Origin of the sequence: Leifsonia williamsii (assembly GCF_030433685.1) — a bacterium.
In the GTDB taxonomy this organism is placed as follows: domain Bacteria; phylum Actinomycetota; class Actinomycetes; order Actinomycetales; family Microbacteriaceae; genus Leifsonia; species Leifsonia williamsii.
Map to the genome: position 1 here is coordinate 3,387,287 of NZ_JAROCF010000001.1, position 53,754 is coordinate 3,441,040.

The following is a 53,754-nucleotide window of genomic DNA, read 5'->3' on the forward strand; positions in this document are numbered from 1 at the left end:
CGGGCCAGCTCGACATCGGCCGCATCCACGTGCAGCTCGGCATCGAGGGGCTGCAGGCGACGATCATCCCGATCCTGCTCGTGGTGCTCGGCGTGCTCGCGATCGCGATGCCGGCGCATCGCATCTTCTACGGCGTGATCGCGCTGGCGGTCGCGGTCTACTCGCTCGTCGGTGTGAACCTCGGCGGCTTCTTCATCGGGATGCTGCTGAGCACGGTCGGAGGGATCCTGACGGTGGCGTGGATGCCGAAGGGCGGTGCTGCGGAGGGCGCGGAGGCGCCTGTGGCGGAGGCATCCGTCGTGGAGACACCTGTCGCAGAGGCACCTGGCACCGATGGGTCGCCCGCTGATCGGGAGGCCGAGCACCGGAGCGGCGAGGCGTGAGACGGCGTCGACCCGGGCGGCTGTTCGGTGCCCTCGTCGCGTGCGTAGCGGTGGCGGTGGCCGGTCTCGGCGCGGCCCGCGTGCCGGCGGCGGCGCCGAGCGCGCTGTGCATCCCGATCCTGCTGCCGTGCAGCTCCCCGACCCCGACGCCGACACCGACCCAGAGCGATGGAGGCGGTGCCGCCGACCCGTCCCTGCCGACACTCCCCCCGCCGCCCGGCACCGGCTCGGGCGGCTCCGGAGGCGGGAGCAGCACCTCCACACCGACACCAGGACCGCCCACCGCTCCCGGAGCCCCGGCGACCCCGACCCCCACGCCGACCGCGACACCGTCGGGGCCGGCTGCCGGAGCCCCCGTCTTCACGCAGCCGCCCGCGCAGCTCGGCAGCCGCTCGCTGTCGTTCACGGGCATCCCGCTCGTCGCCGTCGTCACGGTGCCGCTCGCGGACGGCAGCCGCATCCCCGTGCTCGAGCTCAGCGCCGACGGCATCACCGTCGACGGCTTCAGCCTCACCGTGCGCAAGGAGACCGGGCCGGTGCTCGCCACGACCGCCGACCGGATGGCGTTGCGCGGCAAGGTGCACGTCTACGTGAACTCGCTCACCGCCACGGACGCGGACGGTCGCTCGTGGACACTCGGGGCGACGACTCCCCCGCCGGCCGACGGGCTCCCGCCACAGCTGGTGAAGGTGACGCTCGGCCTCGTCGGCGTGACCGCCGACTCCATCGCGTTCGACAACCCGCACCAGCATCTGACCGAGTAGGCGCCGGCGCTCGGCGCGGGGTCCCTCAGCGACCGCGCCGCAACCGTCGACGTTCGCGTCTGCTCAGGGCCGCGAGCGCCTCCTGCTCCGCCCGGCGGCGAGCCTCGGCGTCGCGGAGGCGCTGGGTCCGGCGCTCCTGCCAGGCCGCGATCTCCGCGTCGACGTCGCGGGTCGGCGTGACGACCGGCGGGCCGCCCTGCAGCTGGCGCCGCGCCTCCACGACCCGCCGGTTGAAGTCGTGGAGGTGGTCGCGCACGGCCCGCTCGGAGGGGAGGCCGTCGAGCTTCGCGTGCAGCTCCTTGTCCTCGGCGCGCAGGGTGAGCGCGGGAGGGCCGAGGCCGGTCAGCTGCTCGCGCTCGATCTTGCGGCGGATCCACCAGTCCGGGTCGTGCGTGCCGGTGAGCCCGGGCAGCGGCTTGCCCGCGCCGGGAAGGTCGTCGAAGTCGCCGCGACGGATCGCCTGCTGGATCGCGTTCTCGATCACGTGCGCGCGCTGGTCCATCGAGGGCTGGCCGGCGTTGACCTCCTCGACCTCCTCGCCGCGCGCCTCCGCGTCGCGTCTCAGCCGGTAACGGACGGCCTCCACCCGCGGATCGCTGTCGCGCGCAGGATCGCGCGGGGTGCGGTCGGGCATGCCCCCACAGTACGCCGCGGAGTCGGGGCGTTCGTCGCTCGCTGGTGTCGGCGCCTCCCGATCCCCACTGTCGGTGGACCGCGCTACCGTCGCGGGATGCAGGAGTTCCGTATCGCCGTCCCCGACGCCGCCCTCGACGATCTCGACCGGCGGCTGGACGCCACCATCCTGCCCGAGCCGACGCCCGGGGTGGACTGGTCGCGCGGCATCCCGCCCGCCGTGCTCGGCGAGCTGGTCGCCCGCTGGCGCGACCGATTCGACTGGCGCGCCCACGAGCGCCGGCTCAACGGATACGGGCAGCGGCTCGTGGAGGTCGACGGCTGCACGGTGCACGCGCTGGTGGTCCGCGGAGGCAGGCCGGGACGGCTGCCCGTCGTGGTGACGCACGGGTGGCCGTACTCGTTCGTGTCGATGCTCGCGCTCGCGGAGCGGCTGCGCGGTGAGCTCGACGTGGTCATCCCCTCGCTGCCCGGCTACGGCTACTCGGACGTCCTGCCGGTGCCGTTCACCGGCTCCGCGGTCGCCGCCCGGTGGCACGGCCTGATGGAGGCGCTGGGCTACCCGCGGTACCTCACCTACGGCGAGGACGTCGGGGCGGAGGTGAGCGACTGGCTCGCGGCGACCCGGCCGGGCGCGGTCGCCGGCATTGTCGCCTCCCACGCCTCCTTCTCTGCCCGCGACCGGCCCGGGGTTGAGCTGAGCGACGAGGAGCGGGCGTTCCTGCGGAGCGTCGCCCCTCCGGCGGAGTCCGGGTACGCGCACCAGCAGGGCACGCGGCCCGACACCCTCGCCGCCGCCCTGATCGATTCGCCGAGCGGCCTCCTGGCCTGGATCGCCGAGAAGGTGGCGGTGTGGAGCGACGGCGAAGGTCTCGAGCGGATCGATACCGACGACCTCCTGCTGAACGTCGCCGTCTACTGGTTCACGCGGTCGATCGGCACGAGCTTCCGCCCCTACGCCGAAGGTGACGCCCAGGAGGGACCGCACCCGCTGATCGAGGTGCCCGCGTCGATCCTGATCCAGCGCCATGAAGCGGGCTACCCGCGCAGCCTCGCCGAGAAGACCTACACCGATATCCGTGCCTTCGAGCGGCTGGAGGCGGGCGGGCACTTCACCGCGTGGGAGGCTCCGGAGCGCGTGGCCGCCGCGATCATGTCCCTGGAGGCGGAGGTCCGCTGAGGGCCTGACGCTCGTCATGCCGCGGCGTTCTGCCTCGTTAAAGACAGCGGCGGCGGCGGACTTACCCGAAAAGTCCACCGCCGCCTACCGGGAACGCAGTACTGCCGTCCGCCCCCTAGCGGTTCGGCCTGCCATCCGGTTGCTTAGTGCACACAGTAAACGCCTGTCATGAGATGTCAACCCGTCGCAGACGATTTTCTTCGCGGAGGACGCAGAACGCCCCGCTCCGGTCGGAGCGGGGCGTTCGAGCGTGCGGGCGGCAGCCGTCAGGCGCGCGCCGCCCGGCGGCGGCGCGCCACGAGCAGGCCGGCGCCGACGAGCAGCAGCAGAGCCGCTCCCGCGACCGGCAGAGCGATGTCCGAGCCGGTGTCGGCCAGCATGGCGCCATCCGTCGCGGCGGTGGCCGCCACGGCGGCGACCGTGAACGAGACACCCGCGACGAGGCCGGTCGTCTGTCCGACGACGACGAGGGTGTGCGGACCGGCGCCGAGCTGGGCGAGCTGCGCGGAGGTGAGGGTGATCTGCGCGACACCGTTCACGACCGGGAACGTGCCGACGAGCACGGGAGTCGAGTAGGCGTACACGTCGACGTAGGTGTCGTGCGCCGCCCAGGCGAGCTTCGCCTCGTACGACTGCGCCGGGTCGAGGCTCTCCGGAAGCTGCGCCGCCGAGGGCGACTGCACCGTGACGCCGTTCGCGGCGAAGTACGCGGGAAGGTCCGCCGACGAGGCGGCCGGAGCCGGGATGGCCGGCTTCTGCGGCGCCGGGATCCAGTCGGTGAGGTTGCTGTTCACCGCGGTGTCGGCGAAGCCGTCCTTGTGTCCGGTGACGCGGACGCCGACCTGCAGGCCCGCCTGGGCGTCGGTGATCGTGTAGGTGGGAGCGTCGGCCGCGCCCTCGATCTCGCCGCCGAACTGGCCGCCGCTGTAGAACCACTGGTAGCTGAAGGTGGTGCCTGCCGGCCATCCCGCGGTCGTCGCGGTCAGGGTGGCGCCGATCTTCGACTCCCCGGCGATGGTCACGGTGCCGGCGGCGAGCTGGTCCTGCGCGAAGGTGTAGGTCGCGTAGTTCCAGCGGATGCTCGTGACCGTGCTGGACGTGCCGTCCTGCGTGAGCACGCCGAAGCCCAGCACCTGCACCGTGTTGATGTCGAGTGCGGCGAGGATGTCGCCGAGGGCGGCGGGCGTGTTCGCGGGCAGCTCGGTGGCGTTCGCGTCACTCGCCGGGATGGCCTTGCTGCTGACCCACTGCTGGTCGCGCGAAGCGGTGTTGTCGCCGGCGACGGGCTGCGCGGGGCGGAGGGTGGTGAAGCCGCCGCTGCCGTAGTTCACCGGGATCTGGAAGAACGCGGGGTCGCTGGCAGCCGTGCTCGACCACGCCACCTCACCGTCATCGATCAGCGAGAGCAGCTGGTTGCCGGGGAGGCGCTCGGTGTCGGTGTAGCCGTAGATGATCTGGGACGCGTCCGTGAGCGCCAGACCCTCGGCGGTGATGGAGGCCTTGTCGGCGGCGTTCGCGTAGCCCTGGTGCCAGCCGGGGTAGGTGGTCTCGTCGGGACGGATGTCGCCCGGGTGGACCACGGTGGTGTCGTCGGCCGAGGCCGGAGCAGCCGCGACGAGGGCGACGCCGCCGGTGAGGGCGAGGGTGATGCCGAGGGAGGTCGCGCGGACCGCCCAGGAGCGTCGGGAGTTTCGGGTCTTCACGTGATGTGCACCTGTCAGGTCGTCGTCGAACACTGCCGGGAAAGCCTGACGCGACGACCGGAACCCGCCGAGAATTCCCCTCACAAATCATATGGGAACGTTTGTGATGGGAAACACCCCCGAGCGAGGGGGCTCGGGGGTGTCTCCGGGCGGTGTCACGGCATCATGGGCCCGATGATCGTGCGCGCGTCGCAGCTCTGGAGTGATGTCTCCTCGGCGACGGCGGCAGGTCCGCCCAGGAAGATCGCATCGGTCAGCTTCAGCGCCTGGGCCGTCTTCGTCACCTCCGGCGGCATGCAGATGTCCGGGACGATGAAGAGCGGCTGTCCTTGGCTGCCGGCGACGGAGGATCCGACGAGGGCGTCGGGGAAGTTCTGCCCCGAGGCGATGTACGCCCGCGTCGCACTCGTCCAAGTGGCCCCGACCGCTGCCGCGGTCGCGTAGCGATCCGTGCCGCCGAGCCTGGTCACCGTCGCTACCGGGCGCACGGACGCGAGCAGCTTGTCCGGGATCACTGCGGCACCACCGACGGCGTAGATCGTCGTCGGCTTCATCCGCTTGATGAGCGCTACGACGGTGGAGTGCAGCGTCGGCGCTTGTCCATCGACGAGCAGGACCGGCGCCCCGTCCCGCGCTGCCGCCGCGCCCGCGGAGAGGGCGTCCGGGTAGTCCGCGGCCGTCGCCAGGTACACCGCGGGCACGGTCCCGGGGAACGCCCGGTCGGCCAGCCCCCAGGAGGTGGTGTACCGGTTGGCACCGCCCTCGCGCACGACGGAGGACGCCAGCGGTACGACGGTCCGCTCGACCGCCGCGGAGATGCTGGACGTCCCGCCCACGAGCACGATCCGCTTGGGCTTGAGCCGCTCCAGCTCCGCGCGGACGGGCAGCGGCAGCCCCCACGGCGTCGTCAGCAGCAGCGGAGCCTTCGCCCGGGCGGCGATCGGACCGGCCGACAGCGCGTCCGGGAAGTTCAGCCCGCTGGCCAGGTAGACCGTGTCGGCCGTGCCCGGGTAGGTCGCCCGGGAGGCCGCGACCGCCGTCGCGTAGCGATCGTCGCCCTGCAGCCGGCTCTTCTCGTGGAGGACGAGCGGTGTCCCGCCCTCGTTGTAGTCGAACTCGTAGGCGGCGGCCGGCCCGGCGGCCGCCAACGCCGTCACGACGACGGCGGCTGCCGCACAGGCGCTGAGAATGCGTCGGATCATGAGACTCTTCTCCTTCGTGGAGTGGTGGAGGGAAACGCGGAGGTCGGTCAGGCGCACAGCTGCATCTCTGCGACCGCGGCGGTCAGCGACGTCGTGCCGCCGACCAGGGTGAAGGTGCGGGTGCCGAGCCGTCCGAGCTCGGCGAGAACACCCTTGGGAACGCAGGTCCCCGGCGACAGGAACACCGGCGATCCGGTGCGCGCCGCGAGCGGCGGCGTCACGATCCCGTCGGGGAAGTTCATCCCGTTGACGATGAACGCCCCGCTGGATGTGCTGAAGCCGTCCTTGCTCAGCGCGATGGCCGTCTCGAACCGGTCCGCACCGTAGACCCGCTTCGTGTCGGCGACGGCCGCCTTGACCGTGTTCACCGTCCCGTCGGCGACCGCGGCCGTTCCGCCGGCCACCCGCACGCGGGTCGTCTTGAGCTTCGTCAGCAACGAGGCCGTCGGCGCGTCGATGCCGGCATTCGCGGCGGTGTTGACCAGCAGCAGCGGGCCGTTGGCGCGCGCAGCCGCAGCACCCGCCCCGAGCGCGTCGGGGAACGCGTCACCCGAAGCGACGTACGCGCTGCCCGCGGAGGCGAAGGCATACGTCGCGAGGCGGCGGGAGGTGTCGTAGCGGTCGACACCACCCACTCGCGCCATCGTCGTGGTGAGCTTGGCGAGTGCGGCGCACACGGCGTCGGAGACGGAGGCTGTGCCTCCCGCAACGACGATCCTCGCCGGCTTGAGCCGTGCGATCTCGGTGGCGGTCGCCGCCGGGAGACCCGCGGCCTGCGTGAGCAGGAGGGGCCCGCCGAGCTTGCTCGCGACCGGCCCCGCGGCGAGCGCGTCGGGGAAGGCGTCGCCGTTCGCGACGACCACGACCGGCGCCGTCGACGGGAAGGCGGCGCGCGAGACCGCGGCGGCCGAGGCGTAGCGGTCGGCACCCTGGATGCGATCGACCGCGACGGCGCCCGCGGCGGTGACGGGGCGGCACTGACCGACGCCCTGCCACGTGGTGAGAGGAAAGTTCTTCACTGCGACGCAGACGATGTGCGCGCCCGCAGCCATGGTGACGGTGATGTCGAAGCCGCGCGGGGTTCCGACGATCAGACCCAATGCGCTGTCGACGTCGGGCCGACGTACGGTGGTGGCACGCTCGGCAACCGTCGCACCGTCGATCGTCACGCGGACGGACGCGGCGGCGAACTGATCGGGATCGACCCCCCAGCCGACAACGCGCGCGGTTCCCGGCGAGAGGACCGTGACCGAGTCGAGACTGCCACGCGGCGCAGCGCCGGTGAGGTATGTCAGCCCGGCGATGTCGCCCTTCTGGTAGGTCTTGGCGGTGTAGTCGGACGGATGCATGACCTGATAGCTACCCGCGAAGCTGGCGCTGTAGTGGTCGAGACCCAGGACATGCCCGATCTCGTGCGCGAGCACATGGCGACGATCGACCTCGGCGTAGCGGTCGACCATGGGCACCACCCACACGTAGCCGGCGCTGGCCAGGTACTCACCCGGGCTCGCCCGCGGGACGACGAGTGGTTGAGCGCACGCTGCGGATCCCGTTCGGCACGGCACCTGCGGCTCCGTGAGGACGTAGATCTCGTGCTCGCGCGGCTGCTTCTCGGGGAACTGCCCGGCCACGATGTTGAGGTTGGCCACGCCGAGACCTCGGAGTTCGTCGGCGACTGCCTGCATCGGCGCACGATAGAGCTCGGCGCGGCTCGACGTCACGAATCGGACGGTGTAATCACGCACGTTGGCGCGAATGCCGGCGTAGGTCAGGAAACCCGCTGTCCCTCCCAGCGACAAAGGGCCCTCCGGAATCCGGTGGCCCGTCTCGAGGTCGACCGCCGGGAGAGCATCGTCGTCGAGCCCCTCGACCGCACCCGCCGGCAGCGCCCCGCCACCTGCGAGCACGAGTCCCGCCAGCACCGCGACCACGGCGACAGCACCGCCTCCTCGTCGCTTCGTTCGTATCCCCATACGTGTTCCTTTCTTCTGCCGGACGACCCTCGTCACACCGCTCCCCCGCCGATCCCGCGCCCGCTCAGCAGCGCGGCCGGGTCCACCTCGAGCCAGTTCGCGACGAGCTCCAGCTCGCTCAGGCTGAACTCGAGGTGGCCCTGGCGACGGCGTTGCGCCGCGCGCTCGCTGAGGCCGAGCACCTCGGCCAGCTCGCGGTTGGTCGCGCGGCGGGCCGCCATCAGCATCCGGACGCGTGTCGCGACCCGTTGCGAGAGGGAGGCCGCCCTGTCGGTGGAGGCGGGGAAGATCGTCATGAAGGCAGTCTTGCGTTCCTAGAACGGCATTGTCAATGTTTCACGACGCATTTCAGCGACGCCGTCTCGACACGTCACCGCCTCCCGGACTCCGCCCGACATGATGGGGACATGGCACGTCACAAGCAGGACCCGCCGAGTCATTTCGGCGACCTCGTCGCCGAGGCGATCCGGCGCGGGATGCGGCAGCTCCGGCTGTCCGGGCGCGGGCTCGCCCACGAGCTCGGGAGGTCGGAGACCTACGTCCGCGACCGCATCAGCGGCAAGTACGAGTTCTCCCTCGCCGACGTGGAGGCGTTCGCCCGCTTCCTCGGCACCCAGCCGGAGGACTTCATCGCCCGCATCGACAGGGAGGTGCTGGAGGCGTCGCTGCGCTCGCGCGGCACACCGCCGCCCCGCGTGGTCCCCCTCGTCGACGCCGCGACGGGCGGTCGCGTCCGGCCGCGCGGCGGCTCTGTCGGTGCCGCCGGGCATACTCTCCCCGACGCCGACGACTTCGACTACGCGGACGGCGGCGTCTCCACGGGGGACGTGGGCCTCGCCGCCAAACCGGAGGGGAGGACGACGGAGCGCGACGCACGCGGCTGACGCGGGGCGCCGCCGGAGCAGCGCGCCGCACGGCGCGCGGAACAGGGGGAACGATGCGGATGCTGCTGGGGATGGCGGCCGACCGGGGGCTGCGGGTGTGCGCCGCGCACCTCCCACCGGGGATCATGGGGTACTACTCGCCCGACGAGTCGCGGATCTACTTCGACGTCGGGCTCACGCCGTCGGAGCGGCGCACCACGATCGCGCATGAGCTCGGCCATCACGACTACGGGCACCGGGGCAACAGCTCGCGCGCCGAGCGCCTGGCCGACAGCTACGCGGCCGACCTGCTGATCGACCCGTACGACTACGCGGCGCTCGAGCTGGTCAACCCGGACATCGCGCACATCGCCGAGGAGCTGTGCGTCACCGAGCAGCTGGTGCGCCACTTCCAGGAGAACTGCCTGCAACGGGTGGGCGATCGGGTCATGCGGGTACAGGGCGCGCTGTAAGGGCGAGGCGGCTGTCCGCCGGCCGCGGCAGCGCGCCCCGCCTGGCTCACTCGGCCGAGGACGCCCCGAACCAGCGTTCGAGAGCTCGGTCGAGGGCGCCCTGGTCGTCGCCCAGCCAGGCGACGTGGCCGTCCGGCCGCAGCAGTGCCGCCGGCGCGGGGAGGGCGACCCCGGCATCCACGAGCAGGTCGACGCGATCCGCCCATCCGCCCGTCGACAGAGCGCCGCTGCGGTCGAGCACCAGGCCCCGGCCCGCGTGGAGGTGCTCGTAGAGCCGGCCGCCGGCGAGCGGAAGGTCGCGCAGCCGGCGGCCGAGCAGTTCCGCCTCCCCCGTCGCCCCACCGAGGTCGTAGCGGATGCCGATGCCGCTGATCCGCTCGGCGATGAACCGGGCGGCGTCCGGGAACGCGAGCACCTCGGTGAGCACCCGGCGCACCGCCTGCGGTCCCGGCTCGGGCGAGATCAGCTCGCTCTGCGCACGCGTGAGCGTGAGCACCTCGGCCGCGACCGGCCGGCGCTCCTCGCCGTACGAGTCGAGCAGCCCCTCCGGCGCCCACCCGGCCACCGCGGCCGCCAGCTTCCAGCCGAGGTTGAACGCGTCCTGGATGCCGAGGTTCAGCCCCTGGCCGCCGAGCGGCGGGTGCACGTGCGCGGCGTCGCCCGCCAGCAGGACGCGGCCCACGCGATACCGCTCGGCGAGGCGGGTCGCATCGGTGAACCGCGTGAGCGAGCGTGGCGAGTGCGCGCCGAAGTCGGTCCCCGCGAACGCGGTGAGCCGCTCGCGGAACTCGTCGAGCGTCGGGGCGACCGTGCGGTCCTCCGCCACCGTCGCGGCGGGCACCACCGCCCGGTACAGGCCGTCGCCCGCCGGACCGATGCCGAACCCGCGGTGCGTCGCCCTGACCCGTTCGGAGATCGCGGCCACCTCTTCGGGCGCCGTGGTGACCTCCACCTCCCCGAGCAGCCACTCCGTGGTGGCCGCATCTCCCGGGAAGTCGACGCCCAGGTGCCGCCGGATGCGGCTGCGGCCACCGTCGCAGCCCACCAGCCAGCGCGCCCGCAGCCTGCCGCCGTCCGCCAGCTCGACGCTCACGCCGCCCTCGTCCTGCTCGAAGGACGCCAGCTCGGTCCCGCGCCGCACGTCCGCCCCGAGCTCGATGGCGCGCTCGGCGAGCAGCCGGTCCGTGACCGGTTGCGGGAGGCCGAGCACGTACCCGTGCGCGGTGTCGAGCTCCACGGGATGCGGCGGCACGATGCCGGCGAAGCTGCCGCCCGCCCCGGGGTAGGCGGTCCCCTCGGCGAGGAAGCGCTCCAGGAGGCCCCGCTGGTCGAGGATCTCGATGCTGCGGGGATGCAGCCCGAGCGACCGGACCAGTCTGGTCGGCTCCGCGTCCCGTTCGAGCACGACCACCTCCACGCCGTGCAACCGCAGCTCTGCCGCCAGCATCATGCCGGTCGGGCCGCCGCCGGCGATGACCACGTCGAACTCGTCGGAACCCATGCGTTTCCTCCCGTCGGCGCAGGATCCGCCCACCGAATCCTGCCAGGACCGGCCATTATGCCGGGCTCAGGTGGCCTTGCCGCAAGCGGGGCGCCGACCGGTATCCTGGAGATGCGGGCGGGAGCCGGTCAACCGGGTTGCGGCGCCGCGCTCCGCGACTCCGCCGTCCGCCCGGGCAGGAAGCCCGAGACGACCGCCCCTCCCACCGCCACGACGACGAGCACGACCATCGCGAGCACGTAGCCGCCGGCGCGCTGCCCCGCACCGAAGCCCAGCACCGTCGCGACGATGGCGGTGCCGAAACTCGACCCAAGGTTCGAGACGCTGCGCGAGAGCCCGGAGATCTCGCCCTGCTGCTCCTCCGGGAACGCGGACTGCACCACGTTGACGCTCGGTGTCAGCATCACGCCGACCCCGAGGCCGATGACCAGGAGCCCCGGCACGTACGGCCAGCCGCCCGGCAGCTCGCCGACGAAGAGCAGGAGCACCGTCCCGATCGCCGTCACCACGAATCCGCCCAGGATGAGGGTGCGCTGCGCGACGAGTCGCACCAGCCTCCCCGCCGCCAGCGACGACACGAGGATGCCGATGGTCGCCGCCGTGAAGATGACCCCGGTCTGGATGGCGTCGTACTGCCGCACCACCTGCAGGTGACTGGACACCAGGAACGAGACGCCCATCAGCAGCAGCCACTGGAAGTTCTGCGTGATGAGACCGAGGTCGGAGACGCGATTGGCGAACAGCGACGTCGAGATCAGCGGCTCGCGCCCCTGCCGCTCCAACCTCCGGATCCATGCGATGAACCCGGCGATGATCGCGGCGCCGGCGACGAGCAGGGCGACCGCGAAGAGCGGCGTGCGGTCGATGGCGAGGATTCCGGCGACGAAGACGACGAGGCCTCCGCCCGACAGCAGGGCGCCGACGCCGTCGTAGCTGCGGCCGGGGTCGGCGGGCAGCGGATCCTTGAGCCGCAGCGCGAACACGATGATGACGACGATGACGAGCGCCTGGAACAGGAACGCGGCGCGCCACGAGATGGTGCTGCAGATCCAGCCGCCGATCAGCGGGCCGGTCGCCGCGCCGATCCCGCCCGCCGCGCTGACGAGGCCGAACGCGCGCGCCCGCCCCTGCACGTCCTTCCAGTAGAGCGTGACGAGGATGTACACGGGAGGGATCAGCAGCGCGGTGCCCGCCCCCTCGAGCACCGAGTTGCCGAGGATCAGCAGCCCGAGCCCCGGCGACAGCGCGCTCAGCACCGCCCCCACCCCGTACACGCCGAGGCCGAGCAGGAAGCACACCTTGCGGCCGAGCAGATCGGTCAGCTTGCCGAACGGGACCATCAACGCCGCCATCGTCAGCAGGAACAGCGTGATGGAGAGCTGGATGCCCGACACGGTGGTCCCGAGATCGCGGCTCATGTCGTTGAGCATCACGTTCATGTTGGAGCCCGCGAACGAGCAGATGAACTGTGCGAGCGCGAGCGGGAGGAGCGTCCATCCCGCCGCCGTGCGGGCCGTACCCGCGCCTGTCCCCGCCATGCTGCGCCCCTCTCGCCGCGGTGTGTGTGTGGCGAGCGAACGCTAACGCCGCGGGTGGGCGGGTGGCTACGGGGAAGGTGCGGCGGGCATCACGGGCGGACGCGGACGCTGCGCCCCTCGAAGGTGACGACGTCGCCGAGCTGCAGCTGGCGTCCGCGTCGGCGGTCGACCTCGCCGTTGACGCTCACGTAACCGTCGATGATGGCCTCTTTGACGTTGCCGCCGGAGTCGAGGAGGCCCGCGAACTTCACGAACTGCCCGAGGCGGATGCCGTCGCCGCCGATGCTGACGTCCTCGATGGGAGCGGATTCGGTCATTCCGAAATGCTAACGCTTGTCACTAGGTTGAGGGCGAGGGAGGCGACGGGATGCGACCACTGCGCTATGCCATCAACGTCACGCTCGACGGCTGCGTCCACCACGAGGCGGGACTTCCTCCCGACGAGGAGTCGATGCGCTTCTGGACCGCGGAGATGGAGCGTGCCGATGCCCTGATCTTCGGCAGGACCACCTACGGCATGATGGAGGCCGCCTGGCGCCGCCCGCCCTCGGGCGAATGGCCCGAGTGGATGAGCGCGTCGGACATCCCCTTCGCCGAAGCCATCGACGGCGCGAAGAAGCATGTCGTGTCGAGCACGTTGACGGAGGCCGACTGGAACGCCGAGCTGGTCCGCGGCGACCCGCGCGAGGCGATCGTGCGGCTCAAGCAGGAGCCGGGCGAAGGCCTCTTCGTCGGCGGGGTGACGCTCCCCCTCGCACTGGCGGAACAGGGTCTGATCGACGAGTACGTGTTCGTCGTGCAGCCGGTGCTCGTCGGCCACGGACCGCGGCTCCTCGACGGCTTGACGGAGCGCATCGAGCTGGAGCTCGTGGAGCGGGTGGAGTTCCGGTCAGGCGTCATCGCGCTGCGGTTCCGGCCGCGGGGCTAGCCGACGACGCTTCGGTCACCCGGTGGTGCCCCTGGAGGGACTCGAACCCCCAACCGTTTCCTTAGGACGGAACTGCTCTTCCATTGAGCTACAGAGGCTGGCCCACCGAGTCTACAGGGGTGCTCAGCCGGCCAGTTGCAGCTGGTGGCGGCGCCAGGGGGTGGTGTACTCGTCCCACTGGGGCTCGTTCCAGCGGAGGCTGATCAGGGAGGCCATGTCGAGGTCGGGCTCACGCAGCTCGAAGGGGAGCTTCCAGCCGAGCTCTGCGAGCAGGGAGTCGGACTTGTGGTTGTTGCAGCGGAAGCACGCCACCACGACGTTGTCCCAGCTGTGCGTGCCGCCGCGGGCGCGCGGGACGACGTGGTCGAGGGTGTCGCCGTACTTGCCGCAGTAGGCGCAGACGTGGCCGTAGCGCTCGAGCGCGGACTTCCTGGTCAGGGGGATGCGGCGGCGGGGCACCTTGATGTACTGGTTCAGCAGCACGACGCTCGGCGCGTCCATCACGACGGACCGGCTGTGCAGCAGCGCACCCGATGCGGCGACGGTCGACGCCTTCCCCGACAGGACGAGGAGGATCGCGCGGCGCGTCGAGACGACGCCGAGCGGTTCGTAGCTCGCGTTGAGCACCAGTGTCTTCATCTGCGACCTTCCGGGGAGGCTGGGCAAACAAAAAGGGCACTGTCCGTGCGGACAGCGCCCTGGATGGCGGCGGCATGGTGGTGGTGACGCACCACATGCTGGTGGAGGCAGGCCTCCACATGGTGACGGCAGGCGAGGTAGTCCTGCGGGCGACCGGCGGAGCCGTCGACCGGCCGGAGACCGCGCTCGGTCCGCGCGGTCACCCTGAGGGACCGAATCCGTGGCGTCTCGGCCATCGGATCCTCCGATCTGCGCGGACGCGGGTGCGTCATGACGGGAGAGTCAGGGCATCAGAGTAACGCAGAAACGGCGCGCCACCTATTCGTGGCGCGCCGCTGCTGGTAGAGCGTCACCCGCTGTTCACCGCGGGTTCCTGCTCGGATCGTCAGATGCCGAGGCGGACGATGTAGTAGTCGCTGGTCCAGATGGGCCGGATGGAGACCGACTTGCCCTCGGTCGGGGCATCGAGGATGTTGCCGTTGCCGGCGTAGAAGCCGTCGTGACCGGGCATGATCACGAGGTCTCCCGGCTGGGCGTCCTCGATGGAGATGCGGGTACCCGCGGCGGCCTGTCCCGACACGGAGTGCGGGAGCGAGATGCCGAACTGCGAGTAGACGAACATCACGTAGCCGGAGCAGTCGAAGCCGGCCGGGGTCGAGCCACCGTACACGTACGGGGTGCCGATGTACTGCTGGGCGACCGAGAAGACCGACGAGAGCGAGAAGTTCGGGTACGCCGGGTTCGCCAGGAAGTCGGAGGCCGACGGGCCGGCGTAGCTGTTCGCGTAGTTGGTGAGCTGCACGGCGGCCTGCTGGCGGGCGGCCTCAGCGGCTGCTGCTGCAGCGGCGGCCGCGGCCTCGGCGGCCTTGCGCGACTGCAGCTCGGTCTCGCTGGTGGCGGAGGCCTCCTCGCGGTTGACCGCCGCGGAGGCGACGCCGCCCACCTCGACGCTCTGCGACTGGGCCTTCTTCATGGTGTCGGAGGCGCTCGGGCCGAACCCGGCCTTCTCGGCGCCGTCCGGGTTGAACGCGAAGGCGGGGAGCGACATCGTGGCGATGAGGCCGGTGGCGACGGTCATGACGCCGACGTTGACGATCCAGCCGCCCTTCTTGCGGGCGGCTCCGCTCTTGCCGGCGGAGGGTGCGGGCTTCGCCGCCGCGGCGCTGCGCAGGGCGCGGCGGGAGGCGGGGGAAGCGGTTTCGAGAGATGTTTCGTTCGGGTGGTCCTGGGAACCGGGCGTGCCTGGGTTTGCCAAGGTGCGACCTCCAGCGCTCCGGCAGCACTAGGGAGCTGCCCCCGTCCGCATGCATCGGCTTCGGCGTCCGACCGGGAGACGGGTTCAGGGGGTTGGAGCGTCCCGGACGGGGTCCTGGTGGGCCGGCTTCTGGCCCGTTCGGACTACCCGAGCCTAAGGGACGACCCGGGCTTTGTCACATCTTTTCGCGAGTTTTTTAACGAATCGGTAACGGCGTTCAGGCGTCGACGAAGATGTGCGCCGCCAGCTCGTTGGGCAGCTCGAGGCCCGTCTCGAAGCCGTCGATCTGCACGGCGACGTATGATCCGGCGGGAGAGAAAGTGCCGGTCGAGCCGGGAAAAACGCCGGCCTGCTTGAGCTGGAGGAGCAGCTCGGGGTCGACCTGCGCCGGCTCGCCCAGGCGGCGGATCCTGGCAGTCACCCCGGAATCAGCGCCGCGGACCACGTCGACGAGGTTCACGAGATTCTCAGTGGTCGTGGAGGGGTCCTGCGCGCCCAGCTCGCCCAGTCCGGGGATGGGGTTGCCGTACGGCGACTCCGTCGGGTGCCCGAGCATGGTGATCAGCTTGCGCTCGACCTGCTCGCTCATCACGTGCTCCCAGCGGCACGCCTCCTCGTGGACGTACTCCCACTCGAGCTCGATGACATCGCTCAGGAGCCGCTCGGCGAGGCGGTGCTTGCGCATGACGTGGACGGCCTTGCGGCGGCCGTCGTCGGTGAGCTCGAGGTGCCGGTCGCCCGAGACGACGACGAGCCCGTCGCGCTCCATGCGCCCGACGGTCTGCGAGACGGTGGGGCCGGAGTGACCGAGTCGCTCGGAGATGCGGGCGCGCAGGGGGACGATGTTGTCCTCCTCGAGCTCCAGAATGGTGCGAAGGTACATCTCCGTCGTGTCGATCAGATCGGTCATGAGTCCCTCCACTCCCGGCGCACGGATGTCGCAGTGAAGCCTACTTGGTGCGGATGACCAACGCGCGCAGGCCGCTCCCGCACGCGCCGGGCGGGAGCCACTGGTGCAACCATCGATACACTGCACTTATGCCGGACGTGACGATCCCCTCTGACCTCCTGCCCGCCGACGGACGATTCGGCTGCGGCCCGTCCAAGGTCCGTCCGGAGCAGGTCGCCGCCCTCGCCGGGCCCGGCGCCGCGCTGCTCGGCACCTCCCACCGCCAGGCGCCCGTGAAGAACCTGGTCGCGAGCGTGCGCGAGGGCCTGTCGGAGCTGTTCGCGCTGCCGGAGGGCTACGAGGTCGTGCTCGGCAACGGCGGGTCGACCGCGTTCTGGGACGCCGCCGCCTTCTCGCTGATCGAGCGCCGCAGCCAGAACCTCGTCTTCGGCGAGTTCGGCGGCAAGTTCGCCAAGGCCGCGAAGACCCCGTGGCTGGAGGCGCCGCACGTGATCGAGGCGCCCGGCGGCTCGCGCAGCGAGGTGGAGCCGGTGGAGGGCGTGGATGTCTACGCCTGGCCGCACAACGAGACCTCGACCGGCGTGATGGCACCCGTGAAGCGGGTCGCCGGTGACGCGGGCGCGCTCACGGTGATCGACGCGACGAGCGCCGCCGGCGGCGTCGCGATCGACGCGGCGGAGGCCGACGTCTACTACTTCGCGCCGCAGAAGAACTTCGCCTCGGACGGCGGCCTGTGGTTCGCGCTGTTCTCCCCGGCCGCCATCGAGCGCGTCGAGCGGATCGCGGCGGGCGACCGCTACATCCCCGAGTTCCTCAGCATCAAGAACGCGGTCGACAACTCCCGCCTCAACCAGACCCTGAACACGCCCGCGGTCGCGACCCTCGTCCTGATGGAGGAGCAGATCGCCTGGATGAACGGCAACGGCGGTCTCGCCTGGGCCGACGCCCGCACCCGCGAGTCGTCGGGGCTGCTCTACGACTGGGCCGAGGGAGTCGACTACGCGACGCCGTTCGTCGCGGAGCCGTCGCACCGCTCGCAGGTCGTCGTGACCATCGACTTCGCCGACGGCATCGACGCCGCGCAGGTCGCGAAGACGCTGCGCGCCAACGGCGTCGTCGACACCGAGCCGTACCGCAAGCTCGGCCGCAACCAGCTGCGCGTCGCGACGTTCACGGCGATCGAGCCGGACGACGTGCGCGCGCTGATCGGCTGCGTCGAGTACGTGGTCGAGCGGCTGGGCTGAGCGGAGCCGGCGTGCGCCTCTGGCTCCGCGACGACGAGCGCCGGCCGGACCCGGTGCCGGTCGCGACCGACGACCGGGCGGCCGTGCTCGCCGGCCTAGCGCTGTGGGTCGTCGCCCTCGTCGTCGTGCTGATCGTCGCCGGCGCCCTCGGAGCCGCTCTCGGCCTCTGGCTCTGGACCATCGGCGTCGGCATCGCCCTCGGGCTCGTCGGACTCGTCTACCTCGGAGTCGCCCGGCGCCGAGGCTGAGTCGTCGGCGTCGTCCTGGTCGTCTTCGTCGTCGGCATCGGCGAGGGCCGCCTCCTCCTCCGCCGCGAGGTCGAGCGTGACGTCGGTGTCGGCATCGGAGTCGACGCCGTCGAGCTCGACCGCGTCGATGTCGACGCCGTCGACGTCGTCGTCGAGGTGGAGGTCGTGCACCTCATCGTCCTCGTCGTCGTCGAAGTCGTCGTCATCGTCGTCCGAGTCGTCGTCATCGTCGGAGTCGTCGTCCGAGTCGTCGTCATCGTCGGCGTCGTCATCGTCGTCCGAGCCGTCGTCGTCGTCGGAGTCGTCGTCGTCCGAGTCCTCCTCGTCGTCATCCGACTCGTCCTCGTCGTCATCGGACTCGTCGTCATCGGACTCGTCGTCCTCGGACTCGTCGTCCTCCTCCGACTCCTCCCCCGCCTCCGCGGCCAGCGCCTCCTGCGCCGCCTGGTACTCGGCGAGACGCTCGGACCACGGCACCCACTCGGGAGCGAGGAGCGCGTCGTCGCCGGGCATCAGCTCGACCTCGAGCACGGTCGGCGCCGCGTCCTCCTCGGCGCGGCCGACCGTCACGGTCCAGCGCCACCCGGGGTAGCCGGGCAGGCGGCTCTCGAACAACAGCGAGACGACGCCATCGCCCTCGACCACATGGCCGAGCGGCTCGCCGATCGAGGACGCGGGCGTGATCTCCTGCAGCGCCTCGCGGGCGAGCGGGGCGGCGGCGAGGAGGTCCGCGATGTCGTTGTCAGGCATCCAGCTCGTCCGCGACGCGGCGGAGCACGGCGGCGATCTTGGCGCCGTGCTGCTTGTCCGGGTACTTGCCGCGGCGCAGGTTGGCGCCGACGCCGTCGAGGAGCTTGACCAGGTCCTCCACGATGATCGCCATGTCGTCCGCCGACTTGCGCTTGAGCTTCACCAGGCTCGGGGGAGCCTCCAGCACCCGCACCGACAGCGCCTGCGCGCCGCGCTTGCCGTCGGCGATGCCGAACTCGAGGCGGGTCCCCGCCTTCACGACGGCTCCGGCGGGGATCGCCGAGGCGTGCAGGAAGACCTCCTGGCCGTCATCGGAGCTGATGAAGCCGAAGCCCTTCTCGTCGTCGTAGAACTTGACCTTGCCGGTTGGCATGGGAACCTCACTTCACATGGGGGATCGAATGACCAACCTCAATTATCCTTGATTCCGTGACCCAGCAGACCCCGTCTCCGACATCGCGGCTCCAGCGCGTCCTCTCCTACATCGCGGCCGCGCTCGTGATCGTCTCCCTGGTCTGCATCGCGGCCATCCTGATCGGCACGGCCGTGAACGGTTTCGCCCAGCAGAGCTCCGGGCAGGGCCTGTGGCCGGCCGTGTTCACCTTCCCGCTGATCGCACTGCCGATCGCGTTCGTGCTGATCATCGTGTTGATCATCGTGAGCGGTCGTCAGCGCAGCCGGGCCGCCAAGGAGGCGGCGGGCCGGACGACCGGCAAGGGGCGCCGCTAGTCCCCGCGGTGAGCCGGACCGGCGCGATGACGACGACGCTCGCCCTGGCCTCGCGGCTGCGGGCGATGCGCGACGACGACCTGCTGGCCGGGTTGCACGCGCGCAGCTACCGCCGTGCCGGCGTCTCCGACTTCTTCGACCTCGCCGAGGCGCTGCTCGACGCCGACGCCGTGCAGGAGGCGCTGCTCCGGCTCGACCGCATCGAGCTCGCGGCGCTGGTGGCCCTCGGCCGGGCCGATGTGCCCCTCGGCCCGGGTGCGGTCGCCGAGACTCTGCGCGGTCATGCCGCGACGGCGGAGGTTCCACGGGAGCGCGTGGAGGCCGCGGTCGCGCTGCTCACCGACCGGCTGCTGGTGCAACCCGCCGACGAGGGGGCGCCCGGCGACGCCGCGGTCGCGCCGTACGACGCGGTGATCGCGCGACTGGAGGCGTGGGAGGCGGGCGGCCTGCCCTCCCCCGACGCGCTCCTCGACACGGCGCCGCCGGATCCCGACCCTGCCGCGGACGCCACCCGGGAGGCGGGCGATCGTGCCGCGGGTGACCGCCTCGCGGCGGAGCGCGCCTTCGAGGCGGTGACCGCCGTCTCCGAGCTGCTGGCGGAGCTCTCCCGCGAGGGCGCGCGCGAGCTGCAGAAGGGCGGCCTCGCGCTGCCGGCGGCCAAGCGGCTCGCGGAGGCGCTGGCCGTCGACCAGGCCGCCGTGCCGGTGGTGATGAGCGTCGCCTCGCGCGCCGGGCTGATCGCGATCGAGGACGCGGCCTGGCTGCCGACGGAGGGTGCACGCGGCTGGCTGCGCGGCGCGACCCCCGAGCGGTGGCAGCGCCTCGCGGACGCGTGGCTCGCGACGCTCCCGGGCGACGTGCGCACGCTCCTGGAGGCGCACGCCGCCGACCGCTGGGGCGCCGCGCTGCGCGAGCACGCCGCCTGGCTGCACCCGGGATCGCCGCGGGAGGCGCAGCAGCGGCTCGACGCGCGGCTCCGCGACGCTTTGTGGCTGGGACTCGCGACGACGGACGCCGCTCCGGGCGGCCCGACGGGGGCGGCACGCACCGCGCCGTCGCGCGACCTGACACCGAGCACGCCGGGCACGGCCCTCCTCCGCGACGGGAGCGACGCCGCCCGCGCCGCCCTCGCTCCGCTGTTCCCGGGCGAGGTCGACCGGGTGTACCTGCAGCACGACCTCACCATCGTCTCCCCGGGGCCGCTCGCCCCCGCCATCGAGTCGCGCCTGCGAGGCATGGCCGACATCGAGAGCCGGGCGCTCGCCTCCACGTTCCGCCTCTCCCCCGCCTCGGTCGACCGCGCGCTGACGGCCGGGGAGACGGCGGAGGGAATCCGTGCGTTCCTGACGGAGATCTCGCTGACCGGGCTGCCGCAGCCGATCGAGTATGTGATCACCGACGCCGCCGACCGGCACGGACGCGTGCGGGTGCGCGACGCAACGGGCGACGGTGTGCGATCGGCGGTCCGGTCGCCGGATGCGACGCTGCTGCGCACGATCGAGGTCGACCAGTCGCTCGCGGCGCTGCGGCTCGTGCGGTCGGGCGAGTCGCTGGTGAGCCGCTTCGCGCGGGATGTGGTGTTCTGGGCGCTGGCCGACGCCCGCTACCCGGTGCTCGCCGAGGACGCCGCCGGCCGGCCGGTACCGCTGCGGCGCAACCGCGTCGCTCACCCGCGACCCGCCTCCGGCCGCGACCAGGATGCGGAGCTGATCGCCCGGCTGCGCGAGCACGGCTCCGCGGGCGGTGACGACGCGGGCGAATGGCTCGCCCGCCAGCTCGACCAGGCCGTGCGCGCCCGCCAGACCGTGGTCGTCCAGGTCGCGATGCCGGACGGCCGCACGCTCGACCTGGTGCTCGAGCCGACCGGCGTGGGCGGCGGGAGGCTGCGCGGCCGCGACCGCACCGCCGACGTCGAGCGCACGGTGCCGCTGTCGAGCGTGCGCGGGGTGCGGCCGGCGGACTGACGCCGCGCCCAGGCTGCTGACACCCGCGCGGCGTAGACTCGCCTGTTATGTCCGATGGCCCCCTGATCGTCCAGAGCGACCGCACCGTCCTGCTCGAAGTGGCGCATCCCGCCGCCGAGGACGCCCGCCACGACCTCGCCGTCTTCGCCGAGCTCGAGCGCGCGCCCGAGCACATCCACACGTACCGGATCACCCGGCTGGGGCTGTGGAACGCGCGCGCCGCCGGCCACACGGCCGAGGACATGCTGGGCACGCTGGAGCGCTACTCCAAGTTCCCGATCCCGCAGACGGTGTCGGTGGACGTCGCCGAGACCGTCGCGCGCTACGGCCGCCTGGTGATCGAGCGCGACGAGGAGGGCACGCTGCTGCTGCGCTCCGACGACCTCGCCGTGCTGACGGAGGTGGCGAGCGCCAAGCGCATCGCGCCGCTGCTGGAGGAGCGCCGCGACGACACGACGTTCGTCGTGCAGGCGTGGGCGCGCGGCCAGCTCAAGCAGGAGCTGGTGAAGCTCGGCTGGCCCGCGGAGGACCTCGCCGGGTACACGCCGGGCACCCCGCACCCGATCGACCTGCGCGAGGACGGCTGGGCGCTGCGCGACTACCAGCGCAAGGCGGTCACCAACTTCTTCGACGGCGGCTCCGGTGTCGTCGTCCTCCCCTGCGGCGCAGGCAAGACGCTGGTGGGCGCCGGCGCGATGGCGACCTCCAAGACGACCACGCTGATCCTCGTCACCAACACGGTGTCGGCGCGGCAGTGGCGCGACGAGCTGCTGCGGCGCACGAGCCTCACCGCGGACGAGATCGGCGAGTACTCGGGCCAGCTGAAGGAGGTCAAGCCGGTCACGATCGCGACCTACCAGATCCTCACGGCCAAGCGGAAGGGCGAGTACGCGCACCTGGCGCTGCTCGACGCGCTCGACTGGGGACTCGTGGTCTACGACGAGGTGCACCTCCTGCCCGCTCCGGTGTTCAAGCTCACCGCGGAGCTGCAGGCCCGCCGCCGACTGGGCCTGACGGCGACGCTCGTCCGCGAGGACGGCCGCGAGGGCGACGTGTTCAGCCTGATCGGGCCGAAGCGCTTCGACGCGCCGTGGAAGGAGATCGAGGCGCAGGGCTTCATCTCGCCGGCCGCCTGCTATGAGGTGCGGATCGACCTCCCGGCCTCGGAGCGCCTCAGCTACGCGGCCGCCCCCGACGACGAGCGCTATCGCCTCGCCGCCACGGCGCCGGCGAAGCTCGACGTCGTGAAGCAGCTCGCCGACCGGCACGCGGGCGAGCGCATCCTCGTCATCGGCCAATACCTCGACCAGATCGACGAGCTGGCGGAGGCGCTGGGCGCGCCGCAGCTCACTGGCGCGACGCCGGTTGACGAGCGGGAGCGGCTGTTCCAGGAGTTCCGCGACGGCCGCACGCCGGTCCTCGTGGTCAGCAAGGTCGCGAACTTCTCGGTGGATCTGCCGGAGGCGACGGTCGCCATCCAGGTCTCGGGCTCGTACGGCTCGCGGCAGGAGGAGGCTCAGCGGCTCGGGCGGCTGCTGCGCCCGAAGGAGTCGGGGCTGTCGGCGAGCTTCTACACGCTGGTCTCGCGCGACACCGTCGACCAGGACTTCGCACAGAACCGGCAGCGCTTCCTCGCCGAGCAGGGGTACTCGTACACGATCCTCGACGCGCACGCGCTGGCGGCGGCGTAGGGTCTCCCGCATGGGCATCCGCTTCGAGAACGTCGGGATCGCCGTGCGCGATCTGGACGCCGCCATCGCCTTCTTCACCGACCTCGGGCTGACGCTGGCCGGTCAGGACACCGTCAGCGGCGAGTGGGCCGACACGGCTGTGGGCCTCGACGGCAACCACGCGCGGATCGCGCTGCTGCAGACGCCGGGAGGCGACGGGCGGCTGGAGCTGTTCGAGTACCTCCACCCCGACGCGATCGAGACGGAGCCGGCGCGGCCGAACGACATCGGCATGCACCGCGTCGCCTTCCAGGTCGACGACCTCGACGCGGCCCTCGCGATCGCCGCCCGGCACGGCTGCCACCCGCTGCGCGGTGTCGCGAACTACCAGGATGTCTACCGGCTCACCTACCTGCGCGGTCCGAGCGGCATCCTCGTGATGCTCGCGGAGGACCTCAGAGCGGGCTGACCGGCCCGGTCGCGGCGAGGCGCGCGAGGGTGTGCAGCGCCTCCGCGTGGTCAGGGCGGTCGCGGACGGTGATCGCCGCCTTCCACAGCGCCCAGCCCGCGGCGCGTGCCCAGGTCGCGTCTTCCAGGCCCACCGCGTCGCGGAAGACGTCGGCGGCGGGAGGGTCGAGGAAGGTCCAGAACGGCACCAGGTCGCACGCGGGGTCGCCGACCCCGGAGGTGCCGAAGTCGATGACGGCGGAGAGCCTCCCGTCGCGCATCAGCAGGTTGCCCACCGCGACATCGCCGTGGAACCACACGGGAGGCGCACTCCAGGTCGTCGCCGTCGCGTCCGCCCAGATGGCGTGAGCCCTGCTGCGCGTGAGGGAGGCGCCGGGCACCCGGTCGAGCAGGTCGAAGGCGGCGAGCGCCTCCTCCTCGTAGACCGCGGGCGGGGCACCGCGGAAGAAGTTGTGCGTGCCCGGCGCCGGCCCGCCCTCCGCGGGTGCCGCCCGCAACGCGTGGAGGAAGCCGGCGACGTCCTCGGCGAGGGCCACGGCGTCGACGCCCTGCTCGAGCACCAGCGGGCGGCCGGGCAGCCAGCGATACACCGACCACGGCCACGGGTAGCCCTCCCCGGGCACGCCGACCGCGACCGGCGACGGGATCGGCAGCGGGAGGTGCGGGGCGAGCCGCGGCAGCCACTCCTGCTCCTTGGCGACCTGTTCGCGGTACCCGGCGGCGCTGGGGAGGCGGACGCTCAGCTCGTCGCCGAGCCGGAAGGTGCGGTTGTCCCAGCCGTCATGCTCGACCGGGCGCAGCGGGAGCGACCGCCATTGCGGGAACTGGGCGTCGACCAGCCTCCGGGCGAGGCGGGCATCGATCACCGGCTCAGGAGCGGACATACCTCAGCAGCAGCGTGTCGCCGCCCTGCAGCACGTGGGCGAGCCGCATCCGCTCGGGCACGATCGGGGCCGCCCCGGTGGCGATGCGGGATGCTCCCCCTGCTGCGAGCATCGGGCTGACCGTCAGGCACAGCTCGTCGACGGCGCGGGCCGCGACGAGGTCGGCGAAGAGGCGCGGGCCTCCCTCGCACTGGATGCGGGTGAGCCCACGACCCGCCAGCTCGCCCACCAGCCGGGCGGCGTCGACGTGCTCACGGCCGCACACGACGACATCGGCGACCTCGGAGAGCGCCTCCCGCGCCTCCGGCCGCGCCAGCTCGGTCGTGACCACGATCGCGCGCTCGGGCGCCTCGCGGAAGATCGGGCTCGCCGGGTCGAGGTCGAGGCTCGCGGAGACGATGGCGAAGACGGGATGCTCCGTCATGCCCGACTCGCGGCGTGCCCGCTGCGACTCCTGGTCGACGCGCATCGGTCCGTAGCCCTCGGCGCGGACGGTCCCCGCGCCCACGACCACGACGTCGCAGAGCCGGCGCAGCAGGTCGAAGACCCGTCGGTCGGCCGCGTCGGAGAGGCCGCCGGAGAGCCCGCTGACCGTGGCCGCGCCGTCGACGCTGCTCACGAAGTTGACGCGCACCCACGGGTCGTCGGAGCCGGCTGCGCCGGCGGTGCCCGCGCTGTACAGCGCCGCGATGTCGTCGTCGGTCAGCGCGTCCTCCGACGGCACCGGGTGGAGGCGGGCGATGGCGGGCTCAGTCATTCACGTCTCCCATGTTGTGCTTGAGGTAGGCGGGCTCGCGGAGGCCGAGGATCGCCTCCGTCATGCGGGCGGCGGCGACCGACGCGCGCACGTCGTGCATCCGGATGATGCGGGCGCCGTTGACGATGGACACCACGGCCGCGGCCAGCGACCCCTCCAGCCGCTCCGAGCGCGGGGCGTCGAGGGTCTCGCCGATGAAGTCCTTGTTCGACACCGCGGCGACGGTGGGGAGGCCCAGGTCGGCGATCTCGCGCAGGCGGCGCGTCAGCTCCAGCGACTGCAGCGTGTTCTTGTTGAGGTCGTGGCCGGGATCGACGATCAGGCGCTCCTCGGGGATGCCCGCGGCGGTCGCGCGGTCGACCCGGTCGCGCAGGAACGCGGCGACCTCCGCGGCGACATCGTCGTAGTGCGGCCGCGGGTACGGGGTGCGCGGGCGGGCGAGGCTGTGCGTGATGACGAGGGTGGCGGCGCTGACGGCCACGACCTCCACGAGTCGCGGGTCGCTGAGCCCGGTGGTGTCGTTGATCACGGTCGCGCCCGCCTCGATGGCGTGGCGCGCGACCTCCGCGTCGAAGGTGTCGACCGAGATGACGACGTCGGAGCCGGCCCGCAGCGCGGCGACCACCGGGACCACCCGCTCCACCTCCTCCTCGACCGGGATGGGCTCGCCCGGCGCGAATGGCGCCCCGCCGATGTCGACCCAGTCGGCGCCGAGCGCGACGGCCTCGAAGCAAGCATCGACCGCGCGGTCGAAGGCGTAGGTGCGGCCCTGGTCGTAGAAGGAGTCCGGCGTGCGGTTGACGACCGCCATGATCGCGACGCGGCGGGAGAAGTCGATGGTGCGGTCGCCGATCGTGCGGACCGGGATGCGCAGCGGCGGGAGGTAGGGCTCGGACGGCGACGACTCAGACGGCGGCAAGGTCCACGCTCTCGTCGGTCAGCCGCTGCTCGTCGATGCGGTCGCCGTCGCGGATGAGGCGCTGGATGTCGTCCTGCACGTCCCACACGTTCACGTTCATGCCGCCGACAACGCGGTCGCCCCGCAGCCAGAAGGCGATGAAGGCCCGCGCCTCCACGTCGCCGCGATACACCACCCGCGCGTCCGCCATGAGCGGCGCGTACCCGGAGAACTCCATGCCCAGATCGTATTGGTCCGAGTAGAAGTACGGGATGTCGTCGTACGACGCCCGCTCGCCGAGGATCGCCCGCGCCGCGACCGTGCCGCCGGCGATGGCGTTCGCCCAGTGCTCGTTGCGGAGGTGCCGGCCGATGGCGGGGAGGAACGGGTTCGCGACGTCGCCGACGGCGTACACGTCCTCGGCGGAGGTGCGCATCGCCTTGTCGGTGAGGAGGCCGTTCTGCACGCTCAGTCCCGACCGCTCGCCGATCCGCGTGTTCGGGGCGGCGCCGACCCCGGCGACCACGAGGTCGGCATGGAGGCGCTCCCCCGACGCGAGGACGACCTCCGCCGCGTGCTGCTCGCGCGTCGCGCCCTCGACCGCGACGACGTGGTCGCCGTTGCGGAAGGCGACGCCGTGATCGGTGTGGAGGCGCTCGAAGACCGCGCCCGGGCCGCGCCCGATCGCCGCACTGAGCGGCACGGCAGAGCGGCCGACCACGGTGACCTCGTTGCCGAACCCGCGTGCGGCTGCCGCCACCTCCATCCCGATCCAGCCGGAGCCGACCACGACGATGCGGCGGCCGCCGACCTCCAGGGCCGCGTAGAGCCGCTGGCTGTCCTCGATGGTGCGCAGCTGCAGGACGGCGCCGTGGCCGCTGCCCGGGACGGACAGCGGCCGGGCGCTCGCTCCTGTCGCGAGCACCAGGCTGTCGTAGGTGAGCCGGCCGCCGCCGGCGACGAACAGCTCGTGCGCGCCGGGGTCGAATGAGCCGGCCTCCGTGCCGGGCAGGAACTCCACGTCGTGCTCGGAGTACCACTCGCCGGGCTTGACGTAGGCGGCGTCGATGTCGGCCTCGCCCTTCAGGTACTCCTTCGACAGCGGGGGCCGGATGTAGGGGTGGTGCTCCTCGGCGCCGAGCAGCAGGATGCGGCCTTCGAAGCCGCGCTCGCGCAGCTCGACGGCGGTGGTGGCTCCGGCGAGACCGGCGCCCGCGATCACGACGGTACGTCTGGACATGGCGTCCTCCTCCCTCACAGCATCCACGCTGCCCTCGGCGAGCGCCAGCCCTGCACACGACCCGCGCACGTGCCGTCCACGCACTCCGCACCGATCGCGCACCGACGGCTCACAGGGAAGCCCCAGCCGATGCGCAGATAATATTTCCCATGAACGCAGGACCCCGCATTCTCATCGTCGACGACGAGCCGAACATCCGCGATCTGCTCACCACCAGCCTCCGCTTCGCCGGCTTCGCCGTGCGCGCGGTGGGCAACGGCGCACAGGCGATCTCCGCGGTCCTCGAAGAGGAGCCAGACCTCATCATCCTCGACGTCATGCTGCCGGACATGAACGGCTTCGGCGTCACCAAGCGGCTGCGCGGGGCCGGCTACACGGCTCCCATCCTGTTCCTCACCGCGAAGGACGACACCGAGGACAAGATCACCGGCCTCACCGTCGGCGGCGACGACTACGTGACCAAGCCGTTCAGTCTCGACGAGATCGTGGCGCGCATCAAGGCCATCCTGCGCCGGACCATGCAGGCCGACGAAGACGCGGTGATCCGCGCCGGCGAGCTCACCATGGATCAGGACACGCACGAGGTCTTCGTCGGCGACACCGCGATCGAGCTCAGCCCGACCGAGTTCAAGCTGCTGCGCTACCTGATGCTCAACCCCAACCGCGTGCTGTCGAAGGCGCAGATCCTCGACCACGTCTGGGAGTACGACTTCAACGGCGACGCGGGCATCGTGGAGTCGTACATCTCGTACCTGCGCCGCAAGGTCGACGCGCACTCCAGCGAGCCGCTGATCCAGACCAAGCGCGGCTTCGGCTACATGCTCAAGGCCGCGAAGGCGTGAGGGCCGGGGCACTGCTCCCGCACATCCCCGGCTCAGCTTCTGCTGCGTAGACTGGCGCCCTGATGCACGCACGCTTGCTCGATCGGTGGAACGCGATCTCCCTGCGCACCAAGATCACCGGGGTGACCGTGCTGATGCTGACCCTCGGGCTGCTCGTGACGGGCATCGGGACGATGTCGATGCTGAAGCCCGTCCTGCTCGACCAGCTCGACGCCCAGCTCTCCGCCGCCTCCGGGGCGAACTACCTCAACACGTACCTGTACGGCACGTCGTCGGACAGCCAGAAGATCGCCACCGACGCGAGCCCGTCGGACTACTTCGCGGCGCTGTACGACTCCAACGGCGACCTGGTGAAGACGAACTGGTCGAACATCCCGTTCTCGCACCGCCCGGCCATCCCCGAGTCGCTGACCGTCGCCGAGGGCAAGCAGCTGCCGGCCGGAGGCTACCCGCTGCTATCGAACGACGGCCGCACCACGTACCGGGCGCTGGCTCAGACGGTCACCCTGACGAACCCGCCGGGCGCGCTCGGCACGGCGATCGTGGCGACGACCACGACGCAGATCGACACGGTGATGGCGAGCTTCCTCGCGATCTTCCTCGGCTTCGGCGTCATCGTCATCATCGTCGGCGCCGGCCTGACGCGCATGCTCGTGACGACGACGTTCTCGCCGCTGCGCGAGGTGGAGCAGACCGCGGCCGCCATCGCGGACGGCGACTTCAGCCAGCGGCTCGGCGGCGCGACGCCCAACACCGAGGTCGGGCGGCTGAACCGCTCCCTCAACACCATGCTCAACCGGATCGACCGCGCCTTCACCGACCGCGCGCGCACCATCGACCAGATGCGCCGGTTCGTCGGCGACGCCTCCCACGAGCTGCGCACGCCGCTGGTGTCCGTGCGCGGCTACGCCGAGCTGTACCGGATGGGCGCGCTGCAGACCCCCGAGGACGTCGCGCAGGCGATGGACCGGATCGAGAAGGAGGCCATCCGCATGGGCCTCCTCGTCGAGGACCTGCTGGAACTGGCGCGCCTCGACGAGACCAAGCCGCTGGACCTCCACCCCGTCGACCTCGTGCAGATCGCGCGCGACGCCGCGATGGACGCGATGGCCGGTGCGCCTGACCGCGTCGTCACCGTGCTGACGCCGCCCTCCATCGCCGAGCCGGAGCCGGTCGACGACGAGGAGCTGTCCTCCCTCGACACGATGCCGATGCCCCTCGCCGAGCAGCCGTCGCGGCCGGTGCCGTCGCGGTCGGCCAACTCCACCGGCCCGATCGCGTTCGCGGGGGCGACGATCGCCCGCCTGCGCCGCGGTCGCGGACGCCGGGGCGGCACGGACACCCTCCCGATCAGCACCACGGAGCAGCTGACGCTCGCCGAGCCCGATCCGGCGCCCGCAGAGCCCGCGATCGTGCTCGCGGAGGAGAACAAGCTCCGCCAAGTCGTCACCAACCTCATCGGCAACGCGCTGCGCTACACCCCGGAGGGCTCCCCCATCGAGATCGGCGTGCAGGTCGACCACCGCACGCAGCGCGCGACCATCGAGGTGCGCGATCACGGCGAGGGCATCCCGCCGCAGATCCGCGAGAAGATCTTCCAGCGGTTCTGGCGCGCGGACACGTCGCGTACCCGCGAGACCGGCGGCAGCGGCCTCGGGCTCGCGATTGTCGCCTCCATCGTCGCCGCCCACCAGGGCACCGTGGAGGTCGTGGAGACCGACGGCGGCGGCGCCACCTTCCGCGTCACCCTGCCCCTCGCGGACTCGGCCGCGGCCCCCAAGGCCGGCGCGTAGCCTCCCCTTTCCCCCTCGGCGGCGGGGAAACGGCGCGAGAGGAGACCGCCCGAGAGGAGACGGCGCGAGAGGAGACGGCGCAGACGCGGAGAGGGCGCCTCCCGTGCGGGAGACGCCCTCTCGTGCTAGTGCGGTGCTGGACTCAGAAGTCCATGCCACCGGTCGGGTCGGCGGCGACCGGAGCGTTCTTCTCCGGCTTGTCGGCGACGACGGCCTCGGTGGTGAGGAAGAGGCCGGCGATCGACGCGGCGTTCTGCAGCGCCGAGCGGGTCACCTTCACCGGGTCGTTGATGCCCGACGCCAGCATGTCGACGTACTCGCCGGTCGCGGCGTTGAGGCCGTGGCCGACCGCGAGCTCGCGGACCTTCGCGACGACGACGCCGGCCTCGAGGCCCGCGTTGATCGCGATCTGCTTCAGCGGCGCCTCGATGGCGACCTTGACGATGTTCGCACCGGTGGCCTCGTCACCGACGAGCTCCAGCTTCTCGAACGCGGTCTTGCCGGCCTGGATGAGGGCCACGCCACCACCGGCGACGATGCCCTCCTCGACGGCGGCCTTCGCATTGCGGACGGCGTCCTCGATGCGGTGCTTGCGCTCCTTGAGCTCGACCTCGGTGGCCGCGCCCGCCTTGATGACGGCGACGCCGCCGGCGAGCTTCGCGAGGCGCTCCTGGAGCTTCTCGCGGTCGTAGTCCGAGTCGGTGTTCTCGATCTCGCCACGGATCTGGGCCACGCGGCCGGCGATGGCCTCGGGGTCGCCCGAGCCCTCGACGATGGTGGTCTCGTCCTTGGTGATGACGACCTTGCGGGCCTGGCCGAGCAGGTCGAGGGTGACGTTCTCGAGCTTGAGGCCGACCTCCTCGGAGATGACCTGGCCGCCGGTGAGGATCGCGATGTCCTGCAGCATGGCCTTGCGGCGGTCGCCGAAGCCCGGGGCCTTGACGGCGACGGACTTGAAGATGCCGCGGATCTTGTTGACGATCAGCGTGGCCAGGGCCTCGCCGTCGACGTCCTCCGCGATGATCAGGAGCTGCTTGTTGGCCTGGATCACCTTGTCGACGATCGGCAGCAGGTCCTTGATGGAGGAGATCTTCTGGTTGGCGATGAGGATGTACGGGTCCTCGAAGACCGCCTCCTGGCGGTCCTGGTCGGTCACGAAGTACTGCGACAGGAAGCCCTTGTCGAAGCGCATGCCCTCGGTGAGCTCGAGCTCGGTGCCGAAGGTGTTCGACTCCTCGACGGTGACGACGCCCTCCTTGCCGACCTTGTCGATCGCCTCGGCGATGATCTCGCCGATGGTGGTGTCGCCGGCGGAGATGGAGGCGGTCGCCGCGATCTCCTCCTTGGTCTCGACCTCCTTGGCGCTCGCGATGAGCTCCTCGGTGACGGCCGCGACGGCCTTCTCGATGCCGCGCTTCAGGGTGATGGGGTCGGCTCCGGCCGCGACGTTGCGCAGGCCCTCCTTGACGAGCGCCTGGGCGAGCACGGTCGCCGTGGTGGTGCCGTCACCGGCGACGTCGTCGGTCTTCTTCGCGACCTCCTTGACGAGCTCCGCGCCGATCTTCTCGTACGGGTCGTCGAGCTCGATCTCCTTCGCGATGGAGACGCCGTCGTTGGTGATGGTCGGCGCGCCCCACTTCTTCTCGAGGACGACGTTGCGACCGCGCGGGCCCAGCGTCACCTTGACCGTGTCGGCCAGGGTGTTCAGGCCGCGCTCGAGGCCGCGGCGCGCGTCCTCGTCGAAAGCGATGATCTTTGCCATGTGTTTCTCGTCCCTCCCGGACGTCTGCGAAAGATTCCGATGATTAGCACTCGATCAGATGGAGTGCTAAAAGCGATTCTGGCACTCAGGACCGGCGAGTGCAAGCGAGCGGGGAGGGGACGCAAAGAAGAGGAGCGCCACCCCGAGGGGCGACGCTCCGTGGTCTTCCGATCGCTGCGTACTACAGCGGACGCACCGACTCGGCCTGCGGGCCCTTGTTGCCCGTACCGACCTCGAACTGGACCTGCTGGCCCTCCTCGAGCACCTTGTAGCCGTTCATGTCGATCGCGGAGTAGTGGACGAAGACGTCCTGTCCCCCACCATCGACGGTGATGAATCCGTAGCCCTTCTCAGCGTTGAACCACTTCACGGTCCCGTTCGCCATGCATTACTCCCATTGCTGTGTCGCCGGCGCGGTCCAGCGCCGCGCGTTGACTCCCGATCCTAATGCGTGCAATGCCAGTATTCGCCAGTGTTTTCGGGAAGAAATCGCGAATCCTGCGGAAGTTAAACACGCGCGAAACAAAAACGGGCGTGCGCTGCCCCGATGCGGGCTCAGCCGGCGTTGTCGGCGCCGACGACGACCGTGATGTCGGCGCCCGAATCGGCGAAGTCCTGCGTCTGCTGCACGGCGGCCCCGGGAAGGGACTGGGCGACGCCGAGCGCGGCGGCCTGGTTCGCCGGATCGGCGTAGTAGACGACGGTCTGGGCGATGTCGGTGCGGTCGGCGTTCGCGAGCGCGCCGATGGTCCAGCCGGCGGCCTTCAGCTTGTCGCCGATCGTGCCGGCGAGCCCCTCCGTGCTAGTGCCGTTGAGCACGTTGACGCTGAGGCTCGGGTCGACGGTCGGCACGATCGTCGGGGTCGGCGTCGCGCTGGGCGTCGGGGCGGCGGCGCTGGAGGAGGCGGCACTGGCCGAGTTCGTCGGGCCGCTGAACGAGATGGCGCCGTTGATGAGCGAGAGGCCGAAGATGCCGGCGCCGACGAGCACGATCGTCGCGAGCGCCGCCCAGCCGACGGCGATCCATCCGCGACCACGCGGTCGCGGTGCGCGGTGGGCGCCCACGCGCTCCAGCCCGTCCGGGATCTCGTCGAAACGGTCCGTGGGGAACTTCTCTGCCATCGTCTGGTTTCCTTGGTCAGTCGCCGGGCAGGAGGGTCCTGCTGCGGCGGGCGGCCGTCCTCGTCTCGCGGAGGCGGAGCAGTCGCTTGACGAGCATCGGGTCGTGCTGCAGGGCGTCCGGCCGGTCGATCAGGGCCCCGAGGAGCTGATAGTACCGGGCGGCCGAGAGTCCGAACTCCTCGCGGATGGCCTGCTCCTTGGCTCCGGCATGCCGCCACCAGCGGCGCTCGAAGTCGAGGATGGCGGCCTCCCGGTCGGTCAGACCTGCAGCCTCGGCCACGCGCTCCCGCCTTCTGTTCGCCGTACCGGTGTCGTCTCGCGCCACGCTCGCCGATCATCCTAGGGGCCGGGTCCTGTGTGTTGCCCGTTTGCACGCGGCAGGTCGGAACCCGGCGTCGGAACCTGGCGAAACAGGGAACAGCCCGCGCACCGGGCCCGTTTAGGGTGGTGACTGACCGAAAGGAACACGCATGGACTACAAGGTCTCGAAGACCGACGAGCAGTGGCGCGAGGAGCTCGACGCCGACAAGTACGCCGTGCTGCGCGAGGCCGCCACGGAGCGCCCGTGGACGGGCGAGCTGCTCGACGAGAGCCGTGCCGGCCTCTACACCTGTGCGGCGTGCGGTGCCGAGCTGTTCAAGTCGGGCACCAAGTTCGACAGCGGCTGCGGCTGGCCCAGCTTCTACGAGTCGGTGCGCCCGGAGGCCGTCCAGCTGATCGAGGACACCAGCCTGGGCATGGTCCGCACCGAGGTGCGGTGCGCGAGCTGCGGCTCCCACCTGGGCCACGTCTTCCCCGACGGCTTCGGCACCCCGACCGGCGACCGGTACTGCATGAACTCGATCGCGCTCGAGTTCACGCCCGAGGGCCAGTGACCGATTCTCGCCCGGTGACCGATCACTCCGCGCTGGCGGAGCGCGTCGCGGCGCGGCGGTCGTACTCGCGGGTGACGCCGGACGCTCCCACGCACGAGGAGCTGCTGCCGCTGATCGCGGCGGCCGGCCGCGTCGCCGACCACAGCGCGCTGCACCCCTGGCGGATCATCGAGCTGCGCGGCGATGCCCGCGTGCGCCTCGGCGAGGCGTTCGTCAAGGATGCGAAGGCGAGCGGCCATGACGCCGAGAAGCTCGCCGCGAAGCCGCTGCGCTCCTCTCTGCTGCTCGCCATCGTCGCCGTGCGCACGAAGAGCGAGAAGGTGCCCGGCTGGGAGCAGGACGCGGTCGCCTCGGGCGTCGCGCACCTCCTGAGCCTGCTGCTGCACGACGCCGGGTGGGGCGTGATCTGGCGCACCGGCCACCACACCCGGTCGAAGGCGGTGCACCGGATGCACGGCCTGGCGAAGAACGAGCGCCTGCTCGGCTGGCTGTACGTGGGCGGCATCCCGGAGGAGAGCCGGGAGGGGCACCGCAAGACGATCGACCCGGAGCGCTTCCTCAGCGTGCTCGACTGAGTCGTGCTCGACTGAGTCGTGCTCGACTGAGTCGTGCTCGACTGAGTCGTGCTCGACTGAGTCGTGCTCGACTGAGTCGTGCTCGACTGAGGCCCGCTACAGCTCGCCGGCGGTCCTGCGGCGGCGGCCCCAGCGGATGCTGGCCACGCCGACGGCGACCACGGCGAGCAGCGTCCCGCCGATGGTCGAGAACGGGACGCCCGCCTGCGAGCTGGGCAGCAGGAGGTCGAGCAGGAGCGCCGTGATCAGCTGTCCGGCGACCGTGGCGAGGCCGAGCAGCAGGACGCCCGTGATGCGCACGAGCAGGGCGTTCGCCGCGATGAACACGCAGCCGATCGCGCCGCCCAGATACAGCCAGAGCTCCGAGGGCAGCGGACGCGGCAGGCCGGCGAAGGCGAAGTGCACGAGCATCAGCACGACCAGAACGACGGTTCCGACGAGGAAGTTGATGAAGGTCGCGGTCAACGCGCTCTCGGCCAGCACGCGGACCTGGCCGTTGACGGCCTGCTGCCAGCCCATCCCGAGGCCCGCCAGCAGCGGGAGCACCATGGCCCAGACGGAGATGCTGCCGCCGAGCTGCGCGGAGACGGCCCAGAGCACCGCGACGAGCGCGATCCCCGCTCCGACCACGCGTGAGGGGGTGAGCGGGCGCCTGCCGCCCGGGCCGAGGCCGATGCGATCGAGCACCAGTCCGCTCACGGTCTGCCCGGCGACCACCGACACGGTGAACAGGGCGACGCCGAGCACCGCGGCGACGAGACCCTGCGACAGCACCAGAAAGGCGCCGGCGGCGCCTCCGCAGACGTACCACCAGCGCAACTCGCCGCCGCGCAGCGCGTCGCGCACGCGGCGCAGGCCGCGGCGGCCGGCGGGGGCGACGGCCAGCGCGATCAGCAGGATCACGAGGCCCGAGCCGAACGAGATGGCGGCGGCGGCGAAGCCGTCGCCGAGGCGCTTGCCCAGCTCGCCGTTGATGCGGGACTGCAGGGCGACGCCGGCGCCGCAGACGAGCGCGAGGAGCAGGGCGAGCCAGAGCGGGAAGGTGCGGGAGGGCGTGCGGGCGGTCACTCCTCCCACCCTAAGCCCGCCTGCGCGGGGGCCGTGACGGCGGGTTACGGGGCGGGAGCGTCGCCGTCGGTGGGCTCGGGGTGCGGGAGCCAGTCGATGTTCTCCTCGGGCGCGACCTCCTTCTCCACGCTGAGGTCGCGGTCGTCGTCGTTCTTCTTGTCGCTCATGCCTTCACCCTACGCCGCGGGTGCGGAGGGGGAACCGGCTCCGGCGGCGGAGGCGGGCGGCGCGTCGGCCAGCACGGCGAGCGGCGACTCGATCGCGTCGGCGACCTCGCGCAGGAACCCTGCCGCCACTCCCCCGTCGGTGACGCGGTGGTCGAAGACGAGCGAGAGCTGCACGATCCGGCGTGGCACGACGGCGCCGTCGACCACCCAGGGGCGCTCCAGCACGCGGCCGACGCCGAGGATGGCGACCTCGGGGTGGTTGATGATCGCCGCGCTGCCGTCGACGCCGAGGCTGCCGTAGTTGTTGATGGTGAAGGTGGAGCCGGCGAGGTCGGCTGGCGGGAGTTCGCCCGCGCGAGCGGCGTCGCCCAGCCGGACGATCTCGGCGTCGAGCTGCCGGACGGTCATCCGGTCCGCGCGGCGCACGACCGGGACGACCAGTCCACGCGGCGTGTCCACGGCGACGCCCAGGTTGACGCCGTCGAAGGTCTCCAGGCCGAGGCCGTCGGGCGTGACGCGTCCCGCCAGCTCCGGGCGCCGGGCGAGCGCGGCCAGGGCGAAGCGCGACACGAAGGAGAGGAACGACGGGGTCCGGTCGTCGAGGACGAGGTGCCGGCGCGCGGCCCAGAGCTCGGTCGCGTCGGCGTCCACCCAGACGGTCGCCTCCGGGATCTCGGCGCGGCTGCGCGTCATGGCCTCGGCGACCGTGCGCCGGAACCGGGAGAACGGGGTGGTCGCGGCGACGGCGAGCCCGGTGCGGGGGTCGGCGGCGGGCGACGACGCGGTGGTGGTGGAGGGAGAGGAGGGGGTCGTCGCGGAGCCGAACGCCGCCTCCACATCGTGTCGGGTGACGATGCCGTCCGGGCCGGTCGGGCGCAGGGTGGTCAGGTCGATGCCGTGGTCGCGGGCGAGGGCGCGCACCACCGGGGAGACGACAGGGACGATGCGGGGCGCAGCCGGGGCGGGTGCGGGTGCGGGTGCGACGACGCGACCACCGATCATCGTCGCGACCCGCGGGCGGCGTCGGCCGGTGTGGGAGGTCGTGCCGTAGCCGACGAGCACCTGCCCGGATGCGGAGGCGGGAGCGGGGGCTGCGGATTCGGGTTCTGCAGCCTCTTTCTCACGCTCCTGCGCCTCCACCTCGTCGACCTCGATCAGCGGCGCGCCGACCATGATCGTCTCGCCCTCCGCGCCGTGCAGGGTCGCGACGACGCCCGCGAACGGCGACGGCACCTCCACCACCGACTTGGCGGTCTCGACCTCGGCGATCGGCTGGTCGACGGCGACCTGCTGGCCGGGCTCGACCAGCCAGCGCACCAGCTCGGCGTCGGTGAGGCCCTCGCCGAGGTCGGGGAGGGTGAAGACGCGGAGGCTCATGCGTCCTCCCACTGCAGCGTCTCGACGGCGTCGAGCACGCGGTCGACGCTCGGCAGATAGTAGGACTCGAGCTTCGGCGGGGCGAACGGGGTGTCGAAGCCGGTCACCCGGCGCACCGGGGCGAGGAGGTGGTGGAAGCAGCGCTCCGACACCCGCGCCGCGATCTCGCCGGCCACGCTCGCGAAGCCGGGCGCCTCCGCGATCACGACGGCGCGACCGGTCGCGCGCACGGCCTCGCAGACGGTGTCGTCGTCGAAGGGGACGAGGCTGCGTACGTCGACGACGGCGAGGCTCCGCCCCTCCTCCTCCGCGGCTTCGGCGGCGGCGAGCGCGACCGGGACCGACGGCCCGTAGGCGATGAGCGTCGCGTCGGTGCCCTGGCGGGCGACGCGGGCGCGGCCGAGCTCGGGCAGGGGCGCCGCGGTGTCGACCTCGCCGCTCGACCAGTACAGCTTCTTGGGCTCGAGGAACACGACGGGGTCGGGGAGGGCGATCGCAGCGCGCAGCATGCCGTACGCGTCCTGCGGGGTGGCGGGGCTGACCACCGTCAGACCCGGGGTGTGCGCGTAGTACACCTCGGACGAGTCGGAGTGGTGCTCCACTCCCCCGATGCCGCCCGCGTAGGGGATGCGGATGACCATCGGGAGGCGGACGCGGCCGCGGGTGCGGTTGCCCATCTTGGCGACATGGTCGACGATCTGCTCGAAGGCCGGGTAGGCGAAGGCGTCGAACTGCAGCTCGACGACCGGCCGCATCCCGTTCATCGCCATGCCGACGGCGGTGCCGACGATGCCGGACTCGGCCAGCGGGGTGTCGAAGCAGCGGTTCTCGCCGAAGCGCGCGGTGAGGCCGTCGGTGATGCGGAAGACGCCGCCGAGCGGCCCGACGTCCTCGCCGAAGACGAGCACCGACGGGTCGGCGGCCATCGCGTCGGCGAGGGCGCGGTTGAGCGCCTGGGCCATGGTCATGGTGGCGGTGGAGGCTGCCGCGGGTGCTGCGGCGCCGGCGCGCGGTCCGGGGTCGGCGGTCAGGGTCATCGCACGGCCTCCTCGGCCTCGAGCTCGGCGGCCAGCAGCCGGGACTGCTCGCGCAGCTGCGGCGTGGGGGTGGCGTAGACGTGGGCGAACAGGTCCTGCGGGTGGGGCTCGGCGTCGGCGGTGAGCTGGGCGCGGACGCGGGCGGCGACGCTCTCGGCGTGCGCGTGGGCCTCGGCGTCGTCGCCGTCGCTCAGCGCGCCCTGCGCGGCCAGCCAGGTGCGGAGTCTCAGCAGCGGGTCGCGCGCGAGCCACGGCTCGACCTCCTCCTGGCTGCGGTACCGGGTGGCGTCATCGGCGTTGGTGTGCGGCTTCACCCGGTAGGTCACGGCCTCGACCAGCGTCGGGCCGCCGCCGTCGCGCGCCTCCTGCACCGCCTCGCCCAGCAGCGCGAGCAGTGCGGCGAGGTCGTTGCCGTCGACCAGGCGGCCGCGCATCCCGTAGCCGACGCCCTTGTGCGCCAGGCTCGGTGCGGCGGTCTGCCGGCTCAGCGGCACGGAGATCGCATACCCGTTGTTCTGCACGAGGAACACGACGGGGAGGTGGAAGACGGCGGCGAAGTTGAGCGCCTCGTGGAAGTCGCCCTCGCTGGTCGCGCCGTCGCCGCACATCGCGAGGACGACCGTGTCCTCGCCGCGCAGCCGCGCCGCGTGGGCCACGCCGACCGCGTGCAGCAGCTGGGTGGCGAGCGGGGTCGACTGGGGTGCGATCCGGTGCTCCTTCGGGTCGTAGCCCGAGTGCCAGTCGCCGCGCAGCAGCAGGAACGCCTCGAACGGGTCGACGCCGCGCGAGATGACGGCGACGCTGTCGCGGTAGGTCGGGAACAGCCAGTCCTCGTCGCCGAGCACCATGGCCGCGGCGACCTCGGCGGCCTCCTGGCCCTGCGACGACGGGTAGACGGCGAGCCTCCCCTGCCGCACCAGCGCGTCGGCCTGCTCGTTGAGGCGGCGGCCCAGCACGAGCCTCCGGTAGCCGTCGAGCAGCACGGGGGTGGACGGGAACGGGAGGCGCGCGTGCGGGTGGCCCGTGCCCTCCTGATCGATGAGCCGGAGCGGGGTGTCGCCCGGCAGCAGATCGTCGGCGTGCATCTGTTCTCCTTCGAAAGACGTCGCTGATCATCAGGATGACTTCGCTGGACCGTGTTCGCCACGGGTCCACGTGTTTCGAGACGAATGGGTGCGCTCTGGCGGTTCGCATGTCAGACTGTCTGCCGTCATGGACGACATCGACGCCCGCATCCTGGACGCCCTGCGCGCCGACGGCCGCGCCTCCATCACGGCGGTGGCCGAGCAGGCGCACGTCTCGCGCGCCAACGCCTACGCCCGGGTGTCGCGGCTGGTGGCGGAGGGCGTGATCACCGGCTTCACGGCGAAGGTCGACCCGCGCCTGTCGGGCCGGGGGTCGTCGGCGTACGTCACCATGCGCGTGGAGCAGGCGGCCTGGCACGACCTGCGCGACCGGCTGCGCGCCATCCCCGAGGTCGAGCACTTCGCGCTGGTCGGCGGCGACTTCGACGTGATCCTGCTGGTGCGGGCGCGCGACAACGAGGACCTGCGGCGCGTGGTGCTGGAGGAGCTGACGGCGATCCCGAGCGTGCGCGACACGAAGACGTCGCTCGTCTTCGAGGACCACGACGCCCGCTGAGCCGTGCGTGGCGGCGCTGCGGTTGTGCCGGGGCGGGTGGGATGCGATGATCAGTCGAACTGAACGATCGTTCGGTAATTCAGTCGATCAGCGGTGATCGAGGGGAGAGCACGGATGCCGGAGGCCTATCTGGTGGGCGGCGTGCGCACGCCGGTCGGCCGGTACGGCGGCGCTCTCGCCGGCGTCCGGCCCGACGACCTGGCCGCGCTCGTGGTCGCGGAGGCCGTCGCCCGGGCGGGCGTCCCCGGCCACGCGGTCGACGAGGTCGTGCTCGGCGCCGCGAACCAGGCCGGCGAGGACAACCGCAACGTCGCCAGGATGGCGGTGCTGCTCGCCGGGCTGCCCGACGAGGTGCCGGCCTTCACCGTCAACCGGCTCTGCGCCTCCGGGCTGACCGCGATCACGCTCGCCGGGCAGGCCGTGCGCGCGGGTGACGCCGACATCGTCGTCGCCGGAGGCGCGGAGTCGATGACGCGCGCGCCCTGGGTGCAGGGCAAGCCCGAGCGGCCATGGGCGAAGCCCGGGCCGCAGTACGACACGTCGATCGGCTGGCGGTTCGCCAACCCGCGCCTCCTCGCCCGCGACAAGGCGACCTACACGATGCCGGAGACGGCGGAGGAGGTGGCGCGACTCGACGGGATCACCCGTGACGACGCCGACGCCTTCGCCCTCGAGAGCCACCGGCGGGCCGCCGCCGCGACCGACGCTGAGCGCTTCGCCGACGAGATCGTGCCGGTCGAGACGCCGGGCGGGATCGTCGCGGTCGACGAGGGCATCCGCCGCGACACGGGGATGGAGGCTCTGGCCGCGCTCAAGCCCGTCGTTCCGGGCGGCCACGTGGTCACCGCGGGCAACGCCTCCCCGCTCAACGACGGCGCCTCGGCGGTGGTGGTGGCGAGCGAGGACGCGGTGAGCCGCTACGGCCTCCGCCCGCGCGCCCGGATCGTCGCGGGGGCCAGCGCGGGCGTCGCGCCCGAGGTGATGGGCCTCGGTCCGGTGCCGGCGACCAACCGTGCCCTGCAGCGCGCGGGGCTCGAGGTCGGCGATCTCGGCAGCGTAGAGCTCAACGAGGCCTTCGCGAGCCAGGCGCTCGCCTGCATCCGCCGGCTCGGGCTCGACGAGCGCCGCGTCAACGCGGACGGCGGCGCGATCGCGCTGGGCCACGCGCTCGGGTCGAGCGGCGCGCGGATCGCGGTCACCCTCCTCGGCCGCATGGAGCGCGAGGGCTCGCGGTACGGCCTGGCGACGATGTGCGTCGGCGTCGGGCAGGGCACGGCCCTGATCGTGGAGGCGGTGCGATGACGGACGGCACGCCCGCCACTCTCCGCGTCGAGGAGTCCGCCGACCGTGTCGTCGTCACCCTCGACCGGCCCGAACGCCGCAACGCCATCGACCAGCGGATGGTGGACGAGCTGCACGAGGTGTGCGCCGCGCTGGAGCGCGACCCGCGCCTCCTCATCCTCACCGGCGCAGGAGGCGTCTTCGCCTCGGGCGCCGACATCGCCGAGCTGCGCGAGCGCACGGCCGCCGACGCGCGCCGCGGCATCAACGCGACGGTCTTCACCCGCATCGCCGAGCTGCCGCTGCCGGTGATCGCCGCGATCGACGGCCCGGCGCTCGGCGGGGGCGCGGAGCTCGCGTACGCGGCCGACTTCCGGATCGGGACCCCGCGGCTGCGCATCGGCAACCCCGAGACCGGGCTCGGGATCATCGCGGCGGCCGGCGCGCTGTGGCGCCTCCCCCGGCTGATCGGCGAGCCGCTCGCCAAGGAGCTGACGCTGGCCGGGCGCATCCTCACGGGCGAGGAGGCGCTGGCCGTGCACCTGGTGACCGCGCTGTACGAGCCGGAGGAGCTGCTCGCCGGGGCGCATGCCCTCGCGGACCGCATCGCGACGAACGACCCGCTCGCCACCCAGCTGACCAAGTCCGTGCTGCACGCCGCGCCGCACGAGCATCCCCACGCCGAGCAGGAGGCGCAGGCCGTGCTGTTCGAGTCGCCGGAGAAGAAGCGGCGCATGACGGAGTTCCTCGAGCGGAGGCGGCGGTGACGGACATCCCTGACGGCCGCGGCCTCCCCTCCCTCGTCGGTGTGATCGGCGGCGGCCGGATGGGCGCGGGGATCGCGCACGCGTTCACGATGGCCGGCGCCTCCGTCGTCGTGATCGAACGCGACCGCGCGGCGGCGTCGGCGGCCCGCGACCGGGTGGTGGCCGCCATCGAGCGGAGCGTCGAGCGCGGCGCCGAGCCTCCCGAAGCCGACCGGCTCGCTGTGACGCTCGACTGGGACGCGCTCGGCGGCGCCGGGCTCGCCATCGAGGCGGTGCCCGAGGTCGCCGCGCTGAAGGCGGAGGCGCTGGGCCGTGCCGAACGACTGCTCGACCCGTCCGGGGTGCTCGCGAGCAACACCTCCTCGCTCTCCATCGACGGGCTCGCCACTGGGCTGGAGCGGCCGGGCGCGTTCCTCGGGCTGCACTTCTTCAACCCGGTCCCTGCCTCGGCGCTCGTGGAAGTGGTGACGGGGTCGGCGACGGCGCCCACGGCCGTGGCCGACGCGACCGGCTGGGTGGAGGCGCTCGGCAAGACGGCTGTGATCGTGCGCGACTCCCCCGGCTTCGCCTCCTCGCGCCTGGGCGTGCTGCTCGGCCTGGAAGCGATCCGGATGGTGGAGGAGGGCGTCGCCACCCCCGAGGACATCGACCGCGCCATGACGCTCGGCTACCGGCACCCGGTCGGCCCGCTGCGGCTGACCGACATCGTGGGCCTGGACGTGCGGCTCGACATCGCGGAGCACCTGTTCCGCGAGCTGGGCCCGCGCTTCGAACCTCCCGGGCTGCTGCGGCGCATGGTCGCAGACGGCCGGCTCGGGCGCAAGACCGGACGCGGGTTCTACCCGTGGCCCGACGAAGGAGGAGACCGATGACGACGATCCTGCCCAGCTACCTGCAGGGCGCCTGGTGGACGCCCGGTGGCGGCGCCCCCGGCCTGGCGGGCGACGACGGGGGCGCGGCGAGCGGCACGGAGGTGCGCGACGCCTCCACCGGCACGCCGATCACCCGGGTGAGCGCCCAGGGCGCCGACCTCGCCGGCGCGCTGGAGTACGCCCGCACGGTCGGCCAGGCGTCGCTCGGCGAGCTGACCTTCCACCAGCGCGCGCTGCTACTCAAGCGGATGGCGCAGGAGCTGACCGCGCGCAAGCAGGAGCTGTACGACCTCTCCGCCGCCTCCGGAGCGACGAGGGCCGACGCGTGGATCGACGTGGACGGCGGCATCGGCGCCCTGTTCACCTACGGGTCGAAGGGGCGCCGCGAGCTGCCGAACGCGCAGGTCGTGCTCGACGGCCCGGTGGAGAACCTGTCGAAGGACGGCAGCTTCCTCGGCCGGCACGTCTATACCCGCCTGCCGGGCGTCGCCGTGCAGATCAACGCCTTCAACTTCCCGGTCTGGGGGATGCTCGAGAAGCTGGCGCCGGCGTTCCTCGCCGGCATGCCGACGCTGGCGAAGCCGGCCACGCCGACCGCGTACGTCGCCGAGGCGGCGGTGCGGATCCTGGTGGAGTCCGGCCTCCTGCCCGAGGGGTCGCTGCAGCTGGTGTGCGGCTCGGTGCCCGGGCTGTTCGACGCGCTGCGGCTGGGCGACCTCGTGGCGTTCACCGGGTCGGCCTCCACCGCGGAGTCGCTGCGGGCGCACCCCGCGGTGCAGACCGGCGGGGTGCGCTTCACGGCCGAGACGGACTCCATCAACGCGTCGGTGCTCGGTCCCGACGCCGTGACGGGAACGCCCGAGTTCGACGCCTACGTGAAGCAGCTCGTCACCGAGCTGACGGCCAAGTCGGGCCAGAAGTGCACGGCGATCCGCCGGGCGCTCGTGCCTGCCGCGCTCGCGGACGACGTGATCGGCGCGGTCGAGAAGCGCATCGCCGAGCGGGTCGTGCTCGGCGACCCGCGGGCGGAGGGCGTGACGATGGGGCCGCTGGCGTCGCAGGAGCAGCGGGCCGAGGTGCTGCGGCAGGTCGGCCGGCTGGTGTCCGCGGGCGGCGAGCTCGTGCTCGGCGGCCTCGACCAGCCGACCGTCGTGCACGCCGACGGCAGCCGGGGCGCCGCGGTCGAGGGCGCGTTCGTCGCGCCGGTGCTGCTGCGGTTCGACGACCCGCGGGTGGAGGCCGCGCACACCGTCGAGGCGTTCGGCCCGGTGGCCGCCGTCCTGTCCTACACCTCAGCGGCGGAGGCGGCGCAGCTCGTCGCCCTCGGCGGCGGCTCGCTGGTGACCAGCGTCGCGACCCACGACCCGGCCTTCGCGCGGGAGCTCGTGCTGTCGACGGCCGGGTACAACGGCCGCATCCTCCTGCTCGACCGCGACGACGCCCGCACCTCCACCGGCCACGGCTCGCCGATGCCGCACCTCGTGCACGGCGGCCCGGGGCGCGCGGGAGGCGGGGAGGAGCTGGGCGGCATCCGCGCGGTGCTGCACCACATGCAGCGCACCGCCCTGCAGGGCACGCCCGACCTGCTCACGGCGGTCACCGGGGTGTGGCACGAGGGCGCCGCGGCGAACGCGGACGGGCCGCATCCCTTCCGCAAGCCGCTCGCCGAGCTGCGGATCGGCGACCAGGTGCGCACACCGTCCCGGACGATCTCGCTCGACGACATCGAGGAGTTCGCGACCTTCACCGGCGACACCTTCTACGCGCACATGGACGAGGATGCGGCGGCGGCCAACCCGTTCTTCCCCGGTCGGGTGGCGCACGGGTACCTGCTGGTGTCGTGGGCGGCCGGCCTGTTCGTCGACCCCGCGCCGGGTCCGGTGCTCGCGAACTACGGGCTGGAGGACCTGCGCTTCCTCACCCCGGTGGTGCCGGGCGACAGCATCCGCGTCGCGCTGACGGCCAAGCAGATCACGCCGCGCGAGACCGACGACTACGGGGAGGTGCGCTGGGATGCGCGCATCCTCAACCAGCGGGACGAGCTGGTCGCGTCCTACGACGTTCTCACCCTGGTGGCGAAGTAGGCCCGGCGCCGAGGGACGCAGCTAGCGGGTGAGGGCCAGGGCGACGATGGTGTCGGCCAGGTGCTCGGGGGTCGTGGGGCCCGAGGGCGCGTACCACTCGGTGAGCGAGTTGATCATGCCGAACAGGAGGCGCGCGACGACCGCCGCCTCGGCGTCGGCCCGGACCGCGCCCTCCGCCTGCGCCTCGGCGACGAGCCGCGCGACCGCCCGGTCGAAGGCGCGCCGTCGCTGCAGCGCGGCCCGCTCGACGTCCGTGTTGCCGCGCACACGCAGCAGCAGCGTCACGTAGGGGAGCCGCTCGGCCAGCACGAGCACGGCGCCGCGGAGCACCGCCTCCAGCCGGTCCGCCGCGCTGCCGGTGGTCGCCTCCGGCGAGCGCAGCACCCCTTCCAGCCCGTCGAGTGCCTCGTCGAGGGCGAGCGCGAGCAGCTCCTCCTTGGAGGCGACGTGGTGGTAGATCGCCGACTTCGACAGGCCCAGCCGCGCCGCGAGCATGCCGATGGAGGTGGCGTCGTAGCCGTGCTCGTTGAACGCGGCGACCGCGACCTCCAGGATGCCGCGCTGGTCGTAGCCGGGACGGCCGCGGCGCAGGGTGTCGGTGCTGTCGGTCATGGGCTTCAGTGTGGCACGGCGCACGCCGGGCGGGATATACTTACCGAACGATCAGTCAGTAATGCCGACACGACCGGCAGAACGGGACGGGGAGGGTCGATGGAGACCACCACGGACGCGGACACGACGGCCGACCAGGCCGCGTTCGACGCCCTGATAGCGGCCGACGCGCGCATCGAGCCGCGCGACTGGATGCCCGACGACTACCGGCGCACCCTGATCCGCCAGATGTCGCAGCACGCCCACTCCGAGATCATCGGCATGCAGCCGGAGGCGAACTGGATCACGCGCGCTCCGAGCCTCCAGCGCAAGGCGATCCTGATGGCCAAGGTGCAGGATGAGGCCGGGCACGGGCTCTACCTCTACTCCGCGACGCAGACCCTCGGCATCACGCGCGACGAGATGACAGAGCAGCTGATCGAGGGCCGGGCGCGGTACTCCTCGATCTTCAACTACCCGACCCCCACGTGGGCCGACATGGGCGCGATCGGCTGGCTCGTCGACGGCGCCGCGATCTGCAACCAGGTGCCGCTGTGCCGCTGCTCCTACGCGCCGTACGGGCGCGCGATGGTCCGCATCTGCAAGGAGGAGTCTTTCCACCAGCGGCAGGGCTTCGAGATCCTGCTCACGCTCATGCGCGGCACCGAGGAGCAGCGGCGGATGGCGCAGGAGGCGGTCGACCGCTGGTACTGGCCGTCGCTGATGATGTTCGGGCCGCCGGACGACGACTCCCCCAACTCCGCCCGGTCGATGGCCTGGCGGATCAAGCGGTTCTCGAACGACGAGCTGCGCCGCCGCTTCGTGGCGATGCTCGTGCCCCAGGCGGAGGCGCTGGGCGTGACCCTGCCCGACCCCGACCTGCGCTGGGACGACGAGAAGCAGCAGTACGAGCTGGGCGAGATCGACTGGACGGAGTTCCAGGAGGTGCTCGCCGGCCGCGGGCCCTGCAATGCGCAGCGGCTGCAGCGCCGGCGGGAGGCGCACGAGGAGGGGGCCTGGGTGCGGGAGGCCGCGGCCGCCTACGCGCAGAAGCAGCACGCCGGGGCCGCCGCATGAGCGCCGGGACCGAGGCCGCATCATCCGAGGTCTGGCCGCTGTGGGAGGTGTTCGTCCGGGCCTCCCGCGGCCTCAGCCACGTGCACGTCGGGTCGCTGCACGCACCCGACGAGGAGCTCGCCGTGCGCAACGCCCGCGACCTCTACACCCGCCGCGGTGAGGGCGTCTCGATCTGGGTGGTGCGCTCGGACGCGATCACGGCGAGCGACCCCGACGCCAAAGACGCCTTCTTCGAGTCCGCGGCGGGCAAGAACTTCCGGCACGCGACCTACTACACGGCGTCGGAGGGGGTGAAGCACCTGTGACAGACCCCGATGCCCACGGCCATGTCGAGCTGAGCACGGTGACCCTCTCGGCGGAGTTCGTCGCCGTCGAGTCCGGCACCCCGGCCTCCCCCGACATCGCCGAGTACGCGCTCTGGCTCGGCGACGACTCCCTGGTGCTGGCCCAGCGGCTCGGCGCCTGGATCTCGCGCGCGCCCGAGCTGGAGGAGGACGTCGCCCTCGCCAACATCGCGCTCGACCTGCTCGGCCACGCCCGCTCGCTGCTGCGCTACGCCGGGACGGCCGACGGGCGCAGCGAGGACGACCTCGCCTACTGGCGCGACGAGCCGGAGTTCCGCTCGGCCTGGCTGTTCGAGCTGCCGAACGGCGACTTCGCGCAGACGATCGTGCGGCAGCTGGCCGCCTCCCACTACCTGTCCGAGCTGTACGAGCGGCTGCGGGCCTCCGCCGACCCGGTGCTGGCCGGCGTCGCCGCGAAGGCGGTGAAGGAGGTCGCGTACCACCGCGAGCACGCCGACCTGTGGCTGCTGCGCCTGGCGCTGGGCACCGACGAGTCGCGGCGGCGCACGCTCGCCGCGTTCGAGACGGTGTGGCCGCTGGTGGACGAGCTGTTCCGGGACGAGCCGGTGATCGACCGGTTGGAGGGGGTCGCGCCACCCCCCTCCACGCTGCGTCCGGCCTTCGACGACGGGCTGGCACCGGTGCTGGCGGAGGCGCGGATCGAGCCGCCCACGACCTTCCACTCGGCGGGCGGCGGGAGGCGCGGCCGGCACTCCGAGCACCTCGGGCCGCTGCTGGCCGAGCTGCAGGTGCTGACGCGACGGCACCCGGGGGCGTCATGGTGAATCACTTCGCGGAGGCCGACCTCGCCTGGGCCGCGGCGGCGGCCGTGCCCGACCCCGAGCTGCGCGTGCTCACGATCGACGACCTCGGCATCCTGCGCGAGCTGAGCGTCACCGACGACGGCGTGGAGGTCGTGCTCACGCCCACCTACTCCGGCTGCCCGGCGATGGAGACGATCCGGGAGGACGTCGTGCGCGCCCTCGCCGGCGCCGGTTTCGAGCGGGTGCGGGTGCGCCTCGCCCTCTCCCCCGCCTGGACGACCGACTGGATCAGCCCCGCCGGGAGGCAGGCGCTGCGCGACAACGGGATCGCGCCTCCCGACGGCACCGCTCCCGCGCGCGCGGACCGCCCGGCCGGGCCGGTCGGCCTGCGGCTCGCGGTGAAGTGCCCGCTGTGCGGCTCGCTCGACACCCGCGAGGTCTCGCACTTCGGCTCGACGGCGTGCAAGGCGCTCTACGTGTGCGACGGCTGCGGCGAGCCCTTCGACCACGTGAAGGCGCTATGAGTGGCGGGGTGTCGGGCACCCGGACCCGCCGCGCCCGCTTCCACGAGCTGACCGTCGCCGAGGTGCGCCCGCTGACCGCGGCGAGCGTCGAGGTGACCTTCGCGGTGCCGGACGAGCTCGCGGGCGAGTACGACTACCTGCCCGGGCAGCACGTCGCCCTGCGTGCCCACGTCGACGGCACGGAGCTGCGCCGCAGCTACTCGCTGTGCCGTCCGCCGGCGCAGGGCCGCATCAGCGTCGCGATCAAGCGCGACCTGGGCGGAGCCTTCTCGACCTGGGCGACGACCGCGCTGCGGCCCGGCGACCGCATCGACGTGATGAGTCCGCAGGGCACCTTCACCGTCGATCTCGGCGCTCTCGACGGGCGGCACATCGCGGGCATCGCGGCCGGCTCCGGGATCACACCGCTGATGGCCCTCGCGTCGAGCGTGCTCGCGGCGAGCGCGACCTCCAGCTTCACCCTCGTGTACACGAACCGGACCGCGGTCGACGTGATGTTCCTGGAGGAGCTGGCCGACCTCAAGGACCGCTACCCCGCCCGGCTCGCCCTGCACCACGTGCTGTCGCGCGAGCAGCGCACCGCTCCCCTCCTCTCCGGACGCATCGACGAGGAGCGGCTGCGGCGGATGCTCGACACGCTGCTGCCGCCGGAGACGGTCGACGAGTGGTTCCTCTGCGGCCCGTTCGAGCTGGTCCAGCTGTGCCGCGACGTGCTGGCGACGTACGGCGTGCCCGCGGAGCGCCTCCACTTCGAGCTCTTCACGACCGGAGAGCCCGGGGAGGCGCGCGGCGACGCCGGCCGGCCCGTGGTCGTGCGCGAGGGCGAGCGGACGAACACGATCGAGTTCACGCTCGACGGCCTCACCTCCACCGTCGAGACGCCGGTCGACGCGAACGAGTCGGTGCTCAACGCGGCGCTGCGGGTGCGGCCCGACGTGCCGTTCTCGTGCGCGGGAGGCGTCTGCGGCACCTGCCGCGCCCGCCTGCTCGCGGGCGACGTGCGGATGACCGAGAACTACGCGCTCGAGCCGGAGGAGCTGGAGCGCGGGTACGTGCTGACCTGCCAGTCCCACCCCCTGACCGACCGCGTCGTCGTCGACTACGACGTGTGAAGGAGTCCGCATGATCGAGTACGCGACCGCCGACGGCATCGCCCGCATCACGCTCAACGCGCCGGAGCGCCTCAACGCGCTCGGGCCGGACGACCTCCGGTCGCTGTCCGAGGCGTACGAGCGGGCGGAGGCCGACGGCGCGCGGGCGCTGGTGCTGCGCGGCGAGGGCCGTGCGTTCTGCGCGGGCCGCGACATCGCGGGCGTCGACCCGGCGACCGACGACGTGCCCGGTTACCTCGGCGCCGTGGAGGCGCTGCTGCGGCGGATCGCCGCCTTCCCTGCCCCGACCTTCGCGGCGGCACAGGGCGCCTGCCTCGGCGTCGGGCTGGGCCTGCTGATCGCGACGGACGTCGTCTACATCGCCGAGGATGCGAAGGTCGGCTCCCCGTTCGCCGCTCTCGGCGCCGCCCTCGACTCCGGCGGACACTGGCTGCTCGTCTCGCGCCTCGGCCCGCACCGCGCGCTCGACCTCATCTACTCCGGGCGGCTGCTGTCGGGGGTGGAGGCGGTGGCCGGCGGCCTGTTCTCCCGCGCCATCCCCGCCTCGGCACTCGTGGACGAGGCGGAGGCGGCGGCCGCGCGGGCGGCAACGGGCGCGACCCAGGCCTTCGTCGCCTCCAAGCACATCGTGGCCGCGCTGCGCGACGGCGAGCTGGACTTCTGGGGCTCGGTCGCCGCCGAAACGGAGGCCCAGGAGCGCCTGCGCGCGACGGCGGACTACCGCGAGGGCTTCGCCGCGTTCCAGCAGAAGCGCCCGCCGCGGTTCACGGGTCGCTAGTCGTCGCTATCATCGCCTTCGGTCGCCATTGCGGCTACTCCTTCGAAGTCAAAGGGCAACGAGAAGGGAGGTAACCCCATCTCGCGCGTCATCGTTTCGATTAGCATTCGATGATATGGATGGCTGGTTTCGTGCGCGAGCCCGGTCGTCTGGTTGAGGGCACCCTGTTCCACGTCGAGCTCGGTGATTTCCCTGCTGGCTCGCATCACGACCGCAAAACGGCTAGTTACCTTTCCAAGCGGGGCGGAATCCTCGATCGAGGCATCGAAAGCCGTGAAGATATACTGCGTTTCCACCGCGACTTCGCCGCGCTTCCGGGAATACGACGCTTTGGGGACTGAATAGTCCAACTCCACAGCCAGTGAATCCCACGTCTTACCCTTGCGCGTCAGACGCTCCCAGGATCGCTCGAGATGGACAAGCTCAGTTACCTCGAAGGAAAGATTCTCAATCGTCATCTGTGTCCCCTTGCGTCAAGGGCGTCCATTTCAGTCGCGCGTGCGGTATCCGCTTCGCGGTGATGGAAGCGGCATGGAATTGTCCTTCTGGGGCGTTCGGAGCGAAGCCCTCTGGCACAAAGGTGAAAGAAGGGACGCGCTCTTCACCTCTGACCGCTACACCGATGTATACGTCGGAGTTGATGAACTCACTTTGGTTTCGCGAGGCCGTCCCGACCTCGGGGGCCTCTTGCTCTTTGGACACAAGCTCCGCGTCCCAGTCATAACCAAGGGCGCGCAAGTACCGACCCAGCGTGCTCACTCGAAGGTCGTCATCGCCTCCCAATATCTGTGACACTCGACCCTCGCTCACTCGCAGCTTTTCAGCCAGATCTCGCTGGCTCAAATCAGCACGCGCGGCGAAAGCCTTTGCGAGAAGCACATGGGCCTTGAGCTGCGAATCGGCGGCGGCAAGCTCAATCGAGAGAACTGGGTCCTGCTCAACCATCTCCACTAGCGACCGTCGGTGAGTTCGAGAGACGGGCCGAGACGGCTTCCGTCTAATTTCGCGTGTCATGCGCTATATCCTCACTACGAATGCGGTGCGCCTCATCGATCTCTTTGCGAGGCGTGCGCTGACTGGACTTGGGGAAGCAGTGCGTGAGCCGCACGTTCCAGTCGAACTCCGGGAACTCCCAATATTCTGCGCCCGGCACCGCTTCATCTATGCTCCCGATCCGCAGCTTTGGGGAAAACAACCCAGCGCCGTCGGTGTCAAACATCGGGAATCGTTTACTAGAAACCTTGAACTCCCAAATGCCGTCTTCAAGGTCGTTGAAACTGTGCTTGTACGGCGGCTCGCCATTTCTGGCGAAGTACCTGAGTAGCGACAGCAGCTTCACAACGTCACCGGGCTGATCCTCGTCAGGCCACGGCCCCTCGTCGGGATGGTCCGTGTCCGGATACCAAAGCCCCTCTCGCAGTTCGCCCAAGGCGACAGCGACCGGGGACCACCCACTAGCGTCAACGGCGCACTCGACCACATGGAAGTCATCGTCTCCGCCTCCTGCCAGTAAGTCTCGCACTACTTTAGCCATTGGTAAAGCCTCCCCTTAGCCGAGGATAGCGTAGCTGCGCGCGGGCTTAGATGGTGCCACCATGGGCGCGGGCACCTGCCCACGCGGACTCGCGCTGCTGGTTCCAGGTGGCGATACTCGGCTGAGAGATCCATAGCTCGATCAGCGGCCGAACAAACATAAATTACGCGACGTGACGGAGCGCGTGCGCCAGGGACCTCCATCCCGCATCCTGGAGCGCATGACCCGGCAGATCCGTTTCAACGCCTTCGACATGAACTGCGTCGCCCACCAGTCCTCCGGCATGTGGCGGCACCCCGAGGACCAGGCCTGGCGCTACAAGGACCTCACCTACTGGACAGAGCTCGCGAAGCTGCTCGAGCGCGGGAGGTTCGACGGCATCTTCATCGCCGACGTGCTCGGCACCTACGACGTCTACGGCGGCAGCAACGAGGCGGCCATCCGGCACGGCGCGCAGGTGCCGGTGAACGACCCGATCCTCCTCGTCTCCGCGATGGCGCTGGTGACGGAGAACCTCGGCTTCGGCATCACCGCCGGCACCGCGTACGAGCACCCGTACCCGTTCGCCCGCCGCATGTCGACACTCGACCACCTGACGAACGGGCGCGTCGGCTGGAACGTCGTCACCGGCTACCTGCCGTCCGCCGCCCGCAACATGGGTCACGACGACCAGTTGCAGCACGACGACCGCTACGACCACGCCGACGAGTACCTGGAGGTGCTCTACAAGCTGTGGGAGGGGTCGTGGGAGGACGACGCGGTGATCCGCGACCGCGAGTCCGGCGTCTTCACCGACCCGGCGAAGGTGCACGAGATCGGGCACCGGGGGAAGCACTTCACGGTCCCCGGGATCCACCTCTCCGAGCCGAGCCCGCAGCGCACGCCCGTGATCTACCAGGCCGGCGCCTCGAAGCGCGGCATCTCGTTCGCGGCCGAGAACGCCGAGGCCATCTTCGTCGCCGCATCCACCAAGGAGGGCCTGAAGCAGACCGTCGCCAAGCTGCGCGACGCGCTGGAGGCGGCCGGGCGCGACCGGTACGCCGCCCGCATCTACACCCTCCTCACGATCATCACCGACGAGACGAGCGAGAAGGCGCAGGCGAAGTTCGAGGACTTCCTGCAGTACACGAGCGACGAGGGCGCTCTGGTGTTCATGTCGGGCTGGATGGGCGTGGACCTGTCGCAGTACGACCTGGACGAGCCGATCGGCAACGTGGAGAGCAACGCCATCCAGTCGGCGGTCGCCAACTTCCAGCGGCCCAACGAGGACGGCGGCGAGTGGACCGTGCGCGACATCGGCCGCAACGGCGCCATCGGCGGCCTGGGTCCCTTCATCGTCGGGTCGGCTTCCGAGGTCGCCGACCACCTGCAGGAGTGGGTGGAGGACACCGACGTCGACGGCTTCAACCTCGCCTACGCGATCACCCCGGGCACGTTCGAGGACGTCGTGGAGTTCGTCATCCCCGAGCTGCAGCGGCGCGGCGTCTACCCGACCGAGTACGAGCCGGGCACGCTGCGGAACAAGCTGCACGGAGCGGGCGACCGGCTCCCGGAGGACCACCGCGGGGCGCGGTACAAGATCGGGGCTGCGCAGCAGGTGGTGTGACTCTGATCAGGCCACGCCTTGCACGCAAGCTTGCATGCAAGGCGTAGACTGGCCGCATGATCCCCGCCGCCGAGCACGCGTACGCCCACACCAAGCACCTCATCCTCTCGGGGGAGGCGCCGGGCGGCACGCTGCTCAGCGAGGCGCAGCTCGGGGCGGAGATCGGCGTGAGCCGCACCCCGGTGCACGAGGCGTTCCTCCGGCTCGCGGCGGAGGGGCTGCTCACGCTCGAGCCGCGGCGCGGAGCGGTCGTCGTGCCGATGTCACCGCGCGAGGCGCAGAACGTGCTCGACCTGCGCGAGGCGATCGAGGCGACCGCGGCGCGACGGGTGCTGGACGGTGGAGGCGACGACACCCTCCTCGCCGCCCTGGAGGAGGCGCTCGCCGAGCAGCGGACCGCCCTCGCGGCCGGCGACGTCGAGCGGTTCGTCGAGGCCGACCAGTGGTTCCACGCGGCCGTGGTCGACGGGTCCGGCAATGACCTGGCCGGGCACTTCTACGGGCTGCTCCGCGATCGGCAGCAGCGCATCCGCCACCAGCTCTTCCGGGTGCAGCCGGGCACGCTGGCCGACTCGCTCGCCGATCACGAGGCCATGCTCGGCGCCCTGCGCTCCGGCGGCGACTACGCCGGCCTGCTGCGCACGCACATCGCCCGCAACCAGGGCGCACTGTGAGCCGCGCCGCGCAGAGGGCGCCGTGGCGCCCCGTGTTCGTCGTGATGTTCCTGTGCTCGTGGTGCGGCAACCAGTTCAGCCCGCTGCTGCTCATGTACAAGGACGTGCAGCACTACTCCGAGCTCACGGTCAACATGTTCCTCGGCGTCTACGTGCTCGGGCTGGCCCCCGCGCTGCTCGTCGCCGGCGCGCTGTCCGATCGGCACGGCCGCCGGCCACTGATGCTCGCCGGCGTGATCACCGCATTGCTCGCCAGCGGGAGCCTCGCCTTCGGCGCCCTCGGCCCCGCGCCCATCTACGCCGGCCGGCTGCTCTCCGGGATCACGGTCGGCATCGCCATGGCGGTCGGGACCAGCTGGATGAAGGAGCTGTCGTCGCCCGGCCACGAGCCCGGCGTCGACACGGCGGCCGGGGCGCGGCGCGCCTCCCTCGCCTTCACCCTCGGCTCGGCGACCGGGGCCCTGGTGGCCGGAGGGATCGCGCAGTTCACCGCGTTCGGCGAGGAGCTGCCGTTCGTCGTCCACATCGTGCTGACGCTGCCCGCGCTCTGGCTGGTGCTGCGGGTTCCGGAGACCTCGACCAGCGGCGGCGAGCGCGGTCCGCTGATCACCCAGCTGCGCGTGCCGGCGGCCGGGCACAGGCGGTTCACGCGGGTGGTGCTGATCGCCGCGCCGTGGATCTTCGCCGCCG

At 71.8% G+C, this 53,754-nt stretch carries 59 protein-coding genes, 1 tRNA gene and 1 pseudogene (2 of these 61 only partly in view); 29 read left to right on the forward strand and 32 right to left on the reverse strand.

Translation table 11 applies throughout. From position 1 onward, the window contains the following. On the forward strand, positions 1-383 hold the 3' portion of the coding sequence (locus P5G50_RS16010; protein WP_301212014.1) for a DUF6114 domain-containing protein. 154 nt of this gene lie to the left of the window's left edge; the window shows 383 of its 537 coding nt (coding positions 155-537); its start codon lies beyond the left edge, outside the window; its stop codon occupies positions 381-383. Next, positions 380-1,147, forward strand: a complete 768-nt coding sequence (locus P5G50_RS16015; protein WP_301212012.1) for a hypothetical protein — start codon at positions 380-382, stop codon at positions 1,145-1,147. Before P5G50_RS16010 ends, P5G50_RS16015 begins: the two co-directional genes overlap by 4 nt. Positions 1,148-1,172: 25 nt before the next feature. Here P5G50_RS16015 and P5G50_RS16020 read toward each other — a convergent pair whose 3' ends face one another. Then, positions 1,173-1,781 carry a DnaJ family domain-containing protein gene (locus P5G50_RS16020; RefSeq protein ID WP_301212010.1) on the reverse strand — a complete coding sequence of 203 codons (609 nt, stop codon included), beginning with the start codon at positions 1,779-1,781 and terminating at the stop codon, positions 1,173-1,175. A gap of 96 nt (positions 1,782-1,877) precedes the next feature. Here P5G50_RS16020 and P5G50_RS16025 point away from each other — a divergent pair, with 96 nt between their 5' ends. Beyond that, positions 1,878-2,960, forward strand: coding sequence for an epoxide hydrolase family protein (locus P5G50_RS16025; protein WP_301212008.1), 1,083 nt, complete (start codon positions 1,878-1,880; stop codon positions 2,958-2,960). Positions 2,961-3,226: 266 nt separating this feature from the next. On the opposite strand, the gene P5G50_RS16030 is transcribed toward P5G50_RS16025, so the two are convergent. The 4 genes from P5G50_RS16030 to P5G50_RS16045 all read right to left on the reverse strand — a co-directional run bounded on the left by P5G50_RS16030 (position 3,227) and on the right by P5G50_RS16045 (position 8,134). Then, complete coding sequence (locus P5G50_RS16030; RefSeq protein ID WP_301212007.1) at positions 3,227-4,663, reverse strand: LAVTG motif-containing sortase-dependent surface protein; 1,437 nt, start codon at positions 4,661-4,663, stop codon at positions 3,227-3,229. A gap of 155 nt (positions 4,664-4,818) precedes the next feature. Continuing rightward, positions 4,819-5,865, reverse strand: a complete 1,047-nt coding sequence (locus P5G50_RS16035) for a cell wall-binding repeat-containing protein (RefSeq protein ID WP_301212006.1) — start codon at positions 5,863-5,865, stop codon at positions 4,819-4,821. A gap of 47 nt (positions 5,866-5,912) precedes the next feature. Then, on the reverse strand, positions 5,913-7,838 hold the full coding sequence (locus P5G50_RS16040; protein ID WP_301212005.1) for a cell wall-binding repeat-containing protein: 1,926 nt from the start codon (positions 7,836-7,838) through the stop codon (positions 5,913-5,915). Positions 7,839-7,870: 32 nt separating this feature from the next. After that, entirely contained in the window at positions 7,871-8,134 is a 264-nt protein-coding gene (locus P5G50_RS16045; RefSeq protein ID WP_301212003.1) for a helix-turn-helix domain-containing protein, read from the reverse strand. Between the two features lie 111 nt (positions 8,135-8,245). Between P5G50_RS16045 and P5G50_RS16050 the strand changes: the two genes are divergently transcribed. Both P5G50_RS16050 and P5G50_RS16055 read left to right on the forward strand, forming a co-directional pair. Beyond that, complete coding sequence (locus P5G50_RS16050; protein WP_301212002.1) at positions 8,246-8,722, forward strand: helix-turn-helix domain-containing protein; 477 nt, start codon at positions 8,246-8,248, stop codon at positions 8,720-8,722. Positions 8,723-8,775: 53 nt separating this feature from the next. Continuing rightward, on the forward strand, positions 8,776-9,174 hold the full coding sequence (locus P5G50_RS16055) for an ImmA/IrrE family metallo-endopeptidase (protein WP_301212001.1): 399 nt from the start codon (positions 8,776-8,778) through the stop codon (positions 9,172-9,174). A 46-nt stretch (positions 9,175-9,220) separates the two neighbouring features. On the opposite strand, the gene P5G50_RS16060 is transcribed toward P5G50_RS16055, so the two are convergent. The 3 genes from P5G50_RS16060 to P5G50_RS16070 form a co-directional block, all read right to left on the reverse strand. Continuing rightward, complete coding sequence (locus P5G50_RS16060) at positions 9,221-10,675, reverse strand: FAD-dependent monooxygenase (RefSeq protein WP_301212000.1); 1,455 nt, start codon at positions 10,673-10,675, stop codon at positions 9,221-9,223. 128 nt (positions 10,676-10,803) lie between these two features. Next, on the reverse strand, positions 10,804-12,213 hold the full coding sequence (locus tag P5G50_RS16065; protein WP_301211999.1) for an MFS transporter: 1,410 nt from the start codon (positions 12,211-12,213) through the stop codon (positions 10,804-10,806). 89 nt (positions 12,214-12,302) lie between these two features. Further along, on the reverse strand, positions 12,303-12,530 hold the full coding sequence (locus tag P5G50_RS16070) for an RNA-binding S4 domain-containing protein (protein ID WP_301211998.1): 228 nt from the start codon (positions 12,528-12,530) through the stop codon (positions 12,303-12,305). A 50-nt stretch (positions 12,531-12,580) separates the two neighbouring features. Between P5G50_RS16070 and P5G50_RS16075 the strand changes: the two genes are divergently transcribed. Continuing rightward, positions 12,581-13,141: a dihydrofolate reductase family protein gene (locus P5G50_RS16075; protein WP_301211997.1), complete on the forward strand. Its 561-nt coding sequence runs from the start codon at positions 12,581-12,583 to the stop codon at positions 13,139-13,141. Positions 13,142-13,164: 23 nt separating this feature from the next. Here P5G50_RS16075 and P5G50_RS16080 read toward each other — a convergent pair. From P5G50_RS16080 to P5G50_RS16095, 4 genes are all read right to left on the reverse strand, one after another. After that, positions 13,165-13,239: transfer RNA gene (locus P5G50_RS16080), tRNA-Arg, on the reverse strand. 25 nt (positions 13,240-13,264) lie between these two features. Further along, a complete protein-coding gene (locus P5G50_RS16085) occupies positions 13,265-13,780 on the reverse strand; it encodes an HNH endonuclease (RefSeq protein WP_301211996.1) in 516 nt (171 codons plus the stop codon). Between the two features lie 385 nt (positions 13,781-14,165). After that, positions 14,166-15,035: a C40 family peptidase gene (locus tag P5G50_RS16090; RefSeq protein ID WP_301211995.1), complete on the reverse strand. Its 870-nt coding sequence runs from the start codon at positions 15,033-15,035 to the stop codon at positions 14,166-14,168. Positions 15,036-15,252: 217 nt separating this feature from the next. After that, complete coding sequence (locus P5G50_RS16095; protein WP_301211994.1) at positions 15,253-15,945, reverse strand: iron-dependent transcriptional repressor DtxR; 693 nt, start codon at positions 15,943-15,945, stop codon at positions 15,253-15,255. A 128-nt stretch (positions 15,946-16,073) separates the two neighbouring features. Between P5G50_RS16095 and serC the strand changes: the two genes are divergently transcribed. Beyond that, positions 16,074-17,189, forward strand: a complete 1,116-nt coding sequence (gene serC, locus P5G50_RS16100; protein WP_301211993.1) for a phosphoserine transaminase — start codon at positions 16,074-16,076, stop codon at positions 17,187-17,189. Between the two features lie 95 nt (positions 17,190-17,284). Here serC and P5G50_RS16105 read toward each other — a convergent pair whose 3' ends face one another. Both P5G50_RS16105 and P5G50_RS16110 read right to left on the reverse strand, forming a co-directional pair. After that, positions 17,285-18,187, reverse strand: coding sequence for a DUF3027 domain-containing protein (locus P5G50_RS16105; RefSeq protein ID WP_301211992.1), 903 nt, complete (start codon positions 18,185-18,187; stop codon positions 17,285-17,287). Continuing rightward, positions 18,180-18,560 (reverse strand): cold-shock protein, encoded by a 381-nt coding sequence (locus P5G50_RS16110; RefSeq protein ID WP_301211991.1) that lies wholly within the window; start codon positions 18,558-18,560, stop codon positions 18,180-18,182. Before P5G50_RS16110 ends, P5G50_RS16105 begins: the two co-directional genes overlap by 8 nt. 56 nt (positions 18,561-18,616) lie before the next feature. On the opposite strand from P5G50_RS16110, the gene P5G50_RS16115 reads away from it, so the two are divergent. The 4 genes from P5G50_RS16115 to P5G50_RS16130 are packed head-to-tail and all read left to right on the forward strand — an operon-like array spanning position 18,617 to position 23,019. Further along, positions 18,617-18,916, forward strand: coding sequence for a hypothetical protein (locus tag P5G50_RS16115; protein ID WP_301211990.1), 300 nt, complete (start codon positions 18,617-18,619; stop codon positions 18,914-18,916). Between the two features lie 8 nt (positions 18,917-18,924). Then, positions 18,925-20,880: a helicase-associated domain-containing protein gene (locus tag P5G50_RS16120; RefSeq protein ID WP_301211989.1), complete on the forward strand. Its 1,956-nt coding sequence runs from the start codon at positions 18,925-18,927 to the stop codon at positions 20,878-20,880. Between the two features lie 47 nt (positions 20,881-20,927). After that, positions 20,928-22,571, forward strand: a complete 1,644-nt coding sequence (locus P5G50_RS16125; protein WP_301211988.1) for a DNA repair helicase XPB — start codon at positions 20,928-20,930, stop codon at positions 22,569-22,571. Positions 22,572-22,581: 10 nt separating this feature from the next. Then, positions 22,582-23,019: a VOC family protein gene (locus P5G50_RS16130; RefSeq protein ID WP_301211987.1), complete on the forward strand. Its 438-nt coding sequence runs from the start codon at positions 22,582-22,584 to the stop codon at positions 23,017-23,019. On the opposite strand, the gene P5G50_RS16135 is transcribed toward P5G50_RS16130, so the two are convergent. Genes P5G50_RS16135 through P5G50_RS16150 form a run of 4 tightly spaced genes read right to left on the reverse strand, consistent with a single transcriptional unit; the run spans position 23,006 to position 26,797 of the window. Next, entirely contained in the window at positions 23,006-23,884 is an 879-nt protein-coding gene (locus tag P5G50_RS16135) for an aminoglycoside phosphotransferase family protein (RefSeq protein ID WP_301211986.1), read from the reverse strand. The genes P5G50_RS16130 and P5G50_RS16135 overlap by 14 nt on opposite strands. A 4-nt stretch (positions 23,885-23,888) precedes the next feature. Continuing rightward, the gene (locus P5G50_RS16140; RefSeq protein ID WP_301211985.1) at positions 23,889-24,659 is read right to left on the reverse strand and encodes a pyrimidine reductase family protein; all 771 of its coding nucleotides are present in this window, start codon (positions 24,657-24,659) and stop codon (positions 23,889-23,891) included. Next, complete coding sequence (gene folP / locus P5G50_RS16145) at positions 24,652-25,578, reverse strand: dihydropteroate synthase (protein ID WP_301211984.1); 927 nt, start codon at positions 25,576-25,578, stop codon at positions 24,652-24,654. The genes P5G50_RS16140 and folP overlap by 8 nt, the downstream gene beginning before the upstream one ends. After that, a complete protein-coding gene (locus tag P5G50_RS16150; protein WP_301211983.1) occupies positions 25,565-26,797 on the reverse strand; it encodes an NAD(P)/FAD-dependent oxidoreductase in 1,233 nt (410 codons plus the stop codon). The genes folP and P5G50_RS16150 overlap by 14 nt, the downstream gene beginning before the upstream one ends. A 149-nt stretch (positions 26,798-26,946) precedes the next feature. On the opposite strand from P5G50_RS16150, the gene P5G50_RS16155 reads away from it, so the two are divergent. Together P5G50_RS16155 and P5G50_RS16160 are read left to right on the forward strand one after the other, a co-directional pair. After that, positions 26,947-27,639, forward strand: coding sequence for a response regulator transcription factor (locus P5G50_RS16155; protein ID WP_301211982.1), 693 nt, complete (start codon positions 26,947-26,949; stop codon positions 27,637-27,639). Between the two features lie 62 nt (positions 27,640-27,701). Then, positions 27,702-29,432, forward strand: coding sequence for a sensor histidine kinase (locus tag P5G50_RS16160; protein WP_301211981.1), 1,731 nt, complete (start codon positions 27,702-27,704; stop codon positions 29,430-29,432). Positions 29,433-29,574: 142 nt separating this feature from the next. On the opposite strand, the gene groL is transcribed toward P5G50_RS16160, so the two are convergent. The 4 genes from groL to P5G50_RS16180 all read right to left on the reverse strand — a co-directional run bounded on the left by groL (position 29,575) and on the right by P5G50_RS16180 (position 32,596). Continuing rightward, positions 29,575-31,194: a chaperonin GroEL gene (gene groL / locus P5G50_RS16165; protein WP_301211980.1), complete on the reverse strand. Its 1,620-nt coding sequence runs from the start codon at positions 31,192-31,194 to the stop codon at positions 29,575-29,577. 181 nt (positions 31,195-31,375) lie between these two features. Then, positions 31,376-31,579 (reverse strand): cold-shock protein, encoded by a 204-nt coding sequence (locus P5G50_RS16170; protein ID WP_301211979.1) that lies wholly within the window; start codon positions 31,577-31,579, stop codon positions 31,376-31,378. A gap of 170 nt (positions 31,580-31,749) precedes the next feature. Beyond that, on the reverse strand, positions 31,750-32,316 hold the full coding sequence (locus P5G50_RS16175) for a LytR C-terminal domain-containing protein (RefSeq protein ID WP_301211978.1): 567 nt from the start codon (positions 32,314-32,316) through the stop codon (positions 31,750-31,752). A gap of 16 nt (positions 32,317-32,332) precedes the next feature. Next, positions 32,333-32,596 carry a DUF3263 domain-containing protein gene (locus P5G50_RS16180; RefSeq protein WP_301211977.1) on the reverse strand — a complete coding sequence of 88 codons (264 nt, stop codon included), beginning with the start codon at positions 32,594-32,596 and terminating at the stop codon, positions 32,333-32,335. A 190-nt stretch (positions 32,597-32,786) separates the two neighbouring features. On the opposite strand from P5G50_RS16180, the gene msrB reads away from it, so the two are divergent. Continuing rightward, entirely contained in the window at positions 32,787-33,191 is a 405-nt protein-coding gene (gene msrB, locus P5G50_RS16185) for a peptide-methionine (R)-S-oxide reductase MsrB (protein WP_301211976.1), read from the forward strand. Between the two features lie 14 nt (positions 33,192-33,205). After that, positions 33,206-33,766, forward strand: coding sequence for a nitroreductase family protein (locus P5G50_RS16190; protein WP_301211975.1), 561 nt, complete (start codon positions 33,206-33,208; stop codon positions 33,764-33,766). Positions 33,767-33,803: 37 nt separating this feature from the next. Here P5G50_RS16190 and P5G50_RS18615 read toward each other — a convergent pair. The 6 genes and pseudogenes from P5G50_RS18615 to pdhA form a co-directional block, all read right to left on the reverse strand. Continuing rightward, positions 33,804-33,899 (reverse strand): annotated as a pseudogene (locus P5G50_RS18615) (hypothetical protein); the annotation flags it as partial. After that, positions 33,863-34,834, reverse strand: a complete 972-nt coding sequence (locus P5G50_RS16195) for a DMT family transporter (RefSeq protein WP_301211974.1) — start codon at positions 34,832-34,834, stop codon at positions 33,863-33,865. The pseudogene P5G50_RS18615 and the gene P5G50_RS16195, both read right to left, overlap by 37 nt. 44 nt (positions 34,835-34,878) lie before the next feature. Next, positions 34,879-35,001, reverse strand: a complete 123-nt coding sequence (locus P5G50_RS16200; RefSeq protein WP_301211973.1) for a hypothetical protein — start codon at positions 34,999-35,001, stop codon at positions 34,879-34,881. 9 nt (positions 35,002-35,010) lie between these two features. Continuing rightward, positions 35,011-36,378 (reverse strand): dihydrolipoamide acetyltransferase family protein, encoded by a 1,368-nt coding sequence (locus P5G50_RS16205; RefSeq protein ID WP_301211972.1) that lies wholly within the window; start codon positions 36,376-36,378, stop codon positions 35,011-35,013. Next, complete coding sequence (locus P5G50_RS16210; RefSeq protein WP_301211971.1) at positions 36,375-37,415, reverse strand: alpha-ketoacid dehydrogenase subunit beta; 1,041 nt, start codon at positions 37,413-37,415, stop codon at positions 36,375-36,377. The genes P5G50_RS16205 and P5G50_RS16210 overlap by 4 nt, the downstream gene beginning before the upstream one ends. Then, complete coding sequence (pdhA, locus tag P5G50_RS16215) at positions 37,412-38,500, reverse strand: pyruvate dehydrogenase (acetyl-transferring) E1 component subunit alpha (protein WP_301211970.1); 1,089 nt, start codon at positions 38,498-38,500, stop codon at positions 37,412-37,414. Before pdhA ends, P5G50_RS16210 begins: the two co-directional genes overlap by 4 nt. A 127-nt stretch (positions 38,501-38,627) precedes the next feature. Here pdhA and P5G50_RS16220 point away from each other — a divergent pair, with 127 nt between their 5' ends. The 5 genes from P5G50_RS16220 (at position 38,628) to paaZ (ending at position 44,060) form a co-directional block, all read left to right on the forward strand. Continuing rightward, complete coding sequence (locus tag P5G50_RS16220; protein WP_301211968.1) at positions 38,628-39,056, forward strand: Lrp/AsnC family transcriptional regulator; 429 nt, start codon at positions 38,628-38,630, stop codon at positions 39,054-39,056. Positions 39,057-39,170: 114 nt separating this feature from the next. Next, positions 39,171-40,358: a thiolase family protein gene (locus tag P5G50_RS16225; RefSeq protein ID WP_301211967.1), complete on the forward strand. Its 1,188-nt coding sequence runs from the start codon at positions 39,171-39,173 to the stop codon at positions 40,356-40,358. Then, positions 40,355-41,104, forward strand: coding sequence for an enoyl-CoA hydratase/isomerase family protein (locus tag P5G50_RS16230; RefSeq protein WP_301211966.1), 750 nt, complete (start codon positions 40,355-40,357; stop codon positions 41,102-41,104). The genes P5G50_RS16225 and P5G50_RS16230 overlap by 4 nt, the downstream gene beginning before the upstream one ends. Beyond that, positions 41,101-41,976, forward strand: coding sequence for a 3-hydroxyacyl-CoA dehydrogenase family protein (locus P5G50_RS16235; protein ID WP_301211965.1), 876 nt, complete (start codon positions 41,101-41,103; stop codon positions 41,974-41,976). Before P5G50_RS16230 ends, P5G50_RS16235 begins: the two co-directional genes overlap by 4 nt. Further along, positions 41,973-44,060 (forward strand): phenylacetic acid degradation bifunctional protein PaaZ, encoded by a 2,088-nt coding sequence (paaZ, locus tag P5G50_RS16240; protein ID WP_301211964.1) that lies wholly within the window; start codon positions 41,973-41,975, stop codon positions 44,058-44,060. The genes P5G50_RS16235 and paaZ overlap by 4 nt, the downstream gene beginning before the upstream one ends. 21 nt (positions 44,061-44,081) lie before the next feature. Here paaZ and P5G50_RS16245 read toward each other — a convergent pair whose 3' ends face one another. Further along, positions 44,082-44,672: a TetR/AcrR family transcriptional regulator gene (locus P5G50_RS16245; RefSeq protein ID WP_301211963.1), complete on the reverse strand. Its 591-nt coding sequence runs from the start codon at positions 44,670-44,672 to the stop codon at positions 44,082-44,084. A gap of 99 nt (positions 44,673-44,771) precedes the next feature. Here P5G50_RS16245 and paaA point away from each other — a divergent pair, with 99 nt between their 5' ends. From paaA to P5G50_RS16275, 6 genes are read left to right on the forward strand one after another with little or no spacing between them, the layout of a single operon-like run. After that, the gene (gene paaA / locus P5G50_RS16250) at positions 44,772-45,728 is read left to right on the forward strand and encodes a 1,2-phenylacetyl-CoA epoxidase subunit PaaA (RefSeq protein WP_301211962.1); all 957 of its coding nucleotides are present in this window, start codon (positions 44,772-44,774) and stop codon (positions 45,726-45,728) included. After that, complete coding sequence (gene paaB / locus P5G50_RS16255) at positions 45,725-46,033, forward strand: 1,2-phenylacetyl-CoA epoxidase subunit PaaB (RefSeq protein ID WP_301211961.1); 309 nt, start codon at positions 45,725-45,727, stop codon at positions 46,031-46,033. The genes paaA and paaB overlap by 4 nt, the downstream gene beginning before the upstream one ends. Continuing rightward, positions 46,030-46,857: a 1,2-phenylacetyl-CoA epoxidase subunit PaaC gene (paaC, locus tag P5G50_RS16260; protein WP_301211960.1), complete on the forward strand. Its 828-nt coding sequence runs from the start codon at positions 46,030-46,032 to the stop codon at positions 46,855-46,857. Before paaB ends, paaC begins: the two co-directional genes overlap by 4 nt. After that, positions 46,851-47,360, forward strand: a complete 510-nt coding sequence (gene paaD / locus P5G50_RS16265) for a 1,2-phenylacetyl-CoA epoxidase subunit PaaD (protein ID WP_301211959.1) — start codon at positions 46,851-46,853, stop codon at positions 47,358-47,360. Before paaC ends, paaD begins: the two co-directional genes overlap by 7 nt. Further along, on the forward strand, positions 47,357-48,472 hold the full coding sequence (gene paaE / locus P5G50_RS16270) for a 1,2-phenylacetyl-CoA epoxidase subunit PaaE (protein WP_301211957.1): 1,116 nt from the start codon (positions 47,357-47,359) through the stop codon (positions 48,470-48,472). Before paaD ends, paaE begins: the two co-directional genes overlap by 4 nt. A 10-nt stretch (positions 48,473-48,482) precedes the next feature. Then, on the forward strand, positions 48,483-49,250 hold the full coding sequence (locus tag P5G50_RS16275) for an enoyl-CoA hydratase/isomerase family protein (protein ID WP_301211956.1): 768 nt from the start codon (positions 48,483-48,485) through the stop codon (positions 49,248-49,250). On the opposite strand, the gene P5G50_RS16280 is transcribed toward P5G50_RS16275, so the two are convergent. Genes P5G50_RS16280 through P5G50_RS16290 form a run of 3 tightly spaced genes read right to left on the reverse strand, consistent with a single transcriptional unit; the run spans position 49,247 to position 50,679 of the window. Next, on the reverse strand, positions 49,247-49,708 hold the full coding sequence (locus tag P5G50_RS16280; protein WP_301211955.1) for a hypothetical protein: 462 nt from the start codon (positions 49,706-49,708) through the stop codon (positions 49,247-49,249). The two genes, P5G50_RS16275 and P5G50_RS16280, sit on opposite strands and share 4 nt — an antisense overlap. Next, a complete protein-coding gene (locus P5G50_RS16285) occupies positions 49,698-50,195 on the reverse strand; it encodes a helix-turn-helix domain-containing protein (protein ID WP_301211953.1) in 498 nt (165 codons plus the stop codon). Before P5G50_RS16285 ends, P5G50_RS16280 begins: the two co-directional genes overlap by 11 nt. A 52-nt stretch (positions 50,196-50,247) precedes the next feature. After that, on the reverse strand, positions 50,248-50,679 hold the full coding sequence (locus tag P5G50_RS16290; RefSeq protein ID WP_301211952.1) for a type II toxin-antitoxin system RelE/ParE family toxin: 432 nt from the start codon (positions 50,677-50,679) through the stop codon (positions 50,248-50,250). Positions 50,680-51,004: 325 nt separating this feature from the next. Here P5G50_RS16290 and P5G50_RS16295 point away from each other — a divergent pair, with 325 nt between their 5' ends. The 3 genes in view from P5G50_RS16295 to P5G50_RS16305 are tightly spaced (at most 56 nt apart) and all read left to right on the forward strand, a layout consistent with a single transcriptional unit that may run on beyond the window. Continuing rightward, positions 51,005-52,390, forward strand: coding sequence for an LLM class flavin-dependent oxidoreductase (locus P5G50_RS16295; protein WP_301211951.1), 1,386 nt, complete (start codon positions 51,005-51,007; stop codon positions 52,388-52,390). Between the two features lie 56 nt (positions 52,391-52,446). Beyond that, on the forward strand, positions 52,447-53,064 hold the full coding sequence (locus P5G50_RS16300) for a GntR family transcriptional regulator (RefSeq protein WP_301211950.1): 618 nt from the start codon (positions 52,447-52,449) through the stop codon (positions 53,062-53,064). Continuing rightward, positions 53,061-53,754: the 5' portion of an MFS transporter gene (locus tag P5G50_RS16305; RefSeq protein WP_301211949.1), read on the forward strand. The gene runs 524 nt beyond the window's last position; 694 of the gene's 1,218 nt are visible here — the first part of the coding sequence; the start codon lies at positions 53,061-53,063; its stop codon lies beyond the right edge, outside the window. Before P5G50_RS16300 ends, P5G50_RS16305 begins: the two co-directional genes overlap by 4 nt.

Bases quoted from the DNA above. Each gene is read 5' to 3' on its own strand.
- P5G50_RS16020 (WP_301212010.1), bottom strand. From the start codon at position 1,781: ATGCCCGACCGCACCCCGCGCGATCCTGCGCGCGACAGCGATCCGCGG.
- P5G50_RS16025 (WP_301212008.1), top strand. From the start codon at position 1,878: ATGCAGGAGTTCCGTATCGCCGTCCCCGACGCCGCCCTCGACGATCTC.
- P5G50_RS16035 (WP_301212006.1), bottom strand. From the start codon at position 5,865: ATGATCCGACGCATTCTCAGCGCCTGTGCGGCAGCCGCCGTCGTCGTG.
- P5G50_RS16040 (WP_301212005.1), bottom strand. From the start codon at position 7,838: ATGGGGATACGAACGAAGCGACGAGGAGGCGGTGCTGTCGCCGTGGTC.
- P5G50_RS16045 (WP_301212003.1), bottom strand. From the start codon at position 8,134: ATGACGATCTTCCCCGCCTCCACCGACAGGGCGGCCTCCCTCTCGCAA.
- P5G50_RS16050 (WP_301212002.1), top strand. From the start codon at position 8,246: ATGGCACGTCACAAGCAGGACCCGCCGAGTCATTTCGGCGACCTCGTC.
- P5G50_RS16055 (WP_301212001.1), top strand. From the start codon at position 8,776: ATGCGGATGCTGCTGGGGATGGCGGCCGACCGGGGGCTGCGGGTGTGC.
- P5G50_RS16060 (WP_301212000.1), bottom strand. From the start codon at position 10,675: ATGGGTTCCGACGAGTTCGACGTGGTCATCGCCGGCGGCGGCCCGACC.
- P5G50_RS16065 (WP_301211999.1), bottom strand. From the start codon at position 12,213: ATGGCGGGGACAGGCGCGGGTACGGCCCGCACGGCGGCGGGATGGACG.
- P5G50_RS16070 (WP_301211998.1), bottom strand. From the start codon at position 12,530: ATGACCGAATCCGCTCCCATCGAGGACGTCAGCATCGGCGGCGACGGC.
- P5G50_RS16075 (WP_301211997.1), top strand. From the start codon at position 12,581: ATGCGACCACTGCGCTATGCCATCAACGTCACGCTCGACGGCTGCGTC.
- P5G50_RS16085 (WP_301211996.1), bottom strand. From the start codon at position 13,780: ATGAAGACACTGGTGCTCAACGCGAGCTACGAACCGCTCGGCGTCGTC.
- P5G50_RS16095 (WP_301211994.1), bottom strand. From the start codon at position 15,945: ATGACCGATCTGATCGACACGACGGAGATGTACCTTCGCACCATTCTG.
- serC (WP_301211993.1), top strand. From the start codon at position 16,074: ATGCCGGACGTGACGATCCCCTCTGACCTCCTGCCCGCCGACGGACGA.
- P5G50_RS16105 (WP_301211992.1), bottom strand. From the start codon at position 18,187: ATGCCTGACAACGACATCGCGGACCTCCTCGCCGCCGCCCCGCTCGCC.
- P5G50_RS16110 (WP_301211991.1), bottom strand. From the start codon at position 18,560: ATGCCAACCGGCAAGGTCAAGTTCTACGACGACGAGAAGGGCTTCGGC.
- P5G50_RS16125 (WP_301211988.1), top strand. From the start codon at position 20,928: ATGTCCGATGGCCCCCTGATCGTCCAGAGCGACCGCACCGTCCTGCTC.
- P5G50_RS16130 (WP_301211987.1), top strand. From the start codon at position 22,582: ATGGGCATCCGCTTCGAGAACGTCGGGATCGCCGTGCGCGATCTGGAC.
- P5G50_RS16140 (WP_301211985.1), bottom strand. From the start codon at position 24,659: ATGACTGAGCCCGCCATCGCCCGCCTCCACCCGGTGCCGTCGGAGGAC.
- P5G50_RS16150 (WP_301211983.1), bottom strand. From the start codon at position 26,797: ATGTCCAGACGTACCGTCGTGATCGCGGGCGCCGGTCTCGCCGGAGCC.
- P5G50_RS16155 (WP_301211982.1), top strand. From the start codon at position 26,947: ATGAACGCAGGACCCCGCATTCTCATCGTCGACGACGAGCCGAACATC.
- P5G50_RS16160 (WP_301211981.1), top strand. From the start codon at position 27,702: ATGCACGCACGCTTGCTCGATCGGTGGAACGCGATCTCCCTGCGCACC.
- groL (WP_301211980.1), bottom strand. From the start codon at position 31,194: ATGGCAAAGATCATCGCTTTCGACGAGGACGCGCGCCGCGGCCTCGAG.
- P5G50_RS16170 (WP_301211979.1), bottom strand. From the start codon at position 31,579: ATGGCGAACGGGACCGTGAAGTGGTTCAACGCTGAGAAGGGCTACGGA.
- P5G50_RS16175 (WP_301211978.1), bottom strand. From the start codon at position 32,316: ATGGCAGAGAAGTTCCCCACGGACCGTTTCGACGAGATCCCGGACGGG.
- msrB (WP_301211976.1), top strand. From the start codon at position 32,787: ATGGACTACAAGGTCTCGAAGACCGACGAGCAGTGGCGCGAGGAGCTC.
- P5G50_RS16200 (WP_301211973.1), bottom strand. From the start codon at position 35,001: ATGAGCGACAAGAAGAACGACGACGACCGCGACCTCAGCGTGGAGAAG.
- P5G50_RS16205 (WP_301211972.1), bottom strand. From the start codon at position 36,378: ATGAGCCTCCGCGTCTTCACCCTCCCCGACCTCGGCGAGGGCCTCACC.
- P5G50_RS16210 (WP_301211971.1), bottom strand. From the start codon at position 37,415: ATGACCCTGACCGCCGACCCCGGACCGCGCGCCGGCGCCGCAGCACCC.
- pdhA (WP_301211970.1), bottom strand. From the start codon at position 38,500: ATGCACGCCGACGATCTGCTGCCGGGCGACACCCCGCTCCGGCTCATC.
- P5G50_RS16220 (WP_301211968.1), top strand. From the start codon at position 38,628: ATGGACGACATCGACGCCCGCATCCTGGACGCCCTGCGCGCCGACGGC.
- P5G50_RS16225 (WP_301211967.1), top strand. From the start codon at position 39,171: ATGCCGGAGGCCTATCTGGTGGGCGGCGTGCGCACGCCGGTCGGCCGG.
- P5G50_RS16230 (WP_301211966.1), top strand. From the start codon at position 40,355: ATGACGGACGGCACGCCCGCCACTCTCCGCGTCGAGGAGTCCGCCGAC.
- paaZ (WP_301211964.1), top strand. From the start codon at position 41,973: ATGACGACGATCCTGCCCAGCTACCTGCAGGGCGCCTGGTGGACGCCC.
- P5G50_RS16245 (WP_301211963.1), bottom strand. From the start codon at position 44,672: ATGACCGACAGCACCGACACCCTGCGCCGCGGCCGTCCCGGCTACGAC.
- paaA (WP_301211962.1), top strand. From the start codon at position 44,772: ATGGAGACCACCACGGACGCGGACACGACGGCCGACCAGGCCGCGTTC.
- paaB (WP_301211961.1), top strand. From the start codon at position 45,725: ATGAGCGCCGGGACCGAGGCCGCATCATCCGAGGTCTGGCCGCTGTGG.
- paaD (WP_301211959.1), top strand. From the start codon at position 46,851: ATGGTGAATCACTTCGCGGAGGCCGACCTCGCCTGGGCCGCGGCGGCG.
- paaE (WP_301211957.1), top strand. From the start codon at position 47,357: ATGAGTGGCGGGGTGTCGGGCACCCGGACCCGCCGCGCCCGCTTCCAC.
- P5G50_RS16275 (WP_301211956.1), top strand. From the start codon at position 48,483: ATGATCGAGTACGCGACCGCCGACGGCATCGCCCGCATCACGCTCAAC.
- P5G50_RS16280 (WP_301211955.1), bottom strand. From the start codon at position 49,708: ATGACGATTGAGAATCTTTCCTTCGAGGTAACTGAGCTTGTCCATCTC.
- P5G50_RS16285 (WP_301211953.1), bottom strand. From the start codon at position 50,195: ATGGTTGAGCAGGACCCAGTTCTCTCGATTGAGCTTGCCGCCGCCGAT.
- P5G50_RS16295 (WP_301211951.1), top strand. From the start codon at position 51,005: ATGACCCGGCAGATCCGTTTCAACGCCTTCGACATGAACTGCGTCGCC.
- P5G50_RS16300 (WP_301211950.1), top strand. From the start codon at position 52,447: ATGATCCCCGCCGCCGAGCACGCGTACGCCCACACCAAGCACCTCATC.